This is a genomic window from Polynucleobacter nymphae (genome assembly GCF_018882155.1).
GTDB classification, from domain to species: domain Bacteria; phylum Pseudomonadota; class Gammaproteobacteria; order Burkholderiales; family Burkholderiaceae; genus Polynucleobacter; species Polynucleobacter nymphae.
In genome coordinates, this window is sequence record NZ_JACVPA010000002.1 from 1 (window position 1) to 55,092 (window position 55,092).

Below are 55,092 nucleotides of genomic sequence, written 5' to 3' on the forward strand. Positions count from 1 at the left end.
TTGGATTACAGACCACCAGCACCCCAGGCACAAGTACCCAGAATCATCCAGAATCAACCTATGATGCTGCAATGATTTACTATAGAAAAACTCTCTCAAGTAGTGGACCTAAATTGACAGCAGTTCAAGTGACTTGGAAAAGCTCTCAGAAGAAATTAAATCCTGGTGTCTTTACGGAAACGGCAAGCCTGAAAAATTTGGCAAGAAACATAAAGAGCGCTAGAGCCTAATCCTCTGAATCTTCGCTACTATCATCTACCCGATATTCCACCTTCATTTTCTTTAAGACCGGCTGCAAAAGCGCATTCTTATCTTTGGGGGATGGATCAGTTAAATAGCAATAGCCGTAAAAAGGAATTGGTTCTTTTTCAACGAGCTCGCGATCTTCAGTAGTAAAGGTAGTCATCAGTTCTCTCCCTAAATTAATCGGTAATGGTTACCTATGGGCTGTTTGACCAAACCAACTACAACCAGTAGCAATTGGAATTAATCCACATATCCCATAAGTAACTTGGATTTTTAAGGATTAAATATGACATTTCTATCGCAAGATAAAATATTTCTGAATAAATTTTAAGAGGTGAAATTGTCACATTTGAACTTGATATATAGCCCCCAAATATGACAAAAATGATCAGAAAATTTCATAGAGATGTCACATGAAAGGTGGAGCATCACTTTAAGTTCAATTTTAGATTGAAGGAGAAGAAATTGCTAAATCAAAACCTCAGTGACAAAATTATTGACCTCAGAAGAAAGTCTGCTGAGTTTTATCAAAAGGCGGCATGGAATCAGCTGTTAGCCCTAGATAACTATAGAGAAAATAACTTTATAGCGGCAGAGCATTTTGCGCAACTATCATTCGAAGATCAGATGAATGCCATGGAATATGCAGAATTAGCGGATGCTGAATTTAGTTTGCATCTCGATTTGGAGCTTGAAGAATCTTGAGCAGCAAAGATATATCCTTGAAGCTGCGCTTTGCTACTCTCAAACGATGTGTACTCCTATTCTTTTTGGTAGGGTATGAAACTTGTTTTCCAATCACTGAGATCGCTCCCTATGATTTGCAGGTTTTTGTAGAAAAATCAGCTGCTGGTTTTAAGGTGCAAGCTAGCTACATTTCTCCAGTCAGTCAGTGTGAGGCATATACCTTTTTGACCGATTATGAAGATGTAAAAACGATTCCAGGAATTGTTGAATCTAAAGTGCGTAGAAGGAATGGCAATAGGGTGACTGTAGAAAGACTAATTGAGGAGCGAATTTTATTATTCCCTATTCGGCTAAGGTCTGAAGTTGAGTTTACGGAGCTGCCAAATCAGGGCTTAAATTTTATTCAGACCAAAGGAAGTAACAAGGCCTACGCAGGAACATGGAGACTGCAAACCAATGAGAAGGGTGTCTTGGTGCGATATGCCAGCATCATCGAGCCAGACTCTGTAATTCCTAACTGGGCTATAGAGTATTTCATGAAAAATAATATACGACGTAGTTTTGAAATGATGGCCGAAGGCATGGAGCGCAATCGAGAGGATCTGAGTTTAGCCTGTAGGTAGTTGATGGCTATTTAGAGTATTCGAATAAAGCTTCGCCCATATGAATGTTGTCTCCTAAATTTAAGCTTGAAAGTAATTGATAATTTTCTGGGGCAAAAACAATAATAGTAGAGCCATGCTGAAACCAACCTAACTCTTCACCACGCTTGACGCTAGCATCGCAGGTAATTTCTTGGGGGCCTTGGTAGCCAAGATGGAGTAGTACGTTAATGCAGTGCAAGCGAATGCTAGCTACCAGTATGGCAGCTACAGGCACTAAAGTCAGGATGCTTTTTTCTATTCCTTCATTTGAGTGATTTAATTCACATTCGATCACAGCCCTTTCATTTTTGCAGAAGAGACGTTCAATGCGCTTTAAGGCAATGGGGTTAACATTCCAGGTATCACCTGAGATATACGTAATTTTTTTAATTTGCATCGCAGCTGGAGCATGGAACCGGTGATACATGCTTGAAGTGAGTCGCAAGGTTACATACTCACAACCTTCATAGCTCAAAGCCAAACTCTTATTTGGTATCAGGTCATTCAAGGCATAAGGAAAGCCCTTAGCTTGAAAAATTTCTCCATTACTCACTTTTCCGGATGCGCCAATAAGAGCATCACAGGGACTCACTAGATATCTTGAGTCCTGATTGATCGGCCTTGCGTGTGGCTTGAGCTCGCGTGTAAAGCATGCATGCATACTCTTAAAGCTCTGATTTTTTGCCTCAGATAAATCAAGTGCAGAAAAGAATTTCCAAATCTGTATGGAAATATAGGCCACAACTGGATTTTCAATTTGACTAAACCAGCCAATAAAGCGAGTAAGCGTATTACGAGGAATGCGATTTGTCAGAAGAAAATTGAGATCTTCCTGGGATAAGATATTTTGGATGGTTTTTTTCATTGACATAATTGTGTCAAATAAATGAAGTAAAAGTGTAAAGAAAGAATAATCGGAGCATATATGGATGGTTGGGTCGCATTAAGTATATTCGGTGCAGTCTTTGGAGTATGGATTGTTAAAAAGGCCTATACAAGATTACAGCTATCGAAGGCTAAGCATCCTTCCTTATCTGGTCACTCACGTATGGCAAAGAGGGTGGCTCGTTTAATTCCCTTTTACTCTTTTAATCGAGATTCTTTTTTTAAAGTTGATGGGGCGCCAGATAACATCTCATCTTCAAGAGAAACTGGTTTTATGCGTTTATCGCATGTCTACCGGGAGCGTTTCGCAAAATCAATTAGCCTGACAAATGAAGCGGCACAAAATATCTCTGATTTGCAGTTTACAGGGAGGTATCGCGTACCCTTTCAATTTAGCTCTTTTGTAAGCGAGCACTTGAAATCAGGCAGCTTTATGGCGTCTTCATCTGGGGTTACGTTGACTGATTTGGATGGCAATACTTTTTATGATTTAACTGGATCATATGGCGTCAATGTTCTGGGGTATGACTTTTATAAAAAATCTATTGAAGATGGTGCTAAACGTGTTGCTGAGCTTGGACCTGTTTTGGGCTTTTATCACCCAATCGTTGCAGACAATGTAAAGCGGCTGAAAGCTATTTCCGGACTAGATGAAATATCCTTTCATATGTCTGGCACAGAGGCTGTTATGCAGGCGGTAAGGCTAGCCCGATATCACACTAAGCGAAGCCATGTAGTCCGTTTTAATGGCGCTTATCACGGTTGGTGGGAAGACGTTCAGCCAGGGATTGGGAATCCACTTCCACCTAGGGAGACCTACACACTAAAAGAGGTTGACCAAGACACCTTACGTGTTCTGCGTAATCGTAAAAATATTGCCTGTGTTTTAGTAAATCCACTACAGGCAATGCATCCCAACAAAGGGGCGCCTGGCGACTCATCCCTATTAGATAGTTCACGAAAAGCCCATTATGACCGTGATGCATATACCAAATGGCTTCAAGATTTAAGAAAAGTCTGCACGGAGAATGGAATTGTTCTGATTTTTGATGAGGTTTTTGTGGGATTTCGTTTGGCTCAGGGTGGCGCCCAAGAATACTTTGGCGTACGGGCCGACATGGTGACTTACGGTAAAACCTTAGGCGGTGGTCTACCAATTGGCGTAGTGTGCGGATTAGGTCATCTCATGAAGCGGTTTAGGGATGAAAAACCAGCTGACATCTGTTTTGCAAGGGGTACATTTAACTCACACCCTTACGTAATGGGAGCGATGCAAGTATTTTTAGAGCAACTTGAGACTCCAGAAATTCAAAAAATGTATGTGGATTTAGATGATATTTGGAATCACCGCGCTAATCGCTTTAATGAAAAATTGATTTCATTGGACTTGCCGGTGAGGGTTGCCAACATGTCTAGTATTTGGACTGTGTATTTCACTGAGCCAAGCCGTTACAACTGGATGTTTCAGTACTACCTAAAAGAGCAAGGTCTAGCGCTTAGCTGGATTGGTACAGGAAGATTTATTTTCAGCCTCAACTATAGTGATTCAGATATGCAAGCTGTTCTAGATCGTTTCATTGCCGCAGCCCAGTCTATGAAGCAGGATGCTTGGTGGTGGAATGGAAATGGTCTGAGCAATAAAGCGATTAAACGACAAATCATCAAAGAGATGCTGTTTAGAAAAAGCATCTCCCATTAATTAGACGCTAGGAATTGATTGAGCTCAGATTTTCTTCACTGATTTCAAGGTGCTCCATCGGATCAATCAGCTGCCCCCGCAATAAATACAATGGCGCGGTTGCATATATTTTGGCATCGTGGAATGGGTCTGTGAGAATTTTTGTCATCCACGCTAAGGCAGCCTCAACATCGTGAATGAAAAAGAGGTGGAAGGTGCGGAAAAGCACGCCGCCAACGCCAAGCCAAAGCCATAAAAGACCAGTTTGCCGAATAAATCCTTCAGTATTGGTAAAAGTATTTAAGGCAACAAATTTTTGTAAGAGGACTGGGTTGGCATAAACCAGTGCTGGAATTGCTGCCCAAATTGCCAAAAGAACAACTTTTCTATTTAGGTTATAGCCAACCTTGATTTCTTCTTTATATTCATGCGAGGCTTTATTGACCTCATCGTAACCTTTTGGCTCAAAAAAGAAATGGCCGCTTTGACGGGTAGTCATGGCGACCAACCAAGCCAGTAGTGAAGCTGCAATCGGATCGGTAAACAGTAAAAAGTAGGCAGTTAAGAAACTCAGGGCGCTAACAAAGTGAAGAGATTGATTGATCCTGCTGTGGTGATAATAGCGATGATCATCCCAGCGCTGTTTTTTAACGGTTTCAAGAAAATGAATCAATTTAGAGTCCTCTTTACATTTGAGTTTTACATTACACAATTATGAATCTAACCAATATTTACATTTTTTTTGTTACAGTTTTATGTAATAAATAAAAATTTATGATGTCATAAAACTGTTATGTTCTTCAAGAATACTCAGCATCAATGAGATTAAATACTCCGGAAATAAGCAGCACTAAAAAACTGAATGCCTCAGTAAAGCTTGCTATTGTTACGGAAACTTATCCTCCAGAGATTAATGGGGTAGCTAGCACAATAGCTCGGTTTATAAACGGCTTAGCGAAACTGGGGCATGACATTACGCTTATCCGACCACGTCAGGGCTCAAAAGATATACCCAAAACAGAATCTAATTTTAAAGAAATACTGACATTCGGAGTGCCTATACCGGGCTATAGCTCACTAAGAATGGGCCTCCCACAAAAAAATATGTTGTTAAAAAAATGGTCATCTGATAGACCAAGTCTTGTCCATATTGTTACTGAAGGCCCTCTGGGCTGGTCGGCCCTTGAGGCTGCTAAAAAATTAAACATTCCTGTTTGTTCTGATTTCCGCACAAATTTTGATGCTTACTCAACGCACTACGGATTAAGTTTCCTAAAAAGTCCTATTCAAAGGTATCTACGTTATTTTCATAACAATAGCAACTTCACAATGGTGCCAACCCAAGATCTCAAAAATCAGTTACTCAGCAATGGTTTTGAAAGGCTCAGAGTAATCGCAAGAGGAATTGATACTGAATTATTTAATCCAACAAAACGTTGTCATGAATTGCGAGAGCAATGGGGAATTCGGGATGATCAAAGGGTAGTCATATATGTTGGTAGATTTGCTTCTGAGAAAAATCTACAGGTCACTGTAGATACCTTTAAAGCAATGTTGCAAGTAGATCCAAATCTTAAAATGGTGTGGGTAGGCGATGGTCCTGAAAAAGGCGCTTTAAAGTTGAGCTGTCCTAATAGTATTTTTGTGGGCATGCAGACTGGAGAGGCTCTTGCAAAACATTATGCTAGTGGAGATATCTTTCTATTTTCCAGCCTGAGTGAAACATTTGGAAATGTGACGCTCGAGGCAATGGCTAGTGGCTTAGCTGTTTTAGCATATGATTACGCAGCAGCGCGTCAATATATTGACCATGGCGTCAATGGTTTTGTAGCCACTCCACATGATGCGAAATCGTTTATTGCACGAGGTCTTGAGCTCTTAAGCGATGATCTTGAAATTCAAAAATTGAGAACGCATGCAAGGCAAACAACCTTAGATATCTCATGGGAGAATGTCACAAAAAAATTAGAAGACAATTATCATGATTTACTGCTAAATTCACATTTAAAAGATAAGTCGTCTTCAGCAATTACATTAAGAGAAATTTTTATTAAGCAATGAATCGTATTTTTTATACGGTTGCATTTTCACAATTTTTATCATCACTCGCTGATAACGCATTATTAATAGTATCCATTGCTCTATTGGTTTCAATGCAAGAGCCTGATTGGGTATCCCCGTTACTGAAAATCGCCTTTGTAGTTCCTTATGTTCTTTTTGCTCCATTTGTAGGAGCTTTTGCAGACTCCAGGCCTAAAGGCCAAGTCATGTTGATTTCTAACGTACTTAAAGCCGGTGGTTGTGGCCTGATGCTTGTTGGGATGCACCCATTATTAGGATATGGCATTGTTGGCATTGGCGCATCACTATATGCGCCTGCAAAATATGGAATTTTGACTGAGCTACTCCCAGCAGATAAGTTGGTAGCGGCAAATGGCTGGATGGAAGGCCTCATTATTGCTTCTATTATTTTTGGAACTTTATTGGGGGGCTTTTTGATCAGTGATTTACTACGGCACTTTTTTCAGCAATATACCCAAGATTTTATTGGAGGAGCGATATTGCCCACTATAGTGCCGTCGCTGTCTTTAATTTTGATCATTTATATGATGGCTGCCTTGCTCAATATACCCCTCTTAAAGATAGGATTCCACTACCAAAAACTGAACCTTCATTGCGGTAATCTAGTGAGAGAATTTTTAACATGCTTTGCGGGCTTGTGGCGTGACCGGCTAGGTAAACTTTCTTTAACTGTTACCACCCTATTTTGGGGGGCTGGAGCTACCTTGCAATTCATCATGTTGAAATGGGCTGAATATGCCTTGCATATGAATCTTTCAGAGAGTGCTGCATTACAAGCAGTTTCTGCAATCGGTGTTGCCGGGGGAGCAGTTTATGCAGCTTGTAAAGTTTCTCTTAGGCGATCCACCAGTGTATTACCTTGTGGAGCTCTGATGGGCTTGGTAGTCTGTTTAATGGGTATGTATAGCGATGAGCTTTTACCGCCAATCGTGCTCTTCCAAATTTACTCAATTCAATTCACATTAAATGATTTACCAGCTTATTTTTTATTGATGCTTTTAGGCTGGTTGTCGGGATATTTTGTGGTTCCGATGAATGCTTTATTACAACATCGGGGGCATGCATTGATGCCAACTGGCCAATCAATTGCTGTTCAAGGCTTTAGTGAAAACTTGGCAGTATTGTTTATGCTTCTCGTTTACTCAATTCTCTTATGGCTAGATCTTAGCTTGCCAGTCATCATTATCGGTTTTGGAGCAACTGTTTTTTTAGCTATGCTATTGATTATGTATCAACATTTCACAGCTATCTATTTAGAGCAATGGGAAGTTTAGAGTATTAGTCCAATATACATACTTTCAATATGACAAAAATGATCAAAAACATTCATAAAGATGTCACATGAAAAGTAGAACATCAAAATCTAGTTTAATTTTTAGGGTTAAAAGATGGTTTTGCGAATTAATTCCAAAGTCCTATGGCTTGAGATTCTATTTGCGCTAACGGTAACTATTGGTGTTGTACCAAAAGCTATTGCACTTTCTGTTGCTAACAGTGACATCCTATGGCACATCACATCTCAATGCGTGGATCCGTCAATCGAAAATTATTGCAGTCAGTGCATGCTACCAAGGCGAGATACTCATTGCGGTGGTATTAATGAGTGTAAAAAAACAAACGAAGTATGGGTGCTTAACAAGGAATATGTTGCAATACGAGATATCAAAATGTGTGGATGTCCTGTAGATTTTGTTCATGGGCTTGCTATGCCAAGAGATATTGTGACTGGTGTTGAAGATGCAAATCGTCAAGAGGGCATTTGGAAATTTTCTTGGGATGTCGCAATTGAGCGAATGGAGCCTAGCTCAATTGCTTTAGTCGTCAATCCAAAATCACAAAGAACACAGAATCAATTGCACATTCATTTAGTTAGGTTAGATAAAAATGCTCGGGGTAATTTCTCCCAATATTCTCCAGTACATGTGGATAGCCTAGAGCATGTTTGGGCAGTAGCAGAAAAAGATGCAAAACTTAAAGAGTTAAGTGAATATGGTGTATTGGTTGCACAGTCAGCTCCTGGCAAATATATACTTATTACTACACCCAACAGTCCAGAGGCGGCCTTTACTCAATGGGCCTGTAATTAGAGGCTGCTATGAACCTAAGGAAAGCAAATCCCTCCAAATCATTAAATATATTGAAAGAATTAATAGTTCAAGCTCGTCAAGAAAAAGGACTAACGCAAGAAGAATTAGCCAAAGCAGTTTGTCTTAGCAAATGGCAGATTAAAGAAATGGAAGAAAGCGATTCATTTCTTATTTTCTATACGATGCAAATTAAAGTTCATGCTGCAAAGAGGATTGGACGCTATTTAGGTCTTAAAGAAGCGGAATATCTTCAAGATGCTGATAAATCTAGTTTCAAGCTTTTATGACGGTTTTGGGCTTAAATATGTATCCAAGATAATTTTCCTATTTAAATACAGAAACTTACAGATTTAAAAGGGCGCCTTACTACAAGGGAGAAATAGCTTTTATTTCAGGCTCTCTGAAGTTTTTGACCTTATTTTCTGCTTACTGACACGCATTCGTAATATTTGATTGCCATATTGGCAGCATGCAAATATCTTCCTGCATTTTAGCTAACCTATACCAAGAAAAAGGCGACCTTCACTATGAAGGTGAAGGGGTCACTCAATTGACTCATGCTTGGCAATGCGGGCAACTTGCTAAGGCACAAGGCGCTAGCCCTCAATTGCAATTAGCAGCTTGGCTACATGATATCGGCCATCTTTTATCCCAAAAAGAAGGTACTCCAACGATTTATGGTCACGATGATCGTCATGAGCATGTGGGCGGAAATTATCTCCTGAGTATTTTTTCTGAAGAAGTGAGCCAGCCTGTATTGATGCATGTTTTAGCTAAACGTTACCTTGTGACTACTTATCCAGACTATCGTAACTCTTTGTCTGCCGATTCCATTAGAAGCCTAGAACTTCAGGGTGGCGAGATGTCTGAAAATGAGTGCTCTCAATTTATGGCACTCCCTTATGCAAAAGATGCCGTGTTATTACGTACTTGGGATGATTGCGCTAAAAATCCTGACTTGAAAACACCTACAAAAGCAGAACTGATAGCCGAGTTGCTCAATTTGGCTAAGGAGTGCCAATGAGCAGCGTGTTAACAATAAAAGCGGCAAATAAGACATTCATTTCAAGTGGAAAAAAGAATCAGGCCTTGAGCAATGTCACCATAGATATTGTTGCTGGTGAGAGGGTGGCATTAATTGGCGCTTCAGGCTCTGGAAAATCTACTCTGATTAGAGCCATATCAGGCTTAGAGACCTTAGACAAAAGTAGCGGTGAATTATCAGTTAATGGTCGCGAAATTCAGTCCAATGGGCAGCTGTCCAATCAAGTACGCCAAATTAGAAATGAAATTGGCATCATTTTTCAGCAATTTAACTTAGTAAATCAATTAGATGTCATTACCAATGTCTTAATTGGTATTTGTCCTCAAAAGAGTATTTTCGAGACTATATGTAGAAAATTTTCCTTGGAAGAAAAGGCTAGGGCATTGGATGCTCTAGATAAGGTCGGCCTAGCTGATATTGCCTATCAAAGATCTTCAACTCTATCCGGTGGACAGCAACAGCGAGTAGCGATTGCTAGGGCATTGATTAAAGGCGCAAAAATTTTATTGGCAGATGAGCCAGTAGCGTCATTAGACCCTGAGTCTGCCAGAAAGGTTATGGAAACGATTGTTAATTTATCTCAAAAATTAAATCTGACATTCATGACTAGCTTGCATCAGATCCCCGTTGCCAGGAAGTATTGCGAGAGAACGATTGCTTTAAATAAAGGTGTTGTAGTTTTTGATGGCCCCACCAAAGAATTAACTGCCGCCATATTGGCAGAGTTATACGGATCAAATTTGGAAGATTTGGTGATAGATGAGGATTTTTCTGCTCTTAAAGAGGCTGCTATTTCCGAGCCAAAACTCACATTAGTTCATTAGGTATTCATTTTTTATTAGGAGATTGAAATGAAGTTAAGCAAAATACTCTTCGCAGGTTGTATGGCCTTATCGGTTTGCTTAGTACAGGCCAAAGAAATTAGTTTTGGGGTAATTTCAACAGATTCTGCGTCTGCGCAGAGGGATCGTTGGGAGCCCTTCTTTAGAGACATGGAGAAGCAAACTGGTCTAACAGTCAAATCATTCTATGCACCAGACTATGCTGGAGTGATTGAGGCAATGCGCTTTAATAAGGTACAAGTAGCTTGGTTTGGAAATAAAGCTGCTATGGAAGCCGTTGATCGCGCTAGCGGTGAAGTGTTCGCGCAAGTTGTTTTTGCTGATGGCGCTGTAGGATATACATCCTATTTAATTACTCAAAAAGACTCACCCTACAATAACGTGGATGATGTGATCAAAAACGGAAAGAGTATTAATTTTGGTATTGGTGATCCGAACTCCACATCTGGTTTTCTTGTGCCAACCTACTACATCTTTGCTAAACGAAATATTGACGCTAGAGATACTTTTAAGACAGTTAGAAATGCAAGTCACGGCGCAAATCTTCAAGCAATTCTTGCTAAACAGCTTGATGTTGCGACAAATAACTCTGAAGAGATTGATCGCTTGACAGCAACGAAGCCTGAAGCTGCTCAGGAGATCAAGATCATTTGGAAAAGTCCATTAATTCCTAGCGATCCATTTGTATGGCGTACCGATTTAGATAAAGATACAAAAGAGAAATTAAAAAAGTTTGTATACAACTATGCCAAATCAAATCCGGAAGAAAAGGCTGTACTCAAAAATATTTATAACTATGGTGGATTTAGACCTTCTACGAATGCTCAATTAAATCCAATTCGCCAATTGGAGTTGTTTAAAGACTTGCGTAAAGTTGAGTCTGACACCACTATTAGCGATGCAGAGAAAGCTAAAAAAGTTGCAGAACTAAATGAGGCTTTAGCTAAGATCAAATGAGCGAGTCTGTTTCAGAGCTCTCATTAAATCGAGCTAAGGTACGCGCGTTTGAAGAGAGGCATGGCCTATCCTATTACCTAGGGTGGGCCTTGTTCTTTTTAGTGCTGACTTGGGCTTGGCAGGGCGCAGAAATGCGCCCCCTGGATCTGATTAAAGATTCAGGAAATATGAGTAAATATGCTGCTGATTTTTTCCCGCCCAATTTTAAAGATTGGAAACTGTATGTAAGCGAGATGCTGATAACAGTTCAAATCGCAATTTGGGGAACGTTATTAGCAATTGTGGCTGCCATACCTCTGGGCTTATTAAGCGCATCTAATGTGGTTAGCCCATGGGTATATCAACCCGTTCGCCGCCTCATGGATGCATTGCGTGCTATCAATGAGATGGTATTTGCAATGTTGTTTATTGTGGCTGTCGGTTTAGGACCTTTTGCGGGGGTGCTTGCACTATTTGTCCATACGACTGGAACATTAGCTAAATTATTTTCAGAAGCTGTAGAAGCGGTAGATCCTAGGCCTATCGAAGGTATTAGGGCAACTGGTGCCCATCCGATGGCTGAAATTGTGTATGGAATTTTGCCTCAAGTGATGCCCTTATGGGTCTCTTATTCCTTATATCGCTTTGAGTCAAATGTCCGCTCGGCGTCCGTTGTTGGTATGGTAGGTGCGGGTGGTATTGGAGTCATTTTGTATGAAGTCATTCGCGGCTTCCAATACTCTCAAACTTGTGCAGTGCTCATCATTTTGATTGCAACTGTAACCATCATCGATTTGATTTCTTCCTACCTAAGGAAGCTTGCAAGTTAAATAATGTCTAAGCCTAGTATTTATTTCGGTGCCGGATCAATTCTAGAACTGGGTAATTTATATCCAGACCGTGGATTTCATATTCTACGAATTCCAGAAATTTCTAGCGAAGAGTTAAAAAAAATACGATCTTCTTTGCAAGGTAGAATCTTTTCTGAAACTATCTACGAAAAGGGGATGCCAGATATTGCAAACATTCAAGCACTTCAGGATGATTTTTGGAGTTGGGCTGATTTAGAAAAATCTGCATTACTAGGAATTGGTGGTGGCAGCGTCATGGATGCAGCCAAAGTGTTGCGCTATAAACCTGATGGAGTGGCTTGGTTGAGTAAACATTTAGACGTATCAATAGAAGATGAATCCTTGCCTAAAATACCTTTATTGTTAGCTTCAACAACCGCTGGAACGGGCAGCGAGGTCACACCAACTGCAACCATCTGGGACTTTACAAAACAGCGTAAGCATTCATTTTTTGGCCCCGAAGTTTTTGCAAATGTAGCGATTGTCGATCCTTGTCTATCTCTTTGTGCTCCTTGGGTCATTTCGCGTGATTCTGGAATCGATGCTCTTTCACACGCATTAGAGGCGATTTGGAATAGGAATAGAACCGAAGAAACAACCAATCTTGCCATTTTTGCAGCAAAAAAAATCTGCCATTATTTGCCACTCATTAGAGATGATTTAAGCAATCTAGAATTACGTGAACAGCTTTCAGAAGCTGCCTTATCTGCTGGTTTAGCAATGGCTAAAACACAAACAGCACTGGTCCATGCTCTGTCTTATTCTGAAACGGCCCGAAGTCAACAAAGTCATGGGCAATCTTGCGCTTACTGGTTGCCTTATGTTTGGCAATTGTTAATTGACAGTGATTGTGATCCTTCTATATTAATGAGCTTAGATCGCGCTATAGGCCAGTATTTTTCAGCCCCGATAGAGATGTACCAATGGTTGCTTGCTTTAGGATTTTCAGTACATCCACCACTTGAGTGTGATAAAACGGTGGAAGAGCAGGTTGGTAGAGTTAGGCTTTCTGCTCGAGGAAAAAACTTTGCAGGATTTAGGATCCATGGCGAATAAAAATTATGACCTACTCATAGTAGGCTCTGGCATCGTTGGTCTAGCTCACGCTTATGAGGCAACAAAAAGAGGTTTATCAGTAGCCATTGTTGAGCAAAACACGCGCTGTACTGGCGCCTCTATTCGTAATTTTGGTTTTATCACCGTATCGGGACAAGGTGCTCAAGACACCTGGCGAAGGGCAGTTTATTCAGCGCAAGTCTGGAGAGAATTAGCTTGCTTAGCGGAGATTAAAATATTACATCAGGGTACTTGGATTTTATGTGAGCGCCCAGAGGCAGTTGAGGTTGTAAAAGCCTTTCTTCAAACCCCTATGGGTATTGATTGCCAATACTTCCCTCAGGTAAGTTATCCAAACTTAGAGACTCTAGGCTTTAAAAACATTTATAGCCTGAATTTAAAAAATTCTCTAGGGCTTCTTTACAGCCCCCATGAATTTAGGGTCGAATCTAGAGAGGCCATCCCTCAGTTGGCAAATTATTTGCAAAACACAATGGGCGTAGATTTTTATTGGGAGACCGAGGTCTTATCGATTAATGGATCATCTGTTCAAACCTCAAATAATCGATTCGATGCCCAAAGAATTGTGATCTGTCCCGGCGCTGATTTAACGGGGATAGCTAAACCTTACATTGAGAAATATGATTTGAAGCTTTGCACGCTCCAAATGCTAAGAATCAAAGTGCAGGAAGGCTTCATTCTGCCTGGAAGTGTGATGACCGATAACAGCTTAGCTAGATATTTAGGATGGTCAGAGTTACCTGAAGCCAAGGCTCTCAAAGAGCGCATTGCATTAGAGATGCCTGAATATGTCAAAGAGGGCATTCATTTGATCGTTGTGCAAAGTGCTGATGGTAGCTTGGTAGTTGGAGATTCCCATCGTTATGGGTCTTCTGAACATATATTTGCAAGCGAAAGTATTGAACAACTGATTATTGAATTGATGTATCGAGTTTTAAGCATCACTGAGCACACAGTGATTGAGCGTTGGACAGGGGTATATCCGTCCTCCAACACACACGATGCATTAATTGAAAAAGTATCTTCAGCAATGAGGGTTGCCATAGTAAGTAGTGGAACAGGGGCAAGCACAGCTTTTGGGCTTGCAAAAGATAATTTTGATGAATGGTTAGGGTAATAATGAAAACTTCAGTGAAAGCAGTTATTTTTGATTGGGCCGGAACGACGGTCGATTATGGCAGCAGAGCTCCTATGGGTGCTTTCGTCAAATTATTCGAGTCTGAAGGCATTGAGATGACTATTGCTCAAGCCCGCATTCCAATGGGAATAAGCAAATGGGAGCATATCAATTTCTTATTAAATCTTCCTGAAATTCAAAGTCAATGGCTTGAGATTCATGAAATATCTCATACTGATGCTGATGTTGATCGACTGTTAGATGTTTTTGTACCGATGAATAAGGTAAGCATCCTAGAGTGTGGTCAATTAATTCCAGGAGTAGCTACGCTAGCCAAAGCATTGCGTGAGCGTGATATTAAAATTGGCTCAACAACTGGATATACCAGAGAGCTCTTAGATTTGTTACTGCCAATAGCTAAAGAACAAGGGTATGAAGTTGATGTCTTCTCTTATTCAGGAGATACTCCGTTGGGTCGACCCTCCGCTCAAATGATGATTAAATGCGCCAGACAACTAGGTTTGGATAACCCGCTTTCATTCATTAAGGTAGATGATACGCAGCCAGGTATTGAAGAGGGTAAGTCATTTGGCTGCTGGACTGTTGGCGTCGCAGTTAGTGGAAATACGCTTGGCCTCTCTCTTGAGGAGTTAGATGCATTGCCAGTCGGTGAAGCTGAGCGCCTGAAAAATTTAGCGAGAGCAAATATGCAAGAAATGCAGCCTGATTTCGTGATTGATTCCGTTGCAGATTTATTACCCGTCATTGATGAAATTAATAAACGCCTAGATTTAGGTGAAAAGCCTAACTCTTACAGCAACTAGATCGATAGAAAAGATAATCCTCTGAATTTTGATTCAGAGGATTATTTTGTAGATAGTTAGGTAAGTGATGTTTGCTTTCTAATTTGTCGGCAGAGACAGCGTCCACTAAAGTCTAGATTCGATCCTTAGTTATTATCAGCAAATTAAGCGTTACTTAAAGTAACGCCTACCTACTTTACATAAGAGCACTTTGGAGCAACGAAGTGTTGGATGGTTGCTCCAAAAATCCTGTGGTTTCAAAAACCAAAGAGTGAGAAAGTGTTTGTTGTGATCTTGTTAATCTAGTCACATAAAAGCCCACACACCGATATTTAAGAGACGTAACCTCTTGAAATGCTAGAGGTTTTCTTTGGATATCTGCTCTCATAATCCTTTGGTCCCAGGTTCAAGTCCTGGTGGGCCCACCAGAAAAGCAAACCCTCATCAGAAATGGTGGGGGTTTTGTCTTTAGAGCTATACCGTAGGTAAGGTTTATATTTCTTTCAAGCGAGAACTTTTACGAGATTTTTCATAAAAGTGATTAGGTTTTGATTTGACCCAATGAATAAATCGTTGCATCTCAGGGTGCTCCTGAAGTGCTGCAGCAGTATTAAATTGCACAGCTAATTCAGCTTCGGTAAAGAGGGCATGTATTTGGCGATGACAAATACGGTGCAGATACTCGGAAGTTTTTCCGCCCTTGGATTTAGGTACTAAGTGATGAGCATCTTTTTGGGAGTCAGGGATAGGGCGGTTACAAATAGGGCAGACCATATCTACCACTTTTAGGCGCGGCGTTGGCGCAAGCGAAATCAGTTTCTGGCGAATTTTCCCAATCATATGATTTTTGTAATATTCATGTGTCGTACAAGTTTATTAAATAAGTCATAAACTTGCATAGTGCCAAAATTTTCATCAAAAATACTTTCTGCATCCGATATATCCCGCCTGATTGAGATGGCTTGGGAAGACCGCACTCCATTTGATGCAATCGAAAAATCCTTTGGCTTATCCGAGTCCCAAGTAATTCAATTAATGCGCTATGAGCTTAAACGAGGTTCCTTTGAGTTGTGGCGCAAGCGGGTGACTGGCAGGGCAACAAAGCATTTCGCTCTTCGAAGTAAGCTGGTTGATCGCGCCTATTGCCCAACGCAATACAAAAATAAATGAAGCCCATTAAAAGGTTAGTTCTGATTCTGGGAGATCAGCTTGATTTAAGCGGAGCCGCTCTCAGAGATTTTGATTTCAAGACTGACCAAGTATTCATGATTGAATCCATTCCAGAGGCCAAATACGTCTGGTCTCATAAAGCGAAGATTGCTCTCTTTTTATCGGCTATGCGGCACTTTGCCCAAAGTCTCAGAGAGCTTCATTACCCTCTCGAATACATTCAGGGCTCACCTCTATCAATTGTTGAGACCTTAAAAGAAAAAATGATTACAGATGGAATTACACATCTGATCTGTGTTGAACCAGGTGAATGGCGCTTAAAGCAGCACATAGAAGAATTGGCAAGAGAACTATCTCTCAGGCTTGAGATGCGCGAGGACGATCACTTCTATTGTTCTCATCAAGAGTTTTCTGAATGGGTAGCTGATAAAAAAGAATTACGTCTGGAGTACTTTTATCGCTTAATGCGTAAGCGCCACAATATATTGCTTGATTCCGAAGGAAACCCTGAGGGCGGGCAGTGGAATTTTGATCAAGATAACCGCAAGCCCTATCCTAAAAAGGGTCCCGGCATTATCGAGGCTCTAGCTCTATTTGAGCCAGATCTAGTTACCAAAGAGGTTCTTGAGTTTGTTAACGCTAACTATTCGGGTCATCCTGGGTCCTTAGATCATTTTCGGTGGCCGGTAACTCGAGCTCAGGCTCTGGAGGCTCTCGATTACTTTGTAGAATACCGTTTAAGAAATTTTGGAGTATTTCAGGATGCTATGTGGACTGATACTCCGTTTGGTTGGCACTCCATTCTTTCGAGCTCGCTTAATCTGAAGTTACTCAACCCACGTGAAGTGATTGCGGCTGTTTTGCAAGCCTGGAAAAAATACTCCTTAGATCTTTCTACGGTTGAGGGATTTATACGTCAAATAGTGGGTTGGCGAGAGTTTGTCAGGGGCATGTATTACCTAGATATGCCCAAGATGGCTCAGGATAATTATTATGATCATCAAAGATCTTTGCCAAAGTGGTATTGGTCTGGTCAAACCAATATGGCCTGCATGAAAGATGCTATTGGCCAAACCCTAAAGTATGGCTATGCGCATCATATTCAACGCCTGATGGTTACTGGCAACTTTGGCTTATTAGCTGAAATTCTGCCAAAAGAAGTATGTGATTGGTACTTGGCAGTCTATGTTGATGCGATTGAGTGGGTTGAGCTTCCGAATACTGCTGGCATGGCCCTATTTGCGAATGGCGGGCGTTTTACGAGTAAGCCATATATTGCTAGCGGAGCCTACATCAAGCGAATGAGTAATTATTGTGGCACTTGTCAGTACAAGCCAGATATTCGCTTTGGCGAAAAGGCTTGCCCTGTAACAACCCTGTATTGGAATTTCTTAATCAAGCATCGTAGTCAGTTTGAAGCTAGCCCACGCACAAGATTAATGACCGCAAACCTCAAAAGAATTAGTGATGAGGATCAAAAGAGCATCGTAGAGCATGCAGAGTATCTCCTAACCCACCTAAATGATCTCTAGAGTTTGTTATGAGCACTTCCTTTAAGGGCAATAAAAGCTTTCTACCAAGCAAAATTTGTATTGTCTGTAAAAAAGAAATGAGCTGGAGAAAGTCTTGGGCTAAAAATTGGGAATCAGTCAAATATTGTTCAGACGCATGCAGGAAAAAAGCACCAAAGGCATAGAAGTAAAAGGGGCGCTATTTCTACCAGGGTAGCTTTTCGCCTGAATAGGAGATAAAGCTTCCTGAGTCTTCTTTCTTTAGATTTTCAATGACTCGAAACATGTCTGCTGTTGCATCTTTGGCAGGCCTTCCAATATGCTCGCCACGAAAGGGTTTTGAGAGTCTCGAGTTCACGGTGCCAGGATGCATTGCGATTAAGGCAGTATTTGATTTAGTGCGCGCCCATTCAATGGACGCTGTTTTGATCAGCATATTGAGAGCGGCTTTAGAGGCCCGATAGCTGTACCACCCACCAAGTCGATTATCTTCAATACTGCCGACTTTGGCTGAGAGGTTAACCATGATGCTATTTTTAGGGTCCAGTAATTTAGAGAAGTGGCGAATGGTTAGTGCTGGACCAATAGCATTGATCTTCATCAGTTCTGCCAGTTGTTCCGCGTTAAGATCGTCAAGTCTCTTTTCAGGCATCCAATCGCTACTATGCAGGACTCCAATCGTATTAATAATGAGGTGAAAAGGTCCTTCATGAGAGAGCGCTGTAGCGCAAGATTCTATGGAATCTGGATTTTGGTAATCAATGCTATGTTCTGAATGGCGATGAATGCCTATCACCTTTGAGCAGGATGGATTGTTTTGAAGTAGCTCTAAAAACGCTCCACCAATGGTTCCAGAGGAGCCAATCACGAGTGCGCAAAAAGGATTTGGAAGTAGTCTCAAGGTGTTTTAAATAATGGGGATTTCGGTCGCTACAGTCAATAAGTCCTAAATTAGCCCAATTTGGCAACGATTTCCTATTATTACATTGGCTAGTGAGCTTGGGACCCTTTGATTACAGGTACATTAGGGGTGCCTTATTCTCATGTGGGCATAAAATCGAAGAATCATTTAAAGTATTTTCTATGAAACAGACTGCCCACTACACCCCTATTGATTTCTCTGATCGAGTTGCACTCTCTTTTACCAAAGGTATGCGCTTTTTTGCGGATACCTTTTTTAAGAAACGCTATGGACACCGAGCTGTTGTTTTAGAAACCGTTGCAGGAGTTCCAGGAATGGTTGCTGGAATGTGGACTCATTTAACGAGCCTACGTAGTATGAAGGTTGGCTATGGCCCAAAGATTCGTACGCTTTTAGCAGAGGCTGAGAATGAAAGAATGCATCTCATGACTTTTATCGAGGTTGCAAAGCCTAATATGTTTGAGCGCTACCTTGTCTTGATTGCACAAGCCATATTTTGGAATTTCTTTTTCATTATTTATGTATTTTTTCCAAGAACAGCACATCGTATAGTCGGCTATTTTGAGGAAGAGGCAGTCTATTCCTATACTGAATATTTAAAAGAAATTGATGAGGGACGTATACCTAATGTGCCCGCCCCAAAGATTGCGATTGATTATTGGAAGCTTGAATCTACTGCAACCCTACGAGATGTCGTGATTGCTGTTCGTAATGATGAAGCCCATCATCGGGATACCAACCACCAATTTGCCAGTGACTATGACAAATAGTCTAAAAATGAAAGTCTCGTTATGAAGGCTCCTGATAAGCGTTGCTGTGGATCTGGTGTTTGTATTATTAATTCTGCAGGTGAGTGTTGGTGCGGTCAGGTTTGGGATGGTGAAAAAATGACGGCACCGAGTCTAAATTTACAGTCAGCTAGAGATCAGAATCCAGCAGAAGATTCTGATGGGCTAAAGCCTGACTCGTAGGTCTTAGCTTAAGGTGGACCTTTCTGCTTTGATTGAGTATCTAATTATTCGTAAGTAGTTTATTTATTAGTTACTTCGATGGATTGATTGATCTGGTATATATTCAATAGCATGCAAAATGGTTTATTAGATATCAGAAGTGCTATGAATGATCTTTTGGATCCCAAGGGACTGCCTCATTCTGCTCAGTTCTTGGAAGCCACTTTAGAGTGGATTGATGGTAAGTGTGGGGATTTTCAGTCCTTCATAAAAGCCCTACTTGAAACTTCATTCTGGACAACCCAAGATTTTCTCGGCAATCCCTTTAAAAAGCTTTGCAATGAACTTGCTGCTGAAATTGATTGCTTCGCACTTGCTCATACCGAGCCTGCTTACCATTCGCGAAGACACTTCAAAGACGTTTGTTTGATGATCTCCTATTTACTATTGCAACAACAAACATGGCCTGAGAGGCAGCCTGTAAAGAATCCTTGGCATGTCTCTCTAGAGGAGAAGTGGCTTTTACTCTATGCAGCGATTGCTCATGATTTTGCACATCCAGGGTTAATGAATCAGACCCCTTATGAAATTGAACAAAATAGCTTGGACTATCTCCGACAGCATTTTTTAGACTCTTCAACAGATCAGAGCTTGTATGAGCCGATATTAGAGGCAGTAAGTCCATGGATTTTGGCAACCGACTATGCTTTTTACCAAAGCCAAATAGATCGGGCTACCCTTGCGAATCCAGATCATCAGGACTGTTTAGCGATGTTGTTAGTTGAGGCTGACTTGCTCTCTAGTGCATTACCTAAAAGGGGTTTGGATCTAACATATCAACTCAGTAAGGAGTGGCAGGAACTTTATCCAGATAAATCCCTTGCTCTTAGAAACGAGATCGGTTACTTGGGCTTCTTGAATAGTCTACAGTTTTTGAGTCCCCATGCGCTGGCTGCCAAGATCCCCCAAATTTTAAATGACTCTGTTTTACAATTAAGTGCCCGCTTATGAAAAAAATCACACCATACAATTAGAATCATTAGCGGCTACATTCATGTTTATTTCCGTAATCGCATTTACACAAATTGTATTTAATAAAGAAGACGTTTGGAAAAGCGCCAGTCATTCCTTGACATTGATTAACTATTTATTTTTTGGAGAAACTCAATGTCAAATGTGACATCTGCCCGTAAGATTACTGCAGGCGCAATTGGTAATGTACTTGAGTGGTACGACTTTGCTATTTATGGCTATTTTGCGACCTCAATTGGCCACATTTTTTTCCCTAAAGAGAATCCAGTTGCTCAAGTATTAGCAGCATTTGGTATTTTTGCAATTGGTTATCTGATGCGTCCAGTTGGCGGAGTTGTGATTGGTTATATTGGCGATCGAGTGAGTCGACAGGCTGCATTAACAGTCTCAATTGCGGCGATGGCGCTCCCTACATTTTTAGTTGGCATCATGCCGGGCTATGAAACCATCGGCATTGCTGCCCCAATTCTGTTGACGCTGTGCCGGATGTTTCAGGGCCTCTCAGTAGGCGGTGAATACACTACATCACTTATTTTTATGATTGAGAGTGGCGCCAAGAACCGCCGCGGATTAAACGGAGCCCTCGGGTGCTGCGGTGGGGTACTAGGTATTCTATTAGGCTCAGCGACAGGAGCCGCACTGGGCACTGTCATGTCGACCGAGAGCCTTCAGACTTGGGGATGGCGTATACCATTTATATTAGGCTTATTCATTGGCCTTGCGGGTCTGTGGCTTCGTCGTCACTCGCATGCTGATCCGAAATCTTCAACAGATAAGAAAAGCCCGCTGATTGAAATATTTAAAAATCATCGCCTGATTCTTGTAAAACTTGCAGGGTTAGCGGCGTTTACTGCTGTCTCGTTTTATTTATTGTTTGTCTATATTGTGAGTTGGTTAGAGTTGGCCGATAAAATAGCGCCAGAAAAAGCGCTTTTTGTGAATACGCTGAGTATGATTGCGTTAATCCCAGTTCAAATCTTATTCGCATCTTTATCGGATCGCATCGGTCGTAAACCCATCTTAATTACGGCGACTATTGCAGCTTTTGTATTTGCATATCCTCTTTTTAGTGGCATGTATCATCACAGCACTTTACTCATTCAGCTGAGTCAACTCGGTTTTGTGCTGATTGCCGGAGCCTATCTTGGTACGATGCCAACCTTTATGGTGGAATCGTCACCGCAACATGTGCGTACAACCGTTGTAGCTCTTGGCTATAACTTGACTTTAGGAATTATTGGCGGGCTGACTCCGGCCGCTGCCTCTTGGATGGTACATCGTACCCAAAATGATCTTTCACCAGCAATGATGATTATGGTTGCAGCAGCAGTGTCTTTGATTGCGATATTAAGCTTGCCCGAAACATATCAGAAAGAAAGCTAAGGAGCGAGAGAGCCTTTCTTTCGCATTTCTGAAATGAGCTAAAAAAAAGCTCACGCGCCGATTAAAGACGGTATGCGCCCTTGAAATCCTGAAGGTTTTCTGTGAATGTCTACGCTCATCATTTTTAGCTTCAGGTTCAAGACCTTGTGGGCACACCAGAATCGCCTATTCATTTATTAAAAACAGTTGCGAACACTTCGATAGCCTCTTCTCGGTTCACTGGGCTGCACTATTTTGGGGCTTTCACCATTATTCAGGCTAATTACAGACATTTTTTAAAGGTACTATCTGTCAAATATTAACGATGGCCAAAATAAATTAATATTTTTACCAATGGATTAGATGATGAATACATTAAGCAATCAAGATCGTTACTTGACCTCGACCCCGAGCACTCATCAAATTCAATCTCTTTTTGATCTGGTTGCACATGACAATATTGCCTCTATAGAAACGATTCAACAGAGGATTGCAAAGTGCGGACTTAGCTTAGATGATTATCGATTACGCACTATGCGAACTCGACTTGAGGAATATAAAAATAAACCCATAGATATAGATGCGTTTACTGAAATTGTGCGTGAAGAGCTGCTGGCAGTAAAAAAGATACTAAGTCATCAATTAGTCATTCCAGAATGGCAGGAATTCTGTCAGATAATTCTGAAAATTTTTAATGAGGTTGATCCTAATCATAGTGGAAGGAATGCTAATTACATTCCGGTTCTCCGAGATGCTGATCCTGAAAAGTGGGGCGTTGCTTTATGCACTGTTAGTGGCCAGCGGTATTCTATCGGAGATGTAGATGTTTACCACTCCATCCAATCAGTTTCTAAGCCCCTTAGTTATGCATATGCTTTAAATAAAGAGGGAGTGGACTTTACCCATCAATTTGTTGGTACTGAACCCTCCGGTTCCCCATTCAATGATTTGCGTCTAATGCCTGATCGGCGACCTTTTAATCCATCTGTAAATGCTGGCGCACTAATGGTGGCAGCCTTAATAGCATCTGGTAGCCCTGAAAAGTCTGCTAGGGAGCTCACTCAAGACATTATGGATTTTTGGTTTGCTCTGAGCGGAGAGTCAGAGGTAGTGAATTTTAGCCAGGAAACTATGGAGTCCGAGCTTTCTACTGCCCATAATAATTTTGCAATAGCCTACTTGCTGCAAGGAAACAAGGGGCTGCCGCGTGATGTAGATTTGAACAAGATGATTGAGTTATATCTATCTTGTTGCAGTATTGAGATGACATCATCAATGCTATCGGTAGCTGCAGCTACTCTGGCTAACGGTGGCATTTGCCCTATTACTGGAAAACAAGTGTTATCCGCTGAAATTGTTAAGAAGACATTAGCAGTAATGCAGTTTTCAGGAATGTATGACAACGCAGGAACGTTTCTATTTGAGGTAGGTTTGCCTGCAAAGTCTGGCGTTGCTGGCGCTGTCATGGCGGTAGTACCTAATGTAATGGGTTTTGCGACATTCTCTCCGCGTCTCGATACTTATGGCAATTCAGTTCGTGGAGTAGCTTTTTGTCACAAACTGGTAGATCGGTTTACTTTTCATATGTACGACAGTCTTTCAGGAGGCAGAACTGGCTGTAAGTTTGACCCAAGAGAGTCTCAGCATAATCAGAAACAGCGTGACTTAAGTGATATACGTTGGGCTCTATCCTATGGCGATCGCTACGCAACTAAAATTTATGATTTGGCTATGACTACTATGGTTGATATATGCATTGCCGACACAGATATTGAATTGGATGTCATCAAAAATGTGTTGGAAGAAATTGTTGGTACAAAGATTGCGCGATCGGAGCTGAGAGATTTTGCTCTAGCTCGCCAGTCAAAAGCTTTGGCTGAAACAGTTTCACCATTTGATGTTACGCTAAAAAACCTCTCTTCTGAGAAAGAAGCTTTGGACGATAATGGCCGAGAAATTATTTTTGAATCCGTTTTTCGTGTCGCCTGTGCTGACGGTGAGGTAGAGACAGAAGAGTACGATATGCTTCTCAGAATTTCTGAAGCATTAGGTATATACGCCGGTATAGTTGATTTAGAAATTAATCGATTTAAACGCAAACAAGCCAGATAAGTTAGTAGCAAAAGCTTTCTAAGCTGTTTCACCTGCTTGAAAATTTCCAGGTTTAAGCGAGGGGGCATTTAAATGAACTTTGAAATAATCTTCAGGCAGCGTGCCACCAACTTTTACACAAACTTGCAACCACTTCCCCTTAGCAATTTCTCTTGATTTCTCTTCTAGTGTCTCGCAAATCATTGCGCCCATCGCTCTAATCATCTCGGGTGGGCGGGGGTTCATAGTTTCAAGAGTTGCAAATAAAAAGAGCGCATCTTCATCTCTATCGGCAACTTGCCAGCAATCAAGAATAATTGTGCGACTTTTAAAATCATCCAAGCGTCCGTAGCCTGCATTTGCTAGCTTGCGATGAAGATTCTTAAATAGTTCATTCCAGTCAACTGTATTTTTCAGAGATGATGGGACTTGCAAAGTAATGTGAGGCATTTTTTAGTCCACCGTTGCGTTTGATTTTCGAGTGGCATCTCCCCAAACCTTAGCTTCATTAGTCAAAAATTGGCGGACTTCTGGAAGCGACATTGGCGTTGGAACTAGACCCATTTCTTGCATACGAGCAATGACATCAGGACGGCGTAGTACTGCGTTAATTTCTTTATTAAGTTTGTCGGTAATGGGGGGAGGCAGATTCGCAGGCCCCATAATTCCATACCATGGTGCTGCAACCAGGCCATTTACACCGGCCTCTCGCATGGTTGGAACATCTGGCAGCGCAGCTGAACGGCGCTCCCCAGTTTGAGCAAGTGCCCGCAGTTTGCCATTGCGAATATGCTGCATCAATGGACCAGGGTTATCAAACATTAGTGGAACCTGATTGCCAAGCAGGTCGGTAGTTGCGGGGGCGGAGCCCTTATAGGGAACATGCATTAACTGTACGTTGGTCGACTGCTTAAACATCTCACCGATGATATGTTGCGGTGTCCCATTGCCAGCTGAGCCGTAAACAATATCATTTGGCTTTGCTTTTGCTGCAGCTACTAAATCAGCAATTGACTTATATGGTTGATCAGGATGAACAACTACAACAAAGGGTACGCGCGTGATGATTGCAATTGGTGTTAGATCTTTTGCGGGGTCATATCGAAGCTGGGTATAAAGAGCCTTGCCAACGGAGACTGGACCAGTGGCACCTAAGAGCAAGGTATTTCCATCGGGGAGTGCATTTGCGACTTGTTCAGTTCCAATAGTGCCTCCTGCACCAACCTTATTCTCGACAATAACGCTGACGCCGAAGCTTTCGCTTAAGCCCATCGCAATAATTCGGCCGAGCATGTCCGTTACGGCGCCGGCAGAGTAGGGCACAACAATTTTAATTGAGCCCTTAGGGTATGTATTTTGAGTCTGTGCTATTGCCATACTACTGCTCACAATGGCAATTGCAATAACCAATCTCTTCATTAGGGAATGGAGAATCATTAGAGGCGCTTTCATCAAGTGATTTTGATTGATTCTACCTCTGTCGTAGATTCATCACCTTTTGGCCCTGGGATCAAGAGCTAGTTGCTTCTTGGAAGCGGATGGATGCAAATGATTGGATTTGGCAATCTCGCGCTTATGACCGCCATGACATTGGACAAACAAAGGGTTTTAATGGCGATACGATTGCTGCGCTGAAGTCTATTAAAGCAAATACTCTGATTCTTGCGGGGACTGGGGATTTGCTAAATCCAGAATCTGATGCCAAGGAGTCAGCAAAATACATACCTCGTGTGAAATATGTTGCAATCAATGAAGTCGCACCCATGGGACATCTTTCAGGCGCTGGAGTGACGCCCAATGAGAATGAAGTGCAAAATAAAGCAATCAAGCAGTTTTTAAGCACGCTGAAAAAATGAATACAGTGATCTTATGTCCTAGATTCCAGTCCTCAGGACTCGCTGATGAATGCTTTGCAAATAAAAAAGCCACCCAAGGGTGGCTTTAGTGTTGAGAAGAATCATTTCACTTTGTTTTAACGAAAGTGACCCAGTTAGCTCCTTTGCCGCCAGCAACCCTTTCAATCAGATTTAATTCACCATTCGCTTGATTGATAGAGTAGAGGGATACCTTGTCAGACTTTTGGCCGGAGGCAACTAAAAATTGGCCGCTAGGATCAACATTAAATCCTCTTGGCATTTCTTCCGTAGGGACGGTAAATAGATACTTTACTTTGCCTGTTTGAGGATCAACTTGAAAGCCACTTAATGTGCTCTTAGTTCTCTCTGATGTGTAGAGAAATTTACCGTTAGGCGTCAATTTGATTTCAGCGCAGAAAATCATATTGGAGTCATCAAAGGCAGTTGCTTCGGGTGAGCCGGTCGGAGGTCTTGGTCTGCCAGGCACTAATTTACTGTCGCTTGGAAGGCTAGATACAGCTTGAATTTGAGTCAATGCCCCGGATTTGATATCCCGAGAGAAGACCACTACCTCGCCAGTCATCTCTGTAATGACATAGGCAAATTGATTATCTGCTGAAATAACAATATGTCGCGGACCTTGTTGTTTTTGAAGAGCTACAGAGCTTGATGTCTCTGAGAGAGGTTTAGCTTGAGATGCATTGAATGTATGAATTTTGATTTCATCTGTACCTAGCTGGGGTACATAGACAAACTTATTAGTCTGATCAAATACGATTGCGTGCGGATTTTTACCTCCGCTTGGGAATGCTTCAGCTGGAACGGGATTGACATAACCATTTGCTTGTATTTGGTTAACGCTATTGTTGTGGCCCCCAAAAGAGGTTGCTAATAACCATTTACCAGTTTTATCAGTCGATACACTAACCATGCTATCGGCTAAGGGGACTGCACCAGTCCATTTTAGTTGTCCATTGGTTTGATCAATTTGATACATGTATAAAGAAAAGGGCTTAGAGCGCACGGAGGCATATAAATTTTTGCCATCCGGTGTTACGGCCATTGGCATTGCAAATTTTCCAGCAGGAAATCGTCCAATCGAATTTAAGTGCGGACTTGGCGCAGTTGTGAGTTCATAAGCTGCTATATCGGCATCTTCAATATTCGAAATATAGACATAAGTACCACAATATGCCGTGCTTGCTATTGTCATTCCGGATATTGCAAAAGCTAACTTTCCAAATATAGTTTTCATAATCATTCTCCCCTTAGTATTTTTATTGAGTTTCTATTCATTATTATGAATTCAGAATAATGGTTATTCCTGCCTTGAGAGTATTGGTATCTTCCATTAGTTTTATGCCAATTTGCCCTTAGAGTGAGAGCTCGATAGAGTTGGCTGGAGAAAAAGAGGTAATATCATTTACTGATAAAAAGTCTACCAATCAATTAATCACATTTAATGAAAAAATAATAAATAACTAGGAGAAGCTATGAATCGCGAGATGTTTGAAAAAGGATTAAAAACCCGTAAAGAAGTGCTTGGGGCTGAGTATGTTGAGACTTCACTCAAAAATGCGGATGAATTCAATATGCCAATGCAAGAGTTGGTGACTGAGTATTGCTGGAATGAGATTTGGAATCGTCCAGGTTTAGAGAGAAAAACACGTAGCTTTTTAAATCTCGCAATGATTGCAGCGCTCAATCGCCCACATGAGTTGAAGTTGCATGTCAGGGGAGCTATTAATAACGGCTTAACAAAAGAAGAGATTCAAGAGGTATTTTTACAAGTTGCGATTTATTGCGGCGTTCCAGCGGCCATTGATAGTTTCCGTGTAGCTAAAGAAGTATTTAAGGAAATGGGCATCTAATGAAGTCATCTGATACAAAGATTGCTTTTATAGGCTTGGGGCTGATGGGGGTCCCAATGGCCAAGAATCTCCTAAAGGCTGGATATCAGATTGTTGGGTTTGATCTGAGTAAAGAAGTTGCCGCGAAGTTTTCAGATGACAAAGGATTTCAGTTTGCATCCACTCCTGAGCAAGCAATCGAAGGCGCTAATATCACCATTTTGATGTTGCCTGATAGCTCAATTATTGATGCTGTCTTATGGGGTAGTAATGGGCCTGCAGGTATTGCTAGCAAGCTAAGTAAAAACAGTTATTTGATAGATATGAGCTCATCGAGCCCCATCTCATCTAAGGAAAATAACCATCAATTAGAGAGGTTAGGCATCAAGTTTATTGATGCACCAGTATCTGGGGGAGTGAAAAAGGCGATTGATGGATCCCTAGCAATTATTGTTGGTGGAAAAAAAGAGCACTTTAATGAACTTCAACCCTTACTTGAATGTATGGGTAAGAGCATTGTCCATGTTGGCGACGCAGGTGCAGCACATGCAGTCAAGGCTTTAAATAATTATGTATCTGCAGCTGGATTGATTGCTGCCTCTGAGGCGTTAAATGCAGCAAATAAATTTGGCTTAGACCCTCATATAGTGAATAAGGTATTTAATGCTTCAACTGGTCGAAATAATACGACTGAAAATAAAGTTGAAAATTTTATGTTAAATGATGCTTTTAATTCTGGCTTCTCTTTGGCTTTAATGCGTAAAGATGTGCAAATTGCACTGAGCTTTATTGAGAATATGAATTGCTATGCAAATTTAGCTAAGCAATGCGTTCTTACCGCCAAAGAAGCAGATGAGAAGTTGGGTAAAGGCGCAGATCATACGGCCATGTATGACTATGTAAGATCTCGGGCTCTCTAATCTAGTAATAATGTGATCGGAAATTTATGAAAATCATCTACAAACTTCTTTTGGCGATCAGTTGTTTTTCAGTATCTCTGGCGTTTGCTGGCTATCCTGAAAAGCAGGTTACGATTGTTGTGCCATACCCGCCTGGTGGATCTACAGATGTATTAGGTAGAGTTTTGGCTCAATCGATGTCTAAAGATTTAGGGCAAGCTGTCATTGTTGAAAACTCTGGTGGTGCTGGCGGAACCATTGGTGCGGCCAAGGTTGCAAAAGCAAGCCCCGATGGATATACCTTGCTTTTCCACAACATGGCTCAAGCATCTGCACCAGCACTGTATGCCAAATTACCTTATGACCCGGCTACTGACTTTATGCCTATTGGCATGGTCACTGATGTGCCAATGGTTCTGGTTGCTAGAAAAGATTTCCCAGCAGAGTCGCTTCAAGGCTTTATTGATTATGTAAGAGCCAATCCTGACAAAGTGAATTTTGCTAATGCAGGCGTTGGGGCTACAACAAATTTGTGCGAAGTGATGATGAAATCAACCCTGGGAGTATCCTGGGTCTCGGTTTCTTATAAGGGAACTGGGCCAGCACTCAATGATTTGTTGGCAGGGCAGGTGGATGTGATTTGTGATCAGCCAGCAAGTACTTTGCAACATATTCGTGCGGGCAGTATCAAGGCACTTGCTGTAGCAAGCAAAGAGCGTATCAGCTCATTACCTACGACACCCACATTTAGCCAATCTGGCATGCCTGGTTTCCAATTATCGGTGTGGCATGCTTTATATGCACCTAAAGATACTCCCAAGCAGGTTATTGATCGATTAACAAAGGCATTAAATAATGCGTTGAAAGATCCAGGCTTGGTGCGTCGCTTTGGCGAAATGGATGCTTCTGTGGCAACTCCTGCAATAGCTAATCCTAGTTACGCAACTAAATTCTTGTTAACTGATATTGAGAGATGGAAAGTTGCCATGAAAAACGCTGGCGTTAAGCCTCAGTAAAATTATGTGGATTTACTTTATCCAGCGAATAAAGTTTTCTTTTGTCCGTCTCACTTTTTTGAGGCTTAGCAACCAATCTTCATCTACTTGTCTATAACCTAAGGGCAGCATAACAACGCTGCGCAAACCTTTTGCTTTGAGGTTCAAGAGAGCGTCAAGTGCTTGTGGATCAAATCCTTCCATGGGAGTGCTATCCACTTGCTCTTCAGCGGCAGCAATCAGTGCGGTACCAAGGCCGATATAGAGTTGTTTCGCAGCATGCGTGAAATTGATCTCAGCATCTCTTGCTGGATAGACCTTAAGAAGCATCTTGCGATAAGCCGTACCCACTTCGCTAGTAAAGTTACGGATCTTTTCGGTCATATCAAATGCATCGTTAATGCGCTCAGCAGTGTAGTTGTCCCAAGCGGCAAAGACGAGCAAGTGTGAGCAATCGATGATTTGAGATTGGCCGTTCGCAATGGGTTTTATTTTTTCACGGATCTCTTTATTCGTGATCACTAGCACCTCATAAGGCAGCAATCCACTAGAGCTAGCTGTCAGACGAATGGCTTCAAGAATGTGATCCACTCTATCTTGTGGCACAACTTTTGCCGGATCCATCTTTTTGGTAGCATAGCGCCACTGTAGCTTATCAATCAGACTCATTCAAATTCCTTTAGATTCAATTGGTAAAAAGAATGATAAGTTTAATTTAAGTTGAAATATTTTGTTTGGTGTGACATTTTAATGAGGTATCTGAATTAATTGGCGCCATCAATAATCCATTGCATCAGCTCAGTTGCACTAGTAGGACTTAATTTTTTGTGCGCCTTGATATTCTTAAATAACTTCCCTTGCCTTAATTTTTCTCCTTGAATAGTCGCGGCATTTACTTGGCTTTGATATTTCTCATATTTAGCTGCAAGCTCGGGCCAGGAGGGTCCGTCCAGATCAGTGTCGGCATGGCAGCTCATACAACCATTGCGAATGGCAAGCTGACGATCGGCATGTGCGTTACCAGTAATTAAAAGTAACAAAGCAAGTGTGAAGAAGTAAAAACTTTTCATAGATGGATCCAATTTAATGGCGATATGCCATATCCCATCCTAGTTCTTTATAGGTGCCCAAGATTGACTTAGATCATATAGCGAGGGTCTAAATAAAAATACCAACCCGTAGGTTGGTATTTATTGACTAATGAGGATTTTGTACTGCAGGCTTAACTTGTACTAGACTAACCCTGCATTTTTCTTTGAATTTTTCTTTGCATTAACTCAATATGCTCTCGAAGAATAAAGACCTCATTAGTAAAGTTGCTGGGAATTTTTTCCACATTAAGTTTTTTCTCAACATCAGCAAGCATGGCTTCAAATTCAGCTCCAGATTTATTGGAGTGGTTATTATCCAGTTGCCGTTCAATCTCTACGAGTGTGTCATACCGTTTACTTAATTTATTGCGATAGTGCCAGTTATATACAGTTGGGGTATAAGCAACGATTGGGTAAGCTAACAACAGCAATGGTAATAAGAATTTGATTAAGCGCTCAATGATACTTGCCAATTGAAATGGTAAATACTGCTGCAAAAATGGCTTACCTTTTTTGTAATAGATTTCTGCATCCTTACTCAGTGTTAAATCTACATCTTTATCTGATGGAAATTCATCCTCATCGCTAATCAGCGTAGGAGTATGGTGAACTGCATCCATGACGCTGAGGAGTAGATATTGAAGTGCAGGATCTAAATTTTCATTAGCTGCTAAATAAGCTGTTGGTGCAATAGTTAGTAGCTCAGAGTGTGGCTGCTCTAATGCTAGATCGATTCCTGAAGGGGGAATCTTGATGACATGTAAGTAGCGAAAGCGACGTCTAAGCGCCTCCGATTCTTGGAGGCTTGCTTCATTGATTGCGCTGCTGCTAAAAAATTCGCGGATTTTTTCATTCTCTGGAGGATCCATAAAGACGGCAGCATCTATGTCGCCCTTAATTAAACGGTCTGCAGCTTCTTTCATGCTCATATGCAGAATGGTCGTATTCCCTTTATTGACACCTTCTGCAGTGAATAGACTTTTAGCGATTACTTCTACGCCAGTGCCCTCTACCCCAGTAGCAACTTTCATACCCTTGAGTTGCGAAAGATCCGTGATGACTTTAGTGCCTTTTCTTTGGAATACCCACAAAGGCTCATAAGAAATGCTACCAAGGGAAACCAAATCTGGGGATTCTTTTTTAGTAGTAAGGCCACCATGAGCAAGGGCAAGATCTACTTTACCTTCACTTAGGAGGGTAAGATTTTCTGCAGCACCTTTAGATTGAATAATCTCAAGTACAACACCCTGCTTGGCTAATTCCTCTTTATAAATTTCAGCAGTTTCATAAAAATAGCTACCGGGTTGTCCTGCGGCAATTTTGAGGGAGTTAGGCAGGGTAGAAATCGTGAAGTAAGTGATGAGTATTGCAGCAATAAGAATTCCAACCATCAAATACCAAATGTATTTAGGTTTTGAGTTCAGTAGTGTTTTCATACTTTGCCTGCTTCGTGATAATTTTTATACATTTTATAGGAGGGAGTTGATGTTTGTCTAAGACCTATTTTTGACCCCTATAGCTTTATCCCTAAAAAGGGGCATTCAGCAGCATTTCAAGGCAAAATAGATTCACTATATAAAAAAAGAGGAGCTAGCTTGAAAGAAAATTCTAAAACATGGACCTTTTGGGTCGGGGTATTGTTAATCCTTGCCGCATGTGTTTTTGCCTATATCACCACTCAGCCAGCAGAATCTAACCTCTCATTCATCAATAAGCCTTCACACTTCGCTCGAATATTGACGCAAAATATCTAGGGTTACTGTATCTAGTGCATTGATATGAGTGCTCTCTAGTCTAATTAAAGGAGCGCAGTGTGCATTGAGAGCTTCTACCCAGCGAGTAATGCAGAGACACCATTGATCTCCAGCAACTAGTCCGGGAAATTGGTACTCAGGCCTAGGGGTGATAAGGTCATTGCCCTTTTCAAGACTAAATTGTAAAAATTCTTTTGTTACCACAGCGCAAACTAAGTGACTACCAACATCTTCTTCATTGGTTTTGCAGCAGCCATCCCTAAAGAAGCCAGTAAGTGGCTCAAAGGAACAGGGGATGAGGGGCTCTCCAAATACGTTTAAGGCAACTTCTTTTTGCATAGCATCTTTCGATAGTGTGGGTACCAGCCAGTTTATTCAATAAGGCTTAAACTTGCTGAGCCATGAACACATTAGAAAAGCTGACTCTCTTTTACGATGGTGCCTGCCCTTTATGCCAAGCCGAGATTCTGTTTTTATCCAGAAGAAATCAGGCTGGGCTATTAGATTTTGTGGATATTAATTCTGAGTACTTTGATTCAGCCAAGATTGGCATTTCTTGTGACGAGGCCTTAGTGGCGATGTATGGGCAGTATGACAATGGCGTTTTAATCCAGGGTGTGACTGTTTTTTCAGAGGCATACCGCAGGGCCAATCTGCCATTCTTAACGTGGATATTTTCAAGAGAATCATTGCAAGCGACCTTGCAGGTGGCTTACCGTTTCTTTGCTAAAAATCGCCATGCCATTTCTAGATTATTTGGTCCAACAGCCCTGCGTTTGGTGAAGGCAACATCCTCAAAGGGCATCTCATGAGAGTATTCAAGATCCTGTTGGCTTGTTGTGCTGTCATTACTGTATTCGCTTCCAGCGGCATTGCTCGAGATCTCACTTATCTTGATAGCGTATTAAACCCCGCAAAACTTCAGGGTACTGGCAGACTAAATTGGTGGGGGTTTCATATTTACGATGCCTCTTTTTATCGTGCAGGCGCTCCGACTTCCCAGGAGTTTGCGATTGATATTCGATATCACAAATCATTTACCGGTGTTGCTATCGCTAATGGCAGCGCTGAGGAAATGAAAAAAATGGGCGTTCCCGATACGCAGGTAGCGCTATGGGGCAAAGAGCTTGCAAGTATTTTCCCTAATATTGAATCTGGCCAGACTTTGACAGCTGTCTATCTACCAAAGCAGGGAACCATTTTTTATCATGATGGCAAACGTATCGCTCAAATTACTGGCGTAGAATTTTCAAAGGCTTTCTTTGGCATTTGGCTAGATCCTAAAACGAGCGCACCAAAGTTGCGAAATGAATTGCTAGGTCAAGGTTGTCCACCACCACTTTTTAATGAGGCTTGTTAAGTGAATCAATATTTCCCCCTGAGGTTTCTCGCAACAATCGCTTGTGCACTGTTTTTACTTGCCTGTTCGGGTCCTCAGGTCCAGCAGTATGCAAATGAGAAACCTGCATTAGATCTCAGTGAGTATTTTTCAGGGACGATTGATGCATACGGAATCTTCACAGACCGCAGTGGCGAGGTAAAGAAGCGGTTTACAGTGCTTATCAAAGCAGACTGGAAAGTAGTTGATGGTAAGAAAGTTGGCACTCTAGATGAGAGCTTTGATTATTCCGATGGGACTAAGCAAAAACGTATTTGGACCTTGACTGAGCAATCTCCAGGAAAATACATTGGTAGGGCGGATGATGTCATAGGTGTTGCGCAAGGTGATTTAGCGGGTAATGCTCTGAATTGGACTTATACCCTAGCCTTGCCAGTAGACGGTACGATTTACCACATGCAATTTAATGACTGGATGTACCTTGTAAGTCCAAAGGTCATGCTCAATAAGGCCAAAATGAGCAAGTTTGGCATAGAGCTTGGGGAGGTCACCTTGAGCTTTTATAAGCGCTAAGCAGACGCCCCGATTTTGTGTCACACTTTCTGTGAGGCAATATATAAGGCGCTGATAGTACACCTAGAAAACTTTAAAACCCATGGAGACTAGTATGAGCACAAAATTAAAGAAGGTAGCGATTGGTTTATCTGTAGCAGGACTTTTAACCTTGGTTGCTTGCCAATCCATGGAGCAGGGCACAGGTCAAAAAGCGAGTGCGACTTTAGATTCTAGATCTGGATCTAAAGCAACAGGTGAAGTGACTTTTACCTGGCAAGGTAGCAATGTTTTAGTCAACGGAAAATTTGCTGGATTAAAGCCAAATTCTGAGCAAGGTTTTCATGTGCATGAAAAAGGGGATTGCTCTGCGCCCGATGCTACTAGTGCGGGTGGCCACTTTAATCCTGATACCAAAGCCCATGGGATGCCCAATAGTGGCATGAACCATGCTGGCGATATGCCGAACATTAAGTCAGATGCGAATGGTAATGCTACTTACACAGCCACAATGCATGGTTTTGCTGTCAATACAGGCCCGACTGGAGTTGTAGGTCGCTCGGTTGTAGTGCATCGAGATCCTGATGACTATAAGTCTCAGCCGGCTGGTAATTCAGGCCCCCGAATTGCTTGTGGCTTGATTAAGTAAGTTATCACTTTAGGATATGCAGGGGTTTTAATGAGAATAGAAGATACCGATCCAGCTAGACATGCCGGGATTGAATATCCAATGGAAGTTGGAGCCCCTGTATTTGCTCCTATTAAGGTAGTTGAAGAAAAAGACAAGGCAGTAAATGTTGCGCGCCAAAATGCAAAGCAAGAGTATGAGCGCATCATGGAGCAGGCAGAGGTTTTAATGAAACAAGCACGGGCTCTGCAGGCAAGGCTCGATGCTACTGAGATGGTGCATAGCGCGAAATTTGGTTTTAATCCAATTCATGGAAAAATTTATCACCTATATTACGACAGCAGAAACGCAATCAATCTGTTGATTCAGAATGGACCGAAAGACTGGAGTTGTGGCATTCCAGATGCGTGGACTTATTCTATGGCGGTAAAGAAGTTAGGGGACAGTACTTGGGCTGTGGTTGAAGAAGATGCTCTTACTGTATGATATTTTTTCTATTTAACAATAATAAATAAGGTAACACGTGACAAAAGCTCGAGTAGTTAGTCTTTCCGAATTGGGTAGTGCCGATGTCATTAAGGTGATTGATAAAGAATTACCTCCTCCAGGTAAAGGTGAGGTACAAATTCGCCAGACTGCCATTGGTTTTAATTTCATTGATATTTATCAGCGCTCAGGATATTACCCACTCGATCTACCGACGGGTCTTGGTCATGAAGCTGTGGGCGTAGTTGAGGCTTTAGGTGATGGTGTGGCAGGCCTCAAAGTTGGTGATCGTGTGATGTATATGAATGCCGGCATCGGAGCTTATGCAAGTGCCCGTAATGTTGCTGCTGATAAGTTAGTGCCAGTGCCAAGTAATGTTTCTGATGAAGTTGCAGCAGCAGTGTTCTTTAAAGCGATGACTGCTCAGTACCTTATTCAAAAAACCTACAAAGTAAAAGCAGGCGATATTGTTTTAGTGCATGCCGCTGCTGGTGGCGTTGGCCAAATTTTGGCTGGCTGGGCAAAAGCACTTGGCGCATTTGTTGTTGGTAGCGTTGGTTCACAAGCCAAAGTAGCTGTAGCTAAAGAAGCAGGGTGTGATGCGGTAGTTGATTACTCGCAGCCAAATTGGGTTGAAGAATTCTTAAAAGCAACTGGCGGTAAAAAGGCAAATGTAGTTTATGACTCTGTTGCTAAAACGACCTTCATGGGTTCATTGGACTGCGTTGCGCCTTTTGGAACTTTAGCTTTGTTTGGCGCTGCTTCAGGACCTGCCCCTGAAATTCAGCCCGAGATTTTGAATAAGAAGGGCTGTCTGTTTTTAACAAGACCTTCTGTATTTCCTCATAACGCTACACATGCATTGCTACAAGAGAATGCAAAGGCTGTGTTTGATGCGATTGCCAAGGGTTACGTTAAGGTTCAAATTGGCGCTAAGTTCCCTTTAGAGCAAGCTGCTGATGCTCATCGTGCGGCCGAAGGCAGAAAGGTCTCTGGCGCTATTGTCATGATTCCTTAGTAGTACCAGGCTTCACCTGTTTAATTTTGACTATAGTTGAAGTATCAATATAAAAATCTTGGGAGACAGTACATGAATCGCATTTCATTGAGAAGTTTATTTTCTACTTTCTTAGCTTCGGTAGCTTTGCTATTGAGTACTGGGTTCGCCTATTCTCAGACTTTAGCTACTAGTAGCGCGCAGGGTAAGACAGAAATCTTATGGCTTGGCCAGGCTGGATTTCGGATTAAGACACCAGGTGGCAAGATTATTTTGATTGATCCCTGGATTACTGGCGGCCCAAAGACCCCACCCCAATATAAAAATGATTTAGCTGCTATTGGACCGATTGATTTACTTATGGTTACCCATGCACACGTCGATCATATTGGTGATGCCCCTGCCTTAGCTAAGATGAATAATACAAAGCTTTATGGGCCAGCAGATATGGTGACGCCACTCATTACTTTGGGTGTATTGCCTGCTGATTTAACGCATCGTTTTAATAAGACGGGTCGTCAAACTCCTTTGCCTGGAATTAAGGTTACCGCTGTACAAGCCGACCATTCTTCTTTACTTCTTTGGAAAAATCCTGCAACTGAGAAGAATGAATCCCATCCTGCTGGTGAGGCTGTGGGCTACATCATTGAATTAGAAAATGGCTTTAAGATTTGGCATATGGGGGATACCGGCTTGTTCAGTGATATGAAATTTATCAGTGAATATTACAAGCCAGATCTCGTGATGATTCCGATTGGTGGCAATTTCACAATGGCACCAGATGATGCTGCATATGCATTGCGCACTTGGGTAAAACCAAAGATGGTTATTCCAATGCATTACAACTCCAATCCAATGACAAAAGGTACTTTGGCAGAGTTTCAAGAAGCCATGAAGGGGAGTAAGATCAAAATTATTCCTATGACCGAAGGTGAAACTGTTCAGCTCTAAGTTGTCGCTGATTTTTATTGAATAGGATTTTGTGAATTCCATTTCACCTACTGTTAGAGCTCAACTGGCCCCTGATGGCGTTCTTAACGCCACAGTTTATTTAGGCAACTTTCTATTGGTAACTGGCAGATCTCCTACCGGCGAGCCTACTGGTATTGCGCCTGATATTTGCCGTGCTATTGCAAAGCGCTTAGGTGTCGAGCTGAATTTACAGGGATGCGAAACGCAGGATGAAGTAGTGAATTCGGCTGCCGATGGAAGGTGTGGAATTGCATTAGTAGGCTCTGATCCAGCGCGCGCCAAAAGAGTCACCTTTACACCTGCTTATGTGGAACTGGAGGCTAGCTACTTGGTACCTGCCAATTCATCTATTGTGAATATATCCCAGGTGGATCAGCCTGGGATTCGGATCGCCTCATTTTTTAAGAGCGCTTACGATCTTTGGCTACAGCGCAATCTTAAGCATGCTACTTTGGTACATGCAGATAGTCTCCAAGCTAGCAATGAGTTATTTGTTAGTGAGAACTTAGATGCTCTCGCCGGACTCAAAACAGGCCTAGTGAGCGCCGCTCAAAAGATTCCGGGTGCACGTATTCTTGAGGGTCAGTTCACTGGTATTCAGCAGGCGATTGCTACACAAAAGTCTCATCTAGAGGCGATTGAATTTTTAAGTACTTGTGTAGAAGAGTTTATTAGCACTGGTTTAGTTGCAACTTTAATTCAACAATATCAAGTGCAGGGCTTATCTGTTGCGCCGCTTACGAAAAAATCTTCGGTTATTTAAGATGAAAAAAATTGCGCTATCTTTTATTGTGGGTATCGCTATATTGAGTCAGCAAGGTGCTTTTGCTCAGGCTGATACGTATCCAAATCGTCAAATGAAGATCATCTCGCCATTCGCTACGGGCGGTATAGCAGATGGCTTTTCAAGGATTATTGCTCAGGGTTTAAGCGAGGCTTATGGCCAGCCTGTTATTGTTGAGAATAAGACTGGTAGCGGCGGAAATATTGGAGCTGATTTTGTAGCCAAATCTCCCGCTGATGGCTACACCCTCATCATGGGAAGTATTGGTACGCATGCTGTAAATCCCTATCTTGTAAAAAGCATGCCCTATGACCCCTTGAAGGATTTTATTCCAGTTGTGTTCGTGCTGGATGCTGAGGGTTTATTAGCCGTCAATCCCAATCTTCCAGTAAAAAGTGTTAGTGAGCTGATTGCTTATTTAAAGACAAATCCAGGTAAGGTTGCTTACGGCTCTGGTGGAATTGGAACGGCTAGTCACTTAGCAGGCGAACTCTTTATCCTCACAGCTAAAGTGGATATGATCCATATTCCTTATAAAGGAAATGCACTAGCCATTACCGATTTAATTGGCGGACAAACGCAAGTCATGTTTGCGACTATGCCCACCATTCTTCCGTATGTGAAAAGTGATAAATTGCGTGGCTTGGCAGTAACAGGTGCAACTAGGGATCCATCGATGCCAGATCTGCCTAGTATTAGTGAAACACTTCCTGGTTTTGATGTTAAAAATTGGATTGGCCTATTTGCACCAGCCGGGACTCCCCCATCTATTGTGAAAAAGTTGCATGCTGAGGTTAGTAAAATCATGCAGCAATCCTCTGTTCAGAAAAAGTTGGAGTCTGAGGGGGCTAAGTATTACGCTATGAGCCCCGAGGCTTTTGGTGCTTTTCAGAAGAAAGAGTCAGCGCGCTGGGGCAAGATCATTAAAACTGCCGGCATCAAACCGGAATAGACCCAAGGCATCGTAGGGCATTTCCTCTTGACTCCGCTTATAATCATCTAAGCACCTGAATTAAAAGGGATTATTCCCAAAAATCCATTTCTGCTTGTTTGACAGCCCCTAAGGGCTCTTGGACAATGTATGCGGTGGTTTGATTCAAGCCACAGCCTGACATGACAACCAATATTTCCTCGACCTCTAGTAACCCTGCCTTGGTGCTCGAAGCCCGTGGACTTCGTTGCGTTCGTGGCGAAAGAGAACTATTTACTAACCTTCATTTGCGGGTTGCATCCGGAAATTGTTTACACATTCGCGGTGAAAATGGGGTGGGTAAAACTAGTCTATTGCGCCTCTTAACAGGCATATCAAAACCAGAGTCTGGTGAAGTGCTTTGGGGCGATCAATCTATTGCGCTTGATCCTATGGCCTATCATCGCGAGCTCTTATTTTTAGGACACAGAGATGCTTTAAAGGAAGATCTCACTGCTTTAGAAAATTTGCAGATGTATGCAACGCTTGATGATGTCTCTCTCTCACAAGAAAAAGCGCTGACTACTTTAGCGCGCTTTGGTTTGCGTGGTCGGGAAAATTTACCCGTTAACTGTTTATCTGCAGGACAAAAGAGACGTATTCTGATGGCACGTATGTCAACTCGTCAGGCCAAGCTCTGGATTTTGGATGAACCTTTTAACGCTTTGGATATTCAGGCAGTTCATGAGTTACAGAATTTAATTGCTGAACATCTTGCTGCTGGCGGTCTTGTGGTACTAACCAGTCATCAAGAGGTTAGCATTCCGAATGTGCAGGTGCTAGAGCTATGAGAGCCTTGCTTGCAATCATTCATCGAGATTTGCTCTTGGTCATGCGCCGCAAGAGTGAAGTCTTAACTGCATTGTTTTTCTTTGTGGTGGTGACCAGTTTATTTCCGCTTGGCATTGGTGCTGATGCCGCCTTGCTGCGCAAAATTGCCCCCGGCGTTATTTGGGTCGCTGCTTTACTGTCTACTTTATTAGGCTTACATCGAATGTTCGCAGCAGATTATCAGGATGGTGCTCTAGAACAGTTGGCTTTATCTCCGCAACCGATGGTTTTATTGGTGACAGGAAAAATCATTGCCCACTGGATTGTTTGTGGCCTACCTTTGGTGGTGTTAGCCCCGGTGATCGGTATTCAATTTGATTTGGACGCGAGTTCTTTATATGTATTGATGGCCACTCTTTTGCTAGGAACTCCAGTACTATCCTTGTTAGGCTCCATTGGTGCAGCTTTAACCCTTGGTGTTCGGGGCGGCAGTGTGTTGATGAGCTTGCTAATTTTGCCTTTGTATATTCCGGTATTGATATTTGGTGCTGGCGCTGTATATGCAAATAGCGTTGGCTTAGATGCATCTGGCCATTTCTCCATACTCGGCGCTTTATTGATTTTGGCTTTAGCATTTGTACCTTGGGTAAGTGCTGTAGCTGTAAAGATTGCGATTGAATGAATCAAGTAAATAACCCCTCTTTTTCTAATAACCGCTTAGTGAATTGGTTTAGCTTATCAAGCCCGAGCACCTTTTATCCGGTCGCTGGCAAACTCATTCCTATTTTCTGGGTCCTTGCTGTTGTATTTGGTTTGGCCGGCTTATGGGTAAGCTTTTTTGTTGCTCCAGTAGATGCAGTTCAGGGCCAGGGTTATCGCATTATTTTTGTCCATGTGCCTGCTTCATGGATGTCGATGTTTCTTTATCTTGTCATGGCAGCATGGGCTGGGCTCGGTTTGGTTTTTAACACCCGCTTATCAGCGATGATGGCTCAAGCCTTAGCTCCAGTAGGCGCATGGATGGCTTTTTTATCTTTGTGGACTGGAGCATTTTGGGGTAAACCCATGTGGGGTGCTTGGTGGGTTTGGGATGCGCGCCTTACTTCCGAATTAATTTTGCTCTTTCTCTATTTAGGCTTTATCGCTTTACAGGCATCGATTGATAACCGTCGTCGTGCAGATAAAGCAGGCGCCATTCTCGCTTTAGTAGGAGTAGTGAATGTGCCCATTATTTATTTTTCAGTGAAATGGTGGAATACATTACATCAAGGCGCTTCAGTTTCATTGACAAAAGCACCTGCGATGGCGCAGACCATGCTATGGGGAATGCTTCTAATGGCTTTGTGCTTCTGGATGTACTCCATTGCAGTGGGTTTGATGCGAGTTCGAGCAATTATTCTGGAGCGTGAAGCGCATACCGATTGGGTGAGACAATTGAGCGAGGTAAAGAGTTAATGTGGAATAGTCCTGCAGAATTTTTCGCAATGGGTGGCTATGCTCTATACGTATGGAGTAGTTTTGGCGCTTGCGCGTTGGTTTTATTGCTTGAGCCTTTAGTAGTACGCGCTCGCTTTAAGGCAATTGTACGAAGACTCAAGCAGGAGCAACTAGCTGAGCAGTTTGATAGAGAAAGTAGTCAGTGAAGCCTAGATATAAACGTGCATTAATTATTATTGCTGCGTTAGCAGTGATTGGGGTTGCTGCCCTACTAATTCTGAATGCACTGAATAGCAATATTGCTTTGTATGTCACCCCTAGTGAAGTGGCTGCAGGTAAGGCGCCGAAGGATCAAGCCTTTCGGATTGGCGGTATGGTGAAAGATGAATCCTTAAGACGTGATGGTTTGACGGTGCATTTTGTCATTACCGATCTCGTCAAAGATATTCCCGTTGCGTACACAGGCATTCTTCCAGATTTATTTAAAGAAGGTAAGGGTGCTGTGATTCAAGGTCGTATGAATGCTAATGGAGAATTTATTGCCAGTGAAGTACTCGCTAAACATGATGAGAACTACATGCCACCAGAGGCTAAACATGCTTTAGAGCAAGCCCAGAAAAATGGAAACAATAAATGATTCCTGAATTTGGGCATTACGCACTCATTCTGGCACTTTGTGTTGCCCTCATTCAGGGGGTACTTCCATTAGTGGGTGCACATCAAGGCCGTCGAGAGTGGTTGATGTTGGCAAGACCTGCCACTCAAACTGTTTTCTTATTACTTGCCACTACTTTTGTAATCTTGGCTTGGAGTTTTTATAGCAATGACTTTTCTGTGCTTTATGTCGCTGAGCATTCTAATTCTCAGATGCCTGTTGTCTATCGTTTAGGCGCCGTATGGGGTGGGCATGAGGGCTCATTGCTTTTGTGGGTGTTCTTATTAAGTACCTGGACCATTTTGGTTTCCCAACTCTCTAAAGCTTTAGATGAGTTTATGGTCGCTAGAGTCATTGGTGTTTTAGGTTTAGTAATGAGTGGGCTCCTACTTTTTATTCTGACAACTTCAAATCCATTTATGCGCTTGCTGCCAGCCGCGCAAGATGGCCGGTCTTTAAATCCACTGTTACAAGATCCTGGCTTAGTCTTCCATCCGCCGATGTTGTACATGGGCTATGTTGGCTTCTCAGTAGCCTTTGCTTTTGCGATTGCATCTTTATTATCAGGAAGATTGGACGCTGCATGGGCTCGCTGGTCACGTCCTTGGACCACAGCTGCCTGGGTATTTTTAACACTCGGAATTGCGCTAGGTTCTTGGTGGGCTTACTACGAACTGGGTTGGGGTGGTTGGTGGTTCTGGGATCCTGTTGAGAATGCATCTTTCATACCTTGGTTGGTCGGTACAGCGCTCTTACATTCATTAGCGGTTACAGAAAAGCGTGGTGGCTTTAAGAGCTGGACTGTTTTGTTAGCAATTACTGCTTTTTCTTTATCCCTCTTGGGAACCTTCTTAGTACGCTCCGGCGTGCTGACATCAGTCCATGCCTTTGCTACTGATCCAAGGCGCGGTATTTTTATTTTGATCTTTTTGGTTCTCGTGGTTGGATCTTCGCTAATTCTTTATGCATGGCGTGCGTCTAAGAGTTCTCTTGGCGGTAAATTTAGCTTGAGCTCAAGAGAAACTTTTATTCTTTTGGGTAACGTCTTCTTGGTTGTTTCTGCTGGCTCAGTATTGCTCGGGACTTTGTACCCCTTATTAATTGATGCTCTTCATTTAGGAAAAATCTCCGTCGGGCCCCCTTATTTTAATAGTGTATTTGTACCCATCATGGCGCCTTTATTGGTGCTAATGGGAATTGGCCCTTGGGCTAATTGGAAAAGCTCTCATCTTCTGGCGGTGATCAAGCGCTTATGGCTTGCAGGCCTCGCTGCAGTAGTTGCTGGTATCAGTATTCCTTTGATGATGGGTGAGTTCACCTGGTTAGCAGGCCTTGGCTTCTTGCTGGCTTTTTGGGTCATTGCTTCTGGTTGCTTGCAGATTATTCGTCAAGCTAAAGTAGGTAAGCCAACCCGCTCATTTATAGGGATGCAAGTAGCTCATTTGGGTATTGCTGTGTTTGTGATTGGCGTCACGATGGTTGGCGCTTATCAAGAAGAAAAAGATGTGCGCATGGCTGCTGGTGAGACTGTTTCAGTGGGCGGATACCAAATTCAGCTACAAGATGTCAATGTAGTGCCAGGACCAAACTACCAGGCGATGCGCGGGACTTTCTTGTTAAGCAAGAATGGTAATCCTGAGGCAACGCTATATCCAGAGAAGCGTAATTATTTTTCATCAAGCATGCCAATGACTGAGGCTGCTATTGATGTGGGCCTAACACGAGATATCTATGTTTCTCTTGGGGAAGTGCTACCTGATAGATCATGGGCAGTGCGCGTGTACTACAAGCCCTTTGTGGATTGGATCTGGGGCGGCTGCTTATTGATGGCTCTGGGTGGAATATTGTCGATTTCTGATAAACGCTATCGCATCAAATTGAAAAGACAAGCCCAATGAAGCTAAAGTTTTTAATTCCCTTGGTGCTATTTGTCATCTTGGTTGTCTTCCTAGCGATGGGTTTAAATCGCGATCCACAAGAAATTCCCTCGCCATTAATTAATAAGCCAGCACCCGCATTTGAAATTCCACAGTTATCAGAGACCAACCAGACTTTTTCACCTGCAAGCATGAAGGGGCAGGTTTGGATATTGAATGTCTGGGCATCTTGGTGTGTCGCTTGCCGTGAAGAGCACCCAGTGCTTGTGGAGCTTGCTAAGTCAAAGGTAGCGCCTGTGATTGGTTTGGACTACAAGGATAAGCGTGAAGATGCCCTTGCTATGTTAGCGAAGCAGGGCAATCCTTATTTGCTATCGGCTTTTGATGTGAATGGGCGTGTTGGAATTGATTATGGGGTCTATGGTGTACCCGAAACCTATGTGATTGATAAAGCAGGCATGATTCGCTTTAAACATATTGGCCCCATTACGATGAACATACTGAATCAAAAGATCTATCCATTGATTAGCGAGCTTCAGAAATCATGAAGTCAATTCTTTTGATTGCTCTCTGTGTATTTAGCTTTAGCTCATCGTTTGCCAAAGATGCGGCGCCGTTGGCCGATGATCCTGTGATCGAACAGCGCCTAATTATTATCTCTGAAGAAATGCGTTGTTTAGTTTGTCAGAATGAATCGTTGGCTGGATCACGTTCTGATTTAGCTAATGACCTGCGCCGAGAAATTCGCACTCTCATTAAAGAGGGTAAGAGCGATGATCAAATTAGAAGCTTCATGGTGGAGCGCTATGGAGATTTTGTGCTCTATCGTCCACCCGTCAAACCAATTACTTGGTTGCTTTGGATTGGTCCCTTCATCATTCTTTTAATTGGCATAGCGGGTCTGTTGACTTATTTGCGCCGCAGAAATAATGCTGTAACTAATATTGCATTGTCAGATGATGACAATAAAAGGATTGATGCTTTGCTCAATAATAAGAATGGTACGGAGGCTCTATGACTAGTTTTCTAATTCCCGCCTTCTTATTGCTATCTCTGGTTCTCGTTCTACTCTTACGTCCATTTATTTTTCCACCAAAAGTAGAGGCAACTTCTCGTCGCCAAATGAATGCCGCTATTTATCGTGAAGAGCTCGAAAAATTAGAGGCGGAGCGGACAGCAGGCTCTATGAATAGTGCTGATTATGAAATTGCTCATGCTGAAATGCGTCAACGCCTATTCCAGGATACCAATGAAGAGGATGACCGCTCTGTCATGGGTTCAAGCAAGATTACTGTGATTGGGCTGTGTATATTTATTACAGTACTTTCAGCAGGATTCTATTTTGCATTGGGTGATGCCACTCGCATTGCTGAAAAGAATGCTCAGCAACCTATGACACAAGAAGGTGTCGAAAAAATGGTTGCTGAGTTTGCAGCAAAGATGGAAAAGGACCCGACTAATTTGCAGGGTTGGGTCATGTTAGCTCGTTCCTATCGCATCTTAGGGCGCAATGAAGAAGCTGCAAAAGCATATGAGCGCGCTGGAAATTTTATTGACTCTGACCCACAGCTCTTGGCTGACTATGCAGACGTATTGGCTTCTAATGCCAATGGAAGTTTTACTGGTAAACCACTGCTGCTCATTAATCAAGCCTTAAAGTTAGACCCTAATAATTTGATGGCTTTGTGGCTTTCTGGTACGGCTTCTTATGCAGCGAGTAATTACAAGGCTGCAGTCCAGACTTGGGAAAAGCTTGCACAACAATTACCGCCAGGAACTGAAGACGCACGTTCAATAGAGGCATCTATTGCTGATGCGCGTGCTAAAGGTGGCCTTTCAGCCAAAGCTAACATAAGCACGAAAGGTATCACTGGCAAGATTGAGATATCACCCGATTTAAAGTCGAAAGTGAAATCTGGCGATATTGTGATGGTGATTGCGCGCAAACCAGGTGAACGCATGCCAGTAGCAGTGCTAAAGACATCTGTCTCAGAGTTTCCGATGGATTTCTCTTTAACGGATGCTTTGGCAATGAACCCAAGTGCACCACTCTCCCAATTATCCGAAGCCTCAATCGAGGTCAGAATTTCTAAAACAGGAATGGCAAAGCCAGAAGTGGGAGATTTAATTTCAGCTGTGCAAACAGTCAAGGTCGGAGTCGGCAATATTCGGCTAGTGATTGACCAAGTGCGTCAATAAGCACTCTTTAGCCTACTGGGAGGCCAATCATTTGCCTATTTTGGTGTGCGGGGCATAATGCAAAAAACAAGTGAGATTTCAATGAACTACCTCAAAAGGCAGCTGTAGCTTAAAACTATTATTGAGAAAAATATGATGAATAAAAGTACTTACAAATATATTCTGGGCTTCATTTTCAGCTTAATAGCCTTTCAACTCATGGCTCAGCCATACCCTAATAAGTCTATTAACTTAGTCGTCCCACAAGCCGCGGGCGGAACAAATGATATTGTTGGGCGTTTAATTGCTCCAGCTTTTGGGGAGGCAATTGGCAGCTCTGTCGTTGTTGAAAATCGACCTGGTGCAGGCGGTAATATTGGCACGCAGAGTGTGGCGCGTTCTGCTAAAGATGGCTATACCTTACTGTTGACCATAAATAGTGCACAAGCCATTAATCCCTCTCTCTATAAGAATCCAGGATTTGATCCAGTAAATGATTTTGTACCGCTGTATTACATTGGTGCCACACCATATTTATTAGTTTCCCCGCCAGGATCTCCATATAAAACACTAGCTGACGTTGTTGCTGCAGCAAAAAAGAAACCCGGCGAGCTTTCCTATGCTTCTGCTGGTAATGGCACTGTTAGTCACTTACTTGGAGCGATGTTAAATGCTAGCGCTGGTATTGAGATGCAGCATATTCCTTACAAAGGTGTTGCGCCTGCAATTAATGATGTCTTAGGTGGTCAGGTTCCATTGGCTTTTGCAAGTCTACCCTCAGCAATCAATTACATCAAAACAGGTAAGCTACAGGCGATTGCGATTAGCTCCGCTAAGCGTTCTAGTGCAGCCCCAGAAATCCCAACAATTGCAGAAACCTATCCTGATTGTGTGGGTGAGGTTTGGGTTGCAATCTTTGCTCCTATTGGTGTGAGTGCTGATGTGATTAAGAAAAATCAAGTTGCCATGGATAAGGTTATGGCAAGGGCTGATGTCCGTGAGAAATTGATTGCGCAGGGCTTAGATCTCAATCCAGTTCCGCCTACAAAGCTAGGTGCCTTACTGAAGGAAGAGTTGCTTAAATGGGCAAAAATTGTGAAAGCATCTGGTGCACAGCTCGATTAACACTGCCCTACCGATTGCCCATAAAATCAGCTTATGACTAATGCAGTATTAACACCACTACTGACGCCAGCTAAAGGGCTAGCAGAGACTTTGCGTTCTCAGGGGTATGTTGTGGCATCGGCTGAGACTGTTGCGCAATTATGTAAGGTAAGCTTGGTCAATTTGCAGAACTTAACTCAGTTCTGGAAAGGCTTACCGCGTGATCCATATTTGAAGGATGGTGGGCGTTACCGTTTTCGTCGTCATGCTAGTTATGAGATTAAAGGCGACCATCTGAATTTAGTACCCCATCGCGCTCACTGGCAGTCAGTTGATTACAACGCTCTGCATGGTGGAATCGAGCGTTGGTTTGAGCCTATTCAAGCTACTTTATTAAATGATCCAGCCTGGCAATCTGTATTGATAGGCCTCTCTCAAATCTTGAGTGGTTTAAAACCAGTGACTACTTGGTTTGTTGAGGCACACCAATTCCGGATTGATACTACTGACGGTATTGGTCGACCAACACCAGAGGGCGCACACCGTGATGGCGTGGATTTTGTAGCAGTATTTTTATTAGACCGCGTGGGTATTAAGGGTGGAGAAACCAGAATATTTGATGCAACTGGTTCGGCTGGATTGCGCTTTACCTTAGCTCAACCTTGGTCTCTATTGCTCATGAATGATGAGCGGATGATTCATGAATCCACCCCAATTCAGCCTCTTGGCAATTACGGCTACCGCGATACCTTGGTTTTGACCTATAGATCCAATGGCTTTCAAGATTCTCCACATCGTGGTCAACAATAAAGATCCATCTTCATTGTGAATGACATCTACCGTGTAGCATGCGCCGCTGGGTTTTCAGGTGATCGCACAGATGTTGCCAGGCCACTAGTAGATGAGCTATTGAGATGCGGTGGACCAGCCTGTTTAATTTTTGAGAGTTTAGCTGAGAGAACTTTGGCGCTTGCACAACTAGAGCGCCATCAGAATCCAGACTTAGGTTATGAACCTCTGCTTTTAGAAATGCTTGAACCTATTTTGGTAGATTGCATTAAGGGTGGAATCCCTATTGTCGGAAATTTTGGTGCCGCTAATCCTGAGGGTGCTGCACGCTTCATTGCCAAACTTGCTCAAGAAAAAGGTTTGCAGAATATTAAGATTGCTATAGTTAAGGGAGATGATGTATCTGCACCAAATTTTCGTTCCCAGCTAGAGTCTTTTCTCTCTCCATCAGATCGAGAATCATTGACACAAAGTGCCTTGGTTAGTGCAAATGTGTATTTAGGGGGTCAGGAGATTGCGCAGGCATTAAATGCTGGAGCGCAAGTCGTTGTTACGGGACGTGTTGCGGACCCAGCTCTGACAGTAGGTCCTCTGATGGCGCATTTCAAAAAAGAATGGAGCGATTGGAATTTTCTGGGGGCTGCCACCATTGCTGGACATCTTTTGGAGTGTGGGGCTCAGATAACCGGTGGTTACTTTGCTGATCCTGGAGTAAAAGATGTCCCTAACTTAGCTCAAGTCGGATTCCCAATTGTGGAATTTAATGCTCAAGGAAAAATCTGTATTACAAAGCCATCTAATACTGGTGGACTAGTGAATCGTATGACGGTGACCGAGCAACTTTTATATGAAATTCATGATCCAGCACAATACCTTACTCCAGACGTAGTTGCTGACATCTCTCGAGTTGAGCTACATGATGCGGGAGGTAATAGGGTTGAATTAACGGGTGTGATAGGTCATCAGAAGCCAGATACTTTGAAGGCTAATATTTGTATTGATGGCGGCTGGTTGTCTGAGGCTGAAATTTCTTATGCTGGGTTTCACGCGTATGAGAGAGCACAACTCGCTGCACAAATTATCCGTGAGCGCTTAAGTGATTTAGTTCTTCGCATTGATTACATTGGCTCTTCAAGTATATTTTCTAGTGATGCTGGAGAGGGTCCGCAATTTAAGTCATCAATAGGCTTTGAGGATATTCGCTTGAGAATATCAACTGCTAATCAGGATAAGCATCAAGCCATGAGGGTATGTCGTGAAGTGACAGCACTGTATACCTGTGGCCCTGCAGGAGGAGGTGGAGTTCGAACTAGCTTGAAGCCTCGCTTGACTACCTTAGTCTGCTTGATTCCCCGAGATTTAATACAGACTTCCTATGAATTTTTTGATACCAAGGAATTGGTGTGATGGCTAAAAAAATTCCCCTATATCAACTTGCTCACGCCAGAACTGGTGATAAAGGTAATCGCTCTAATATTAGTGTGATTGCATATCGGGTAGAAGACTTTCCTATTCTTTTAAGAGAGTTGACTGTAGAAAGGGTGAAAGACCATTTTAGTTTTCGAAAGCCTAGCGCCGTAAAGCGTTATGAGCTAGAAAATCTAAAGGCCCTCAATTTTGTGATTGATGATGTTTTAGATGGCGGAGTCAATCTCTCTTTAAATCTAGATTCCCATGGCAAGAGCCTTTCATATTGGCTCTTGGCAATGGAAATTGATGTAGGCTAAAGTAAATCAATCATTACTCTGGTTGCATTCCTGCTTCTTTGATGGCTTTAGCCCATTTGACTGTTTCTAGCTTGATTTTTTGACCAAGAGCCTCTGGGGTGCCAGGCTGAGATTCAAAACCCATAGCCGAAAATTTCTCAACCAAGTCTTTGGATTTGGCGGCGTCATTAATTGCTTTATTTAGCTTCATCACAGCATCTGTTGGCATGCCTGCAGGACCAAACGCTGCGAAGAAGGCGATTAATTCATAACCCTTAATACCAAGGGCCTCATTTACCGTTGGTAATTCAGGAATGGCTGGTGAGCGCTTTAGTGAAGTGACTGCTAAACCACGAATTTTTCCTGCTTGCACTTGTGGCAATGTGACTGCAAAGTCCGCAGTGAACATATTGACTTGACCACCGATCAGATCAGTCATAGCGTTAGGGCCGCTCTTATAAGAAACACCAGTCATTTTGATATCGGCTGCGCTAGCTATCATTTCTGAGGAAACGCGTTGAGAGGTGCTTGCATAAGCAAAGGTCATTTTTCCTGGATCCGCTTTTGCGAGCGAGACAAATCCATTCAGAGATTTAGCGGGGACATCATTATTGATAGCAACGATCAGAGGCACCGAACCAAAGTAGCCGATTGGTGTGAATGCGGTATCTTGGTTATAAGGAAGATTTTTCACCAAACTTTTGAGGGCCGCATTAGTACTGTTTGTCCCAAATAAAAGGGTGTAACCGTCTGCGGGAGATTTTGCGACGACTTCAGCGCCAATCATTCCGTTTGCTCCTGGGCGGTTCTCAATGACAACAGGTTGACCTAAGGATTCAGCCATTTTTGCAGCAAAAGCGCGTCCGATTTGATCGGTTGCACTGCCTGCTGCAAATGGCACTATGGCTCTAATTGGTTTGGAGGGGTAGTTATCAGCCATGACTAGGCCATAGGAAAAGGTGAGCAATAGTCCGGTGCATACTCGGATTAAATGACCTGCAAGGCGTTTATTTTTCATGCTATCTCCATCTTGTTTCTATTAGTGTAGCGGGTCTTTGACCTGGGGGCGAGTAGAATGAATCCACGTTTTTACTGATAATTTATGCGCTTTAGACCATCTGGTTATACCCCTCTTATGCTTATGGCACAAACCTGTGCCTTATTGGGCTTTGCTTGCTACGCTGTGGTGCTAACTACCTTGCAAGATGAGTGGCATTTGACTAATTTGCAGTCTGGACTAATTGCTAGTGCATTTTTCTTTGGGTATATGTTGGTCGTCCCTTTGGCTACTGCACTGACTGATCGAGTGGATGCACGTAAGGTCTACTTGATCGGTGGCCTGTCTGCTACATCAGGCCTCTTGGGCATGGGGTTATTAGCATATAACTTTTGGACCGCTCTATTTTTTATGGCGATTAATGGTGCTGGTCTTGCTGGTACTTATATGCCTGGCCTCAAAATTTTGTCTGATCGGATTCAGTCTGGTGAGATTACCCGTCACATCGCGTTTTATACCGCTTTCTTTGGGATTGGCACAGGATTTTCATATTTATGTTCAGGCTGGATCTTAAGTGCATTTGGTTGGCATTATGTCTTTGGCATTATTGCGCTTGGACCGTTGACAGCATTTTTAATTGTTTTAGTTCTAATACCTCCTTTGCAGAATGAGAAGTGGAAGGGGCCAATAGAAATTCGTTTGCATGACATATTTCCTTTGGGCAAATGGAAATTAGTATTAGAGGATAAAAAAGCAGCAGGATTTATTTTTGGCTACACCGCACACTCACTAGAATTATTCGCCTCAAGAAGCTGGCTCGTAGCCTTCTTTGCATTTTGTACCATCATGTCTGGGGAATCCTTTTTCTTGGCAGCCACCGCATTGGCTGGGATTGTCAATTTCTTTGGCGTACCTGCATCTATCCTAGGTAATGAGATTGCTCTACGAGTGGGGCGCCAAAAGTGGGTCTGTATCGTGATGTTGACTAGTGCGGTCTTGGGCGTTGCGCTAGCTTGTTCTACAGGCCAATCATGGTGGTTAATTGTGATTCTGGCAATTGGACATGCTATTTCTATCATGGCTGACTCTGCGACATTAACCGCAGGTCTTGTGGTTAGCGCACAAGAAAATATTAAAGGCGCAGCCATGGGCTTACATTCTTTAATGGGGTTTGGTGGTGGCCTGCTGGGCCCTGCAATCTTTGGTTTTGTATTAGATATTTCAGGATCTCGTTCCTCACAAATTGCTTGGGTATGGGCTTATGGCGCTGTAGTGATATGGGGGGTTCTATTTGTCTTGTATGAGCGTCGTAATGGTTGGGTGGGTAAAGGTAAGTGATAAAAGCGATTTAAGAAAAACGATCACCAACCCAATAAGCAACACTGGAAACTATTGCGGTAACAAAACTTCCCCATGCTATATCGATAAATGCCAGTCGCGTTGGAAAGTCTCTCACAACAGCTAGATTGGTGAGATCGTAAGTCATATAGCAGAAGAACCCGAATAAGGCGCCATATTGCAGTGCATATATCAAGGACTGTTTTGATAGGGCTGGAATGACAACGAAAATCACTGCTCCTAATGCATAGAGTAGGTAGAAAGCGAGCCCTGCTATAAGCTTTGGTTCACTGGCCATCAAATCGCCCATTTCATCTCGATAAAGGCTTTTAGCTATACCTAAGAGCCAAACTAAATCGATTGCAATCATAGTAATCAGAAGTGAAGAGTAGATGGCAAAATACTTGAGCAATTAAGTCTCCTTTTGAACCGTTATAGCCTAATAATAAGCATATTATGGAAAGTATAGATCAGTAGTTCAATTTGAAGGGAGTCAATATGTTTAAGCATTTATTGGTGCCAGTCGATGGCTCAGATATCAGCAAAAAATCATTGAAGAAAGTGGCTGAACTTGCAAAAGCGGATGGCGCTGCTGTGACCTTGGTATATGTATCTGACTCTTTACCTCCAATGGTGTACTCCGATAGCACTATGGGCTATGGAATCACTCAAAAGGATCATCAGAAGGCTTGCGAAGCCTATGCAAAAGATGTATTTAAAAAATCTACCGCTGCACTTGGTGCAGCTAGCAAAGCTAAAACACTACATATCTCCAATTCTAATTTATCCGAAGGTATTTTAGACGGCGCTAAAAAATCAAAAGCTGATGTGATCGTGATGGCTTCGCATAAGCGCACAGGTATTAAAGGTATGTTGCTTGGTAGCGAAACCCATGAAGTAATTGTGCACTCGAAGTTGCCAGTATTAGTGCTTGGTTGATTAAGGGAGCTTTGCTTGCTTAAAGAAATAGGGTCCATGTGGACCCTATTGTTATTTCTTGGCTAGTATTTTTTCTAAAGCCCCATCAATTTGGATTGATGGGGCTTCCCAGTAAAAGAATTTCTCTTGTGAGCTGACCACTTTCATTGTTTCGCATAGACCATAAATCTAGCTGAGTCTTTAAAGCATACGGATCTACATACACACCATTCTTTCTGAGTTCGAAATGGAGATGTGGGCCAGTTGACCTTCCAGTTGACCCAACATAACCAATTTCAAAGCCACGACGCACTTCATTGCCTACTGCAAGCTCAACGTTGTAGTTACTTAAGTGTGCATAGTAGGTCTGATAGTTACCAGGATGTTCCAAGATAATCAGGTTGCCAAAAGCACCGCTATAGCCAATATGCGCGACTCTGCCATTGGCTACGCTAAAGATAGGTGTGCCGCTTGGGGCAGCATAATCAATACCCATGTGGGTGCGATAGCGCTGCTTAGGCGGTGCTGCTTGGGGGGTAGACGCATTAGCGCTTGGGCGCTTGCTGGACGCACGAACGCTACCAACACCTCGTGAGATGCGGCGATAACTTAGTGGATTTGTCCAAAAGGAACGCTCGAGGGATTCCCCGGTACCAGTAAAAAATCCACCAGGGATGTCGTTACGGTCTACCCAGTAGGCGCTTGCAAATACCTCTTTGTTGACTGGGTCAATAATTTCAGTAGCCCAGATTTGGGCCCATCTCTCCCGATCACCAAAGTCCACAATTAAACGAACAATGCTATTGGTATTTTCTAATGCACTATTTTCTTCTGGGTAGATCTGTTTAATAAGAGAATTTAACTCCCAAACCAACTCAACTGGCAGAACGTCCCCTACCTTGCGGGGGTCATATAAAACATCCTGCAATGGAATTCGTAATTCAGTCAGATTCTTAGATTCATTCTTTAAATAGTCTTGTTGGATTAAGAATCCACCGAATGCAGACGGTGTGAATGTCCATACCTCTGTTTTACTATCTTGAAGAGGGCCATTCATAATACTAAGTGAGTCAAAGCGATTGCGACTACCAAATGCAGCTGCGTACGGAATGCAATCTCCGCGCATACGGTTAAAGAATGGTTTCGTCTGAGCTTTGAAAAACTCTGAAAGCTGACGGTTATCAATCCCGATGCTAGCAGGCAAATTGTCCTCGTTGAAATTACGTCGTAGACAACCTTGAACGACTCGGTAATCTAGATTACTGGCGCTATCTAAATCTACTTCATCAGGGTCTTTACTTTGGGATAGTGCAGGATTCAGGCTATTGCTTTTTGAAGTCCCTCTTGTCGCATTATCTTTAAAGCCAACTGGTTTTGTATTCCGAACAGTCACCTTTTTACGGGTTTCGTTCGTTTGGGCGCTAGCTGTTGGTATAAGCCCAGGCAGCAGGCTAAGATAGCTAAATCCAATCAGAATGAGTGCTCCTTGCAATAGCGAGCGACAAGTTACTTTTTTATTCACCACGTAATTATCTAATAATGTGAGATGGCACTCAGATAATTATGTTGTAGCGCAACAAATTCAATTTAGTCTTGGTCTGGCGCGACCTTCAGTACTGCAAATGCAGCTTTGAGTCGCTCTTCGTAATTCTTTTTGATAATGGTCGCCTCTTCGGGGCTCCAACTCCGAAAGCCTTCACCTTTATTGATACCAGTTTTGCCACTTTTAACCAAGTTGCTAATACATGCTGGTGGGGCTGTGATATTCGATAGGGAGGGGTATATCAGTTCTGCAGCGAGGGTCATACCTTCCCATCCAGAGATTTCTTTTTGCGTCATTGGACCAACGGCAGCATAACGAAAGCCAAAACTAAATCTCACTGCAGTATCGATATCTTCAGGAGTAGCAATTCCATCTTCTACCAAAGAGAGGGCTTCACGCATCAAGGCATGCTGAATGCGATTAGCTAAAAATCCTGGGATATCTTTTTTTACCAGCACCGGTTTTTTGTCATGAGCTCGGTAAAGTTCGCAAACCTGATTGGCTAAGACTAGATCAGAGTGCTTCCCTAAAACAATTTCCACTAGGGGCACGATATGTGCTGGCATGAAATAGTGCGTATTGAGCATG

The 55,092-nt window shown here is 42.5% G+C and carries 67 protein-coding genes (1 of these 67 only partly in view); 51 read left to right on the plus strand and 16 right to left on the minus strand.

The window, feature by feature from the left end; translation table 11 throughout:
• Positions 1-230: hypothetical protein (locus ICN29_RS08600; RefSeq protein WP_216132226.1), on the plus strand; the 230-nt coding region annotated here is incomplete at its 5' end.
• On the opposite strand, the gene ICN29_RS08605 is transcribed toward ICN29_RS08600, so the two are convergent.
• A complete protein-coding gene (locus ICN29_RS08605) occupies positions 227-406 on the minus strand; it encodes a hypothetical protein (RefSeq protein ID WP_216132229.1) in 180 nt (59 codons plus the stop codon). The genes ICN29_RS08600 and ICN29_RS08605 overlap by 4 nt on opposite strands.
• Positions 407-711: 305 nt before the next feature.
• Between ICN29_RS08605 and ICN29_RS08610 the strand changes: the two genes are divergently transcribed.
• Both ICN29_RS08610 and ICN29_RS08615 read left to right on the plus strand, forming a co-directional pair.
• On the plus strand, positions 712-951 hold the full coding sequence (locus ICN29_RS08610; protein ID WP_216132232.1) for a hypothetical protein: 240 nt from the start codon (positions 712-714) through the stop codon (positions 949-951).
• Positions 948-1,556, plus strand: a complete 609-nt coding sequence (locus ICN29_RS08615) for an SRPBCC family protein (protein WP_216132235.1) — start codon at positions 948-950, stop codon at positions 1,554-1,556. The genes ICN29_RS08610 and ICN29_RS08615 overlap by 4 nt, the downstream gene beginning before the upstream one ends.
• A 7-nt stretch (positions 1,557-1,563) precedes the next feature.
• Here the strand turns inward: ICN29_RS08615 and asd are convergent, their stop codons facing one another.
• Positions 1,564-2,442, minus strand: a complete 879-nt coding sequence (asd, locus tag ICN29_RS08620) for an archaetidylserine decarboxylase (protein WP_216132238.1) — start codon at positions 2,440-2,442, stop codon at positions 1,564-1,566.
• A 60-nt stretch (positions 2,443-2,502) separates the two neighbouring features.
• Between asd and ICN29_RS08625 the strand changes: the two genes are divergently transcribed.
• Entirely contained in the window at positions 2,503-4,161 is a 1,659-nt protein-coding gene (locus ICN29_RS08625) for an aminotransferase class III-fold pyridoxal phosphate-dependent enzyme (protein ID WP_255538161.1), read from the plus strand.
• 7 nt (positions 4,162-4,168) lie between these two features.
• Here ICN29_RS08625 and ICN29_RS08630 read toward each other — a convergent pair whose 3' ends face one another.
• The gene (locus tag ICN29_RS08630) at positions 4,169-4,813 is read right to left on the minus strand and encodes a hypothetical protein (protein WP_216132241.1); all 645 of its coding nucleotides are present in this window, start codon (positions 4,811-4,813) and stop codon (positions 4,169-4,171) included.
• A 146-nt stretch (positions 4,814-4,959) separates the two neighbouring features.
• Between ICN29_RS08630 and ICN29_RS08635 the strand changes: the two genes are divergently transcribed.
• The 11 genes from ICN29_RS08635 to phnX all read left to right on the plus strand — a co-directional run bounded on the left by ICN29_RS08635 (position 4,960) and on the right by phnX (position 15,001).
• A complete protein-coding gene (locus ICN29_RS08635) occupies positions 4,960-6,201 on the plus strand; it encodes a glycosyltransferase family 4 protein (protein ID WP_216132244.1) in 1,242 nt (413 codons plus the stop codon).
• Positions 6,198-7,496 (plus strand): lysophospholipid transporter LplT, encoded by a 1,299-nt coding sequence (gene lplT, locus ICN29_RS08640; protein WP_216132246.1) that lies wholly within the window; start codon positions 6,198-6,200, stop codon positions 7,494-7,496. Before ICN29_RS08635 ends, lplT begins: the two co-directional genes overlap by 4 nt.
• A 114-nt stretch (positions 7,497-7,610) precedes the next feature.
• On the plus strand, positions 7,611-8,309 hold the full coding sequence (locus ICN29_RS08645) for a CDP-diacylglycerol diphosphatase (RefSeq protein ID WP_216132249.1): 699 nt from the start codon (positions 7,611-7,613) through the stop codon (positions 8,307-8,309).
• Between the two features lie 8 nt (positions 8,310-8,317).
• Positions 8,318-8,596, plus strand: a complete 279-nt coding sequence (locus tag ICN29_RS08650) for a helix-turn-helix domain-containing protein (RefSeq protein ID WP_216132252.1) — start codon at positions 8,318-8,320, stop codon at positions 8,594-8,596.
• A gap of 182 nt (positions 8,597-8,778) precedes the next feature.
• On the plus strand, positions 8,779-9,333 hold the full coding sequence (locus ICN29_RS08655) for an HD domain-containing protein (RefSeq protein ID WP_216132255.1): 555 nt from the start codon (positions 8,779-8,781) through the stop codon (positions 9,331-9,333).
• Positions 9,330-10,178 (plus strand): phosphonate ABC transporter ATP-binding protein, encoded by an 849-nt coding sequence (phnC, locus tag ICN29_RS08660; RefSeq protein ID WP_216132257.1) that lies wholly within the window; start codon positions 9,330-9,332, stop codon positions 10,176-10,178. The genes ICN29_RS08655 and phnC overlap by 4 nt, the downstream gene beginning before the upstream one ends.
• Positions 10,179-10,205: 27 nt before the next feature.
• The gene (gene phnD, locus ICN29_RS08665) at positions 10,206-11,153 is read left to right on the plus strand and encodes a phosphonate ABC transporter substrate-binding protein (protein ID WP_216132260.1); all 948 of its coding nucleotides are present in this window, start codon (positions 10,206-10,208) and stop codon (positions 11,151-11,153) included.
• Positions 11,150-11,962 carry a phosphonate ABC transporter, permease protein PhnE gene (phnE, locus tag ICN29_RS08670; protein ID WP_216132263.1) on the plus strand — a complete coding sequence of 271 codons (813 nt, stop codon included), beginning with the start codon at positions 11,150-11,152 and terminating at the stop codon, positions 11,960-11,962. Before phnD ends, phnE begins: the two co-directional genes overlap by 4 nt.
• Before the next feature lie 3 nt (positions 11,963-11,965).
• Positions 11,966-13,039: an iron-containing alcohol dehydrogenase gene (locus tag ICN29_RS08675; protein WP_216132265.1), complete on the plus strand. Its 1,074-nt coding sequence runs from the start codon at positions 11,966-11,968 to the stop codon at positions 13,037-13,039.
• Entirely contained in the window at positions 13,029-14,177 is a 1,149-nt protein-coding gene (locus ICN29_RS08680; RefSeq protein ID WP_216132268.1) for a TIGR03364 family FAD-dependent oxidoreductase, read from the plus strand. Before ICN29_RS08675 ends, ICN29_RS08680 begins: the two co-directional genes overlap by 11 nt.
• Positions 14,178-14,179: 2 nt before the next feature.
• Positions 14,180-15,001: a phosphonoacetaldehyde hydrolase gene (gene phnX / locus ICN29_RS08685; RefSeq protein WP_216132270.1), complete on the plus strand. Its 822-nt coding sequence runs from the start codon at positions 14,180-14,182 to the stop codon at positions 14,999-15,001.
• A gap of 471 nt (positions 15,002-15,472) precedes the next feature.
• Here phnX and ICN29_RS08690 read toward each other — a convergent pair whose 3' ends face one another.
• Entirely contained in the window at positions 15,473-15,820 is a 348-nt protein-coding gene (locus ICN29_RS08690) for an HNH endonuclease (RefSeq protein ID WP_216132272.1), read from the minus strand.
• Positions 15,821-15,880: 60 nt separating this feature from the next.
• Between ICN29_RS08690 and ICN29_RS08695 the strand changes: the two genes are divergently transcribed.
• The 3 genes from ICN29_RS08695 to ICN29_RS08705 are packed head-to-tail and all read left to right on the plus strand — an operon-like array spanning position 15,881 to position 17,846.
• Positions 15,881-16,150: a TIGR03643 family protein gene (locus ICN29_RS08695; protein WP_216132275.1), complete on the plus strand. Its 270-nt coding sequence runs from the start codon at positions 15,881-15,883 to the stop codon at positions 16,148-16,150.
• Positions 16,147-17,682, plus strand: a complete 1,536-nt coding sequence (locus ICN29_RS08700) for a cryptochrome/photolyase family protein (protein WP_216132278.1) — start codon at positions 16,147-16,149, stop codon at positions 17,680-17,682. The genes ICN29_RS08695 and ICN29_RS08700 overlap by 4 nt, the downstream gene beginning before the upstream one ends.
• Positions 17,683-17,690: 8 nt before the next feature.
• Positions 17,691-17,846, plus strand: a complete 156-nt coding sequence (locus tag ICN29_RS08705) for a DUF2256 domain-containing protein (RefSeq protein ID WP_216132281.1) — start codon at positions 17,691-17,693, stop codon at positions 17,844-17,846.
• 20 nt (positions 17,847-17,866) lie between these two features.
• Here the strand turns inward: ICN29_RS08705 and ICN29_RS08710 are convergent, their stop codons facing one another.
• On the minus strand, positions 17,867-18,562 hold the full coding sequence (locus tag ICN29_RS08710; protein ID WP_216132284.1) for an SDR family NAD(P)-dependent oxidoreductase: 696 nt from the start codon (positions 18,560-18,562) through the stop codon (positions 17,867-17,869).
• Between the two features lie 182 nt (positions 18,563-18,744).
• Between ICN29_RS08710 and ICN29_RS08715 the strand changes: the two genes are divergently transcribed.
• The 5 genes from ICN29_RS08715 (at position 18,745) to glsA (ending at position 24,039) form a co-directional block, all read left to right on the plus strand.
• Positions 18,745-19,353: an alternative oxidase gene (locus ICN29_RS08715; protein WP_216132287.1), complete on the plus strand. Its 609-nt coding sequence runs from the start codon at positions 18,745-18,747 to the stop codon at positions 19,351-19,353.
• Between the two features lie 21 nt (positions 19,354-19,374).
• Positions 19,375-19,554 (plus strand): hypothetical protein, encoded by a 180-nt coding sequence (locus tag ICN29_RS08720; protein ID WP_216132290.1) that lies wholly within the window; start codon positions 19,375-19,377, stop codon positions 19,552-19,554.
• Between the two features lie 111 nt (positions 19,555-19,665).
• On the plus strand, positions 19,666-20,544 hold the full coding sequence (locus ICN29_RS08725; RefSeq protein WP_216132293.1) for a hypothetical protein: 879 nt from the start codon (positions 19,666-19,668) through the stop codon (positions 20,542-20,544).
• Between the two features lie 156 nt (positions 20,545-20,700).
• A complete protein-coding gene (locus ICN29_RS08730; RefSeq protein ID WP_216132295.1) occupies positions 20,701-21,948 on the plus strand; it encodes an MFS transporter in 1,248 nt (415 codons plus the stop codon).
• 342 nt (positions 21,949-22,290) lie between these two features.
• A complete protein-coding gene (gene glsA, locus ICN29_RS08735) occupies positions 22,291-24,039 on the plus strand; it encodes a glutaminase A (protein ID WP_216132298.1) in 1,749 nt (582 codons plus the stop codon).
• 18 nt (positions 24,040-24,057) lie between these two features.
• Here the strand turns inward: glsA and ICN29_RS08740 are convergent, their stop codons facing one another.
• Together ICN29_RS08740 and ICN29_RS08745 are read right to left on the minus strand one after the other, a co-directional pair.
• Complete coding sequence (locus ICN29_RS08740; protein ID WP_216132301.1) at positions 24,058-24,468, minus strand: 5-carboxymethyl-2-hydroxymuconate Delta-isomerase; 411 nt, start codon at positions 24,466-24,468, stop codon at positions 24,058-24,060.
• 3 nt (positions 24,469-24,471) lie between these two features.
• Positions 24,472-25,437 carry a Bug family tripartite tricarboxylate transporter substrate binding protein gene (locus ICN29_RS08745; RefSeq protein ID WP_216132303.1) on the minus strand — a complete coding sequence of 322 codons (966 nt, stop codon included), beginning with the start codon at positions 25,435-25,437 and terminating at the stop codon, positions 24,472-24,474.
• 119 nt (positions 25,438-25,556) lie between these two features.
• Here ICN29_RS08745 and ICN29_RS08750 point away from each other — a divergent pair, with 119 nt between their 5' ends.
• Positions 25,557-25,874, plus strand: a complete 318-nt coding sequence (locus ICN29_RS08750; protein WP_216132306.1) for an alpha/beta hydrolase family protein — start codon at positions 25,557-25,559, stop codon at positions 25,872-25,874.
• Positions 25,875-25,980: 106 nt separating this feature from the next.
• Here ICN29_RS08750 and ICN29_RS08755 read toward each other — a convergent pair whose 3' ends face one another.
• Positions 25,981-27,129 (minus strand): lactonase family protein, encoded by a 1,149-nt coding sequence (locus tag ICN29_RS08755; protein WP_216132309.1) that lies wholly within the window; start codon positions 27,127-27,129, stop codon positions 25,981-25,983.
• Positions 27,130-27,367: 238 nt separating this feature from the next.
• Here ICN29_RS08755 and ICN29_RS08760 point away from each other — a divergent pair, with 238 nt between their 5' ends.
• The 3 genes from ICN29_RS08760 to ICN29_RS08770 are packed head-to-tail and all read left to right on the plus strand — an operon-like array spanning position 27,368 to position 29,639.
• Entirely contained in the window at positions 27,368-27,745 is a 378-nt protein-coding gene (locus ICN29_RS08760; protein WP_216132312.1) for a carboxymuconolactone decarboxylase family protein, read from the plus strand.
• A complete protein-coding gene (locus ICN29_RS08765; protein ID WP_216132315.1) occupies positions 27,745-28,644 on the plus strand; it encodes an NAD(P)-dependent oxidoreductase in 900 nt (299 codons plus the stop codon). The genes ICN29_RS08760 and ICN29_RS08765 overlap by 1 nt, the downstream gene beginning before the upstream one ends.
• A gap of 26 nt (positions 28,645-28,670) precedes the next feature.
• On the plus strand, positions 28,671-29,639 hold the full coding sequence (locus ICN29_RS08770; RefSeq protein ID WP_216132318.1) for a tripartite tricarboxylate transporter substrate-binding protein: 969 nt from the start codon (positions 28,671-28,673) through the stop codon (positions 29,637-29,639).
• A gap of 12 nt (positions 29,640-29,651) precedes the next feature.
• Here ICN29_RS08770 and ICN29_RS08775 read toward each other — a convergent pair whose 3' ends face one another.
• The 4 genes from ICN29_RS08775 to ICN29_RS08790 form a co-directional block, all read right to left on the minus strand.
• Positions 29,652-30,287 (minus strand): NAD(P)H-dependent oxidoreductase, encoded by a 636-nt coding sequence (locus tag ICN29_RS08775; protein WP_216132322.1) that lies wholly within the window; start codon positions 30,285-30,287, stop codon positions 29,652-29,654.
• Between the two features lie 95 nt (positions 30,288-30,382).
• On the minus strand, positions 30,383-30,688 hold the full coding sequence (locus tag ICN29_RS08780; protein ID WP_216132325.1) for a c-type cytochrome: 306 nt from the start codon (positions 30,686-30,688) through the stop codon (positions 30,383-30,385).
• Between the two features lie 167 nt (positions 30,689-30,855).
• The gene (locus ICN29_RS08785; protein ID WP_216132327.1) at positions 30,856-32,100 is read right to left on the minus strand and encodes a TAXI family TRAP transporter solute-binding subunit; all 1,245 of its coding nucleotides are present in this window, start codon (positions 32,098-32,100) and stop codon (positions 30,856-30,858) included.
• Positions 32,101-32,427: 327 nt separating this feature from the next.
• Positions 32,428-32,802: a DUF2237 family protein gene (locus ICN29_RS08790; protein WP_216132330.1), complete on the minus strand. Its 375-nt coding sequence runs from the start codon at positions 32,800-32,802 to the stop codon at positions 32,428-32,430.
• 62 nt (positions 32,803-32,864) lie between these two features.
• Between ICN29_RS08790 and ICN29_RS08795 the strand changes: the two genes are divergently transcribed.
• From ICN29_RS08795 to ICN29_RS08900, 22 genes are all read left to right on the plus strand, one after another.
• Complete coding sequence (locus ICN29_RS08795) at positions 32,865-33,275, plus strand: thiol-disulfide oxidoreductase DCC family protein (RefSeq protein ID WP_216132333.1); 411 nt, start codon at positions 32,865-32,867, stop codon at positions 33,273-33,275.
• The gene (locus ICN29_RS08800) at positions 33,272-33,823 is read left to right on the plus strand and encodes a chalcone isomerase family protein (RefSeq protein WP_216132336.1); all 552 of its coding nucleotides are present in this window, start codon (positions 33,272-33,274) and stop codon (positions 33,821-33,823) included. Before ICN29_RS08795 ends, ICN29_RS08800 begins: the two co-directional genes overlap by 4 nt.
• Complete coding sequence (locus tag ICN29_RS08805) at positions 33,824-34,375, plus strand: DUF3833 domain-containing protein (protein ID WP_369411661.1); 552 nt, start codon at positions 33,824-33,826, stop codon at positions 34,373-34,375. It begins immediately after the preceding gene.
• A gap of 94 nt (positions 34,376-34,469) precedes the next feature.
• Positions 34,470-35,003: a superoxide dismutase family protein gene (locus ICN29_RS08810; RefSeq protein ID WP_216132339.1), complete on the plus strand. Its 534-nt coding sequence runs from the start codon at positions 34,470-34,472 to the stop codon at positions 35,001-35,003.
• A 30-nt stretch (positions 35,004-35,033) separates the two neighbouring features.
• Positions 35,034-35,468, plus strand: coding sequence for a DUF2452 domain-containing protein (locus ICN29_RS08815; protein WP_216132342.1), 435 nt, complete (start codon positions 35,034-35,036; stop codon positions 35,466-35,468).
• Positions 35,469-35,505: 37 nt separating this feature from the next.
• Entirely contained in the window at positions 35,506-36,486 is a 981-nt protein-coding gene (locus ICN29_RS08820; RefSeq protein WP_216132345.1) for a quinone oxidoreductase family protein, read from the plus strand.
• Between the two features lie 72 nt (positions 36,487-36,558).
• Positions 36,559-37,416, plus strand: coding sequence for a metal-dependent hydrolase (locus tag ICN29_RS08825; RefSeq protein ID WP_216132347.1), 858 nt, complete (start codon positions 36,559-36,561; stop codon positions 37,414-37,416).
• 31 nt (positions 37,417-37,447) lie between these two features.
• Positions 37,448-38,200 (plus strand): transporter substrate-binding domain-containing protein, encoded by a 753-nt coding sequence (locus tag ICN29_RS08830; protein ID WP_216132350.1) that lies wholly within the window; start codon positions 37,448-37,450, stop codon positions 38,198-38,200.
• Position 38,201: 1 nt separating this feature from the next.
• Positions 38,202-39,173, plus strand: coding sequence for a Bug family tripartite tricarboxylate transporter substrate binding protein (locus tag ICN29_RS08835; RefSeq protein ID WP_216132353.1), 972 nt, complete (start codon positions 38,202-38,204; stop codon positions 39,171-39,173).
• Positions 39,174-39,334: 161 nt separating this feature from the next.
• Positions 39,335-39,982, plus strand: a complete 648-nt coding sequence (ccmA, locus tag ICN29_RS08840) for a cytochrome c biogenesis heme-transporting ATPase CcmA (protein WP_216132356.1) — start codon at positions 39,335-39,337, stop codon at positions 39,980-39,982.
• Entirely contained in the window at positions 39,979-40,644 is a 666-nt protein-coding gene (gene ccmB / locus ICN29_RS08845) for a heme exporter protein CcmB (RefSeq protein WP_216132359.1), read from the plus strand. Before ccmA ends, ccmB begins: the two co-directional genes overlap by 4 nt.
• The gene (ccmC, locus tag ICN29_RS08850) at positions 40,641-41,417 is read left to right on the plus strand and encodes a heme ABC transporter permease CcmC (protein ID WP_216132362.1); all 777 of its coding nucleotides are present in this window, start codon (positions 40,641-40,643) and stop codon (positions 41,415-41,417) included. The genes ccmB and ccmC overlap by 4 nt, the downstream gene beginning before the upstream one ends.
• A complete protein-coding gene (gene ccmD / locus ICN29_RS08855) occupies positions 41,417-41,605 on the plus strand; it encodes a heme exporter protein CcmD (protein WP_216132365.1) in 189 nt (62 codons plus the stop codon). Before ccmC ends, ccmD begins: the two co-directional genes overlap by 1 nt.
• Positions 41,602-42,036 (plus strand): cytochrome c maturation protein CcmE, encoded by a 435-nt coding sequence (gene ccmE, locus ICN29_RS08860; protein ID WP_216132368.1) that lies wholly within the window; start codon positions 41,602-41,604, stop codon positions 42,034-42,036. Before ccmD ends, ccmE begins: the two co-directional genes overlap by 4 nt.
• Positions 42,033-43,952 (plus strand): heme lyase CcmF/NrfE family subunit, encoded by a 1,920-nt coding sequence (locus tag ICN29_RS08865; protein WP_216132371.1) that lies wholly within the window; start codon positions 42,033-42,035, stop codon positions 43,950-43,952. Before ccmE ends, ICN29_RS08865 begins: the two co-directional genes overlap by 4 nt.
• Positions 43,949-44,479 (plus strand): DsbE family thiol:disulfide interchange protein, encoded by a 531-nt coding sequence (locus ICN29_RS08870; protein ID WP_216132372.1) that lies wholly within the window; start codon positions 43,949-43,951, stop codon positions 44,477-44,479. The genes ICN29_RS08865 and ICN29_RS08870 overlap by 4 nt, the downstream gene beginning before the upstream one ends.
• The gene (locus ICN29_RS08875) at positions 44,476-44,949 is read left to right on the plus strand and encodes a cytochrome c-type biogenesis protein (protein WP_216132375.1); all 474 of its coding nucleotides are present in this window, start codon (positions 44,476-44,478) and stop codon (positions 44,947-44,949) included. The genes ICN29_RS08870 and ICN29_RS08875 overlap by 4 nt, the downstream gene beginning before the upstream one ends.
• On the plus strand, positions 44,946-46,130 hold the full coding sequence (gene ccmI, locus ICN29_RS08880; protein WP_216132378.1) for a c-type cytochrome biogenesis protein CcmI: 1,185 nt from the start codon (positions 44,946-44,948) through the stop codon (positions 46,128-46,130). Before ICN29_RS08875 ends, ccmI begins: the two co-directional genes overlap by 4 nt.
• Positions 46,131-46,328: 198 nt before the next feature.
• Entirely contained in the window at positions 46,329-47,234 is a 906-nt protein-coding gene (locus ICN29_RS08885; RefSeq protein ID WP_255538162.1) for a Bug family tripartite tricarboxylate transporter substrate binding protein, read from the plus strand.
• Positions 47,235-47,267: 33 nt separating this feature from the next.
• Positions 47,268-48,023 carry a 2OG-Fe dioxygenase family protein gene (locus ICN29_RS08890; RefSeq protein WP_216132381.1) on the plus strand — a complete coding sequence of 252 codons (756 nt, stop codon included), beginning with the start codon at positions 47,268-47,270 and terminating at the stop codon, positions 48,021-48,023.
• A 15-nt stretch (positions 48,024-48,038) separates the two neighbouring features.
• Positions 48,039-49,409: an acyclic terpene utilization AtuA family protein gene (locus tag ICN29_RS08895; protein WP_369411662.1), complete on the plus strand. Its 1,371-nt coding sequence runs from the start codon at positions 48,039-48,041 to the stop codon at positions 49,407-49,409.
• On the plus strand, positions 49,409-49,729 hold the full coding sequence (locus ICN29_RS08900; protein ID WP_216132384.1) for an AtuA-related protein: 321 nt from the start codon (positions 49,409-49,411) through the stop codon (positions 49,727-49,729). Before ICN29_RS08895 ends, ICN29_RS08900 begins: the two co-directional genes overlap by 1 nt.
• Positions 49,730-49,742: 13 nt before the next feature.
• Here the strand turns inward: ICN29_RS08900 and ICN29_RS08905 are convergent, their stop codons facing one another.
• A complete protein-coding gene (locus ICN29_RS08905) occupies positions 49,743-50,726 on the minus strand; it encodes a Bug family tripartite tricarboxylate transporter substrate binding protein (protein WP_216132387.1) in 984 nt (327 codons plus the stop codon).
• A gap of 117 nt (positions 50,727-50,843) precedes the next feature.
• Here ICN29_RS08905 and ICN29_RS08910 point away from each other — a divergent pair, with 117 nt between their 5' ends.
• Positions 50,844-52,043 (plus strand): MFS transporter, encoded by a 1,200-nt coding sequence (locus tag ICN29_RS08910; protein WP_255538163.1) that lies wholly within the window; start codon positions 50,844-50,846, stop codon positions 52,041-52,043.
• 10 nt (positions 52,044-52,053) lie between these two features.
• Here the strand turns inward: ICN29_RS08910 and ICN29_RS08915 are convergent, their stop codons facing one another.
• A complete protein-coding gene (locus ICN29_RS08915) occupies positions 52,054-52,455 on the minus strand; it encodes a DUF2177 family protein (protein ID WP_216132393.1) in 402 nt (133 codons plus the stop codon).
• Positions 52,456-52,541: 86 nt separating this feature from the next.
• On the opposite strand from ICN29_RS08915, the gene ICN29_RS08920 reads away from it, so the two are divergent.
• Positions 52,542-52,982 carry a universal stress protein gene (locus ICN29_RS08920; RefSeq protein ID WP_216132397.1) on the plus strand — a complete coding sequence of 147 codons (441 nt, stop codon included), beginning with the start codon at positions 52,542-52,544 and terminating at the stop codon, positions 52,980-52,982.
• Positions 52,983-53,067: 85 nt separating this feature from the next.
• On the opposite strand, the gene ICN29_RS08925 is transcribed toward ICN29_RS08920, so the two are convergent.
• Positions 53,068-54,483 (minus strand): M23 family metallopeptidase, encoded by a 1,416-nt coding sequence (locus ICN29_RS08925; RefSeq protein WP_369411663.1) that lies wholly within the window; start codon positions 54,481-54,483, stop codon positions 53,068-53,070.
• 65 nt (positions 54,484-54,548) lie between these two features.
• Positions 54,549-55,092: the 3' portion of a 3-hydroxyacyl-CoA dehydrogenase NAD-binding domain-containing protein gene (locus tag ICN29_RS08930; protein ID WP_216132400.1), read on the minus strand. Its footprint extends 383 nt past the window's final position; only the last 544 of its 927 coding nucleotides appear in the window; its start codon lies beyond the right edge, outside the window; its stop codon occupies positions 54,549-54,551.

What these genes read in the sequence shown, in the direction of transcription:
- ICN29_RS08740 (WP_216132301.1), bottom strand. Translation starts at nt 24,468, where the DNA reads ATGCCTCACATTACTTTGCAAGTCCCATCATCTCTGAAAAATACAGTT.
- ICN29_RS08605 (WP_216132229.1), bottom strand. Translation starts at nt 406, where the DNA reads ATGACTACCTTTACTACTGAAGATCGCGAGCTCGTTGAAAAAGAACCA.
- ICN29_RS08705 (WP_216132281.1), top strand. Translation starts at nt 17,691, where the DNA reads ATGAGCACTTCCTTTAAGGGCAATAAAAGCTTTCTACCAAGCAAAATT.
- phnE (WP_216132263.1), top strand. Translation starts at nt 11,150, where the DNA reads ATGAGCGAGTCTGTTTCAGAGCTCTCATTAAATCGAGCTAAGGTACGC.
- phnX (WP_216132270.1), top strand. Translation starts at nt 14,180, where the DNA reads ATGAAAACTTCAGTGAAAGCAGTTATTTTTGATTGGGCCGGAACGACG.
- ICN29_RS08625 (WP_255538161.1), top strand. Translation starts at nt 2,503, where the DNA reads ATGGATGGTTGGGTCGCATTAAGTATATTCGGTGCAGTCTTTGGAGTA.
- asd (WP_216132238.1), bottom strand. Translation starts at nt 2,442, where the DNA reads ATGAAAAAAACCATCCAAAATATCTTATCCCAGGAAGATCTCAATTTT.
- ICN29_RS08720 (WP_216132290.1), top strand. Translation starts at nt 19,375, where the DNA reads ATGAAGGCTCCTGATAAGCGTTGCTGTGGATCTGGTGTTTGTATTATT.
- ICN29_RS08835 (WP_216132353.1), top strand. Translation starts at nt 38,202, where the DNA reads ATGAAAAAAATTGCGCTATCTTTTATTGTGGGTATCGCTATATTGAGT.
- ICN29_RS08770 (WP_216132318.1), top strand. Translation starts at nt 28,671, where the DNA reads ATGAAAATCATCTACAAACTTCTTTTGGCGATCAGTTGTTTTTCAGTA.
- ccmC (WP_216132362.1), top strand. Translation starts at nt 40,641, where the DNA reads ATGAATCAAGTAAATAACCCCTCTTTTTCTAATAACCGCTTAGTGAAT.
- ICN29_RS08815 (WP_216132342.1), top strand. Translation starts at nt 35,034, where the DNA reads ATGAGAATAGAAGATACCGATCCAGCTAGACATGCCGGGATTGAATAT.
- ICN29_RS08865 (WP_216132371.1), top strand. Translation starts at nt 42,033, where the DNA reads ATGATTCCTGAATTTGGGCATTACGCACTCATTCTGGCACTTTGTGTT.
- ICN29_RS08675 (WP_216132265.1), top strand. Translation starts at nt 11,966, where the DNA reads ATGTCTAAGCCTAGTATTTATTTCGGTGCCGGATCAATTCTAGAACTG.
- ICN29_RS08700 (WP_216132278.1), top strand. Translation starts at nt 16,147, where the DNA reads ATGAAGCCCATTAAAAGGTTAGTTCTGATTCTGGGAGATCAGCTTGAT.
- ICN29_RS08790 (WP_216132330.1), bottom strand. Translation starts at nt 32,802, where the DNA reads ATGCAAAAAGAAGTTGCCTTAAACGTATTTGGAGAGCCCCTCATCCCC.
- ICN29_RS08785 (WP_216132327.1), bottom strand. Translation starts at nt 32,100, where the DNA reads ATGGTTGGAATTCTTATTGCTGCAATACTCATCACTTACTTCACGATT.
- ICN29_RS08900 (WP_216132384.1), top strand. Translation starts at nt 49,409, where the DNA reads ATGGCTAAAAAAATTCCCCTATATCAACTTGCTCACGCCAGAACTGGT.
- ICN29_RS08870 (WP_216132372.1), top strand. Translation starts at nt 43,949, where the DNA reads ATGAAGCTAAAGTTTTTAATTCCCTTGGTGCTATTTGTCATCTTGGTT.
- ccmD (WP_216132365.1), top strand. Translation starts at nt 41,417, where the DNA reads ATGTGGAATAGTCCTGCAGAATTTTTCGCAATGGGTGGCTATGCTCTA.
- ICN29_RS08730 (WP_216132295.1), top strand. Translation starts at nt 20,701, where the DNA reads ATGTCAAATGTGACATCTGCCCGTAAGATTACTGCAGGCGCAATTGGT.
- ICN29_RS08920 (WP_216132397.1), top strand. Translation starts at nt 52,542, where the DNA reads ATGTTTAAGCATTTATTGGTGCCAGTCGATGGCTCAGATATCAGCAAA.
- ICN29_RS08800 (WP_216132336.1), top strand. Translation starts at nt 33,272, where the DNA reads ATGAGAGTATTCAAGATCCTGTTGGCTTGTTGTGCTGTCATTACTGTA.
- ICN29_RS08755 (WP_216132309.1), bottom strand. Translation starts at nt 27,129, where the DNA reads ATGAAAACTATATTTGGAAAGTTAGCTTTTGCAATATCCGGAATGACA.
- ICN29_RS08875 (WP_216132375.1), top strand. Translation starts at nt 44,476, where the DNA reads ATGAAGTCAATTCTTTTGATTGCTCTCTGTGTATTTAGCTTTAGCTCA.
- ICN29_RS08825 (WP_216132347.1), top strand. Translation starts at nt 36,559, where the DNA reads ATGAATCGCATTTCATTGAGAAGTTTATTTTCTACTTTCTTAGCTTCG.
- ICN29_RS08655 (WP_216132255.1), top strand. Translation starts at nt 8,779, where the DNA reads ATGCAAATATCTTCCTGCATTTTAGCTAACCTATACCAAGAAAAAGGC.
- phnD (WP_216132260.1), top strand. Translation starts at nt 10,206, where the DNA reads ATGAAGTTAAGCAAAATACTCTTCGCAGGTTGTATGGCCTTATCGGTT.
- ICN29_RS08795 (WP_216132333.1), top strand. Translation starts at nt 32,865, where the DNA reads ATGAACACATTAGAAAAGCTGACTCTCTTTTACGATGGTGCCTGCCCT.
- ICN29_RS08780 (WP_216132325.1), bottom strand. Translation starts at nt 30,688, where the DNA reads ATGAAAAGTTTTTACTTCTTCACACTTGCTTTGTTACTTTTAATTACT.
- ICN29_RS08905 (WP_216132387.1), bottom strand. Translation starts at nt 50,726, where the DNA reads ATGAAAAATAAACGCCTTGCAGGTCATTTAATCCGAGTATGCACCGGA.
- ccmI (WP_216132378.1), top strand. Translation starts at nt 44,946, where the DNA reads ATGACTAGTTTTCTAATTCCCGCCTTCTTATTGCTATCTCTGGTTCTC.
- glsA (WP_216132298.1), top strand. Translation starts at nt 22,291, where the DNA reads ATGATGAATACATTAAGCAATCAAGATCGTTACTTGACCTCGACCCCG.
- ICN29_RS08890 (WP_216132381.1), top strand. Translation starts at nt 47,268, where the DNA reads ATGACTAATGCAGTATTAACACCACTACTGACGCCAGCTAAAGGGCTA.
- ICN29_RS08775 (WP_216132322.1), bottom strand. Translation starts at nt 30,287, where the DNA reads ATGAGTCTGATTGATAAGCTACAGTGGCGCTATGCTACCAAAAAGATG.
- ICN29_RS08645 (WP_216132249.1), top strand. Translation starts at nt 7,611, where the DNA reads ATGGTTTTGCGAATTAATTCCAAAGTCCTATGGCTTGAGATTCTATTT.
- ICN29_RS08760 (WP_216132312.1), top strand. Translation starts at nt 27,368, where the DNA reads ATGAATCGCGAGATGTTTGAAAAAGGATTAAAAACCCGTAAAGAAGTG.
- ICN29_RS08910 (WP_255538163.1), top strand. Translation starts at nt 50,844, where the DNA reads ATGCTTATGGCACAAACCTGTGCCTTATTGGGCTTTGCTTGCTACGCT.
- ccmB (WP_216132359.1), top strand. Translation starts at nt 39,979, where the DNA reads ATGAGAGCCTTGCTTGCAATCATTCATCGAGATTTGCTCTTGGTCATG.
- ICN29_RS08680 (WP_216132268.1), top strand. Translation starts at nt 13,029, where the DNA reads ATGGCGAATAAAAATTATGACCTACTCATAGTAGGCTCTGGCATCGTT.
- ICN29_RS08885 (WP_255538162.1), top strand. Translation starts at nt 46,329, where the DNA reads ATGGCTCAGCCATACCCTAATAAGTCTATTAACTTAGTCGTCCCACAA.
- ICN29_RS08810 (WP_216132339.1), top strand. Translation starts at nt 34,470, where the DNA reads ATGAGCACAAAATTAAAGAAGGTAGCGATTGGTTTATCTGTAGCAGGA.
- ICN29_RS08650 (WP_216132252.1), top strand. Translation starts at nt 8,318, where the DNA reads ATGAACCTAAGGAAAGCAAATCCCTCCAAATCATTAAATATATTGAAA.
- ICN29_RS08750 (WP_216132306.1), top strand. Translation starts at nt 25,557, where the DNA reads ATGGATGCAAATGATTGGATTTGGCAATCTCGCGCTTATGACCGCCAT.
- lplT (WP_216132246.1), top strand. Translation starts at nt 6,198, where the DNA reads ATGAATCGTATTTTTTATACGGTTGCATTTTCACAATTTTTATCATCA.
- phnC (WP_216132257.1), top strand. Translation starts at nt 9,330, where the DNA reads ATGAGCAGCGTGTTAACAATAAAAGCGGCAAATAAGACATTCATTTCA.
- ICN29_RS08635 (WP_216132244.1), top strand. Translation starts at nt 4,960, where the DNA reads ATGAGATTAAATACTCCGGAAATAAGCAGCACTAAAAAACTGAATGCC.
- ICN29_RS08715 (WP_216132287.1), top strand. Translation starts at nt 18,745, where the DNA reads ATGAAACAGACTGCCCACTACACCCCTATTGATTTCTCTGATCGAGTT.
- ICN29_RS08690 (WP_216132272.1), bottom strand. Translation starts at nt 15,820, where the DNA reads ATGATTGGGAAAATTCGCCAGAAACTGATTTCGCTTGCGCCAACGCCG.
- ccmA (WP_216132356.1), top strand. Translation starts at nt 39,335, where the DNA reads ATGACAACCAATATTTCCTCGACCTCTAGTAACCCTGCCTTGGTGCTC.
- ICN29_RS08725 (WP_216132293.1), top strand. Translation starts at nt 19,666, where the DNA reads ATGCAAAATGGTTTATTAGATATCAGAAGTGCTATGAATGATCTTTTG.
- ICN29_RS08745 (WP_216132303.1), bottom strand. Translation starts at nt 25,437, where the DNA reads ATGAAGAGATTGGTTATTGCAATTGCCATTGTGAGCAGTAGTATGGCA.
- ICN29_RS08765 (WP_216132315.1), top strand. Translation starts at nt 27,745, where the DNA reads ATGAAGTCATCTGATACAAAGATTGCTTTTATAGGCTTGGGGCTGATG.